Annotated in this window: 55 protein-coding genes (1 of these 55 only partly in view); 31 read left to right on the top strand and 24 right to left on the bottom strand. The window is 72.1% G+C overall.

Annotated features, from left to right (window positions below):
* Positions 1-547, top strand: the 3' portion of a protein-coding gene (locus ACIRPT_RS09840; protein WP_403510127.1) for a Bax inhibitor-1/YccA family protein. It extends 287 nt beyond the left edge of the window; 547 of the gene's 834 nt are visible here — the last part of the coding sequence; its start codon lies beyond the left edge, outside the window; its stop codon occupies positions 545-547.
* A 148-nt stretch (positions 548-695) separates the two neighbouring features.
* On the opposite strand, the gene ACIRPT_RS09835 is transcribed toward ACIRPT_RS09840, so the two are convergent.
* Entirely contained in the window at positions 696-923 is a 228-nt protein-coding gene (locus ACIRPT_RS09835) for a DUF4287 domain-containing protein (RefSeq protein WP_362709866.1), read from the bottom strand.
* Between the two features lie 98 nt (positions 924-1,021).
* Here ACIRPT_RS09835 and ACIRPT_RS09830 point away from each other — a divergent pair, with 98 nt between their 5' ends.
* On the top strand, positions 1,022-1,366 hold the full coding sequence (locus ACIRPT_RS09830) for a hypothetical protein (protein ID WP_403824788.1): 345 nt from the start codon (positions 1,022-1,024) through the stop codon (positions 1,364-1,366).
* A gap of 25 nt (positions 1,367-1,391) precedes the next feature.
* Here ACIRPT_RS09830 and ACIRPT_RS09825 read toward each other — a convergent pair whose 3' ends face one another.
* The 3 genes from ACIRPT_RS09825 to ACIRPT_RS09815 all read right to left on the bottom strand — a co-directional run bounded on the left by ACIRPT_RS09825 (position 1,392) and on the right by ACIRPT_RS09815 (position 5,458).
* Positions 1,392-2,330 carry a hypothetical protein gene (locus ACIRPT_RS09825; protein ID WP_403824785.1) on the bottom strand — a complete coding sequence of 313 codons (939 nt, stop codon included), beginning with the start codon at positions 2,328-2,330 and terminating at the stop codon, positions 1,392-1,394.
* Positions 2,331-2,974: 644 nt separating this feature from the next.
* Complete coding sequence (locus tag ACIRPT_RS09820) at positions 2,975-4,195, bottom strand: acetyl-CoA C-acetyltransferase (protein ID WP_403824783.1); 1,221 nt, start codon at positions 4,193-4,195, stop codon at positions 2,975-2,977.
* Between the two features lie 246 nt (positions 4,196-4,441).
* The gene (locus ACIRPT_RS09815; protein WP_403510116.1) at positions 4,442-5,458 is read right to left on the bottom strand and encodes an SGNH/GDSL hydrolase family protein; all 1,017 of its coding nucleotides are present in this window, start codon (positions 5,456-5,458) and stop codon (positions 4,442-4,444) included.
* Positions 5,459-5,697: 239 nt separating this feature from the next.
* Between ACIRPT_RS09815 and ACIRPT_RS09810 the strand changes: the two genes are divergently transcribed.
* Complete coding sequence (locus tag ACIRPT_RS09810) at positions 5,698-7,086, top strand: cystathionine beta-synthase (protein ID WP_403510113.1); 1,389 nt, start codon at positions 5,698-5,700, stop codon at positions 7,084-7,086.
* Positions 7,087-7,439: 353 nt separating this feature from the next.
* Here ACIRPT_RS09810 and ACIRPT_RS09805 read toward each other — a convergent pair whose 3' ends face one another.
* From ACIRPT_RS09805 to ACIRPT_RS09790, 4 genes are all read right to left on the bottom strand, one after another.
* Complete coding sequence (locus ACIRPT_RS09805) at positions 7,440-7,838, bottom strand: hypothetical protein (protein WP_403824780.1); 399 nt, start codon at positions 7,836-7,838, stop codon at positions 7,440-7,442.
* Positions 7,839-7,879: 41 nt separating this feature from the next.
* Complete coding sequence (locus ACIRPT_RS09800; protein WP_403824777.1) at positions 7,880-9,292, bottom strand: purine-cytosine permease family protein; 1,413 nt, start codon at positions 9,290-9,292, stop codon at positions 7,880-7,882.
* 117 nt (positions 9,293-9,409) lie between these two features.
* On the bottom strand, positions 9,410-10,018 hold the full coding sequence (locus tag ACIRPT_RS09795; protein WP_403824774.1) for a cysteine dioxygenase: 609 nt from the start codon (positions 10,016-10,018) through the stop codon (positions 9,410-9,412).
* A complete protein-coding gene (locus tag ACIRPT_RS09790; protein ID WP_403824772.1) occupies positions 10,015-10,932 on the bottom strand; it encodes an amidohydrolase in 918 nt (305 codons plus the stop codon). Before ACIRPT_RS09790 ends, ACIRPT_RS09795 begins: the two co-directional genes overlap by 4 nt.
* 165 nt (positions 10,933-11,097) lie before the next feature.
* Between ACIRPT_RS09790 and ACIRPT_RS09785 the strand changes: the two genes are divergently transcribed.
* From ACIRPT_RS09785 to ACIRPT_RS09775, 3 genes are all read left to right on the top strand, one after another.
* The gene (locus ACIRPT_RS09785) at positions 11,098-12,147 is read left to right on the top strand and encodes a LacI family DNA-binding transcriptional regulator (RefSeq protein WP_403824769.1); all 1,050 of its coding nucleotides are present in this window, start codon (positions 11,098-11,100) and stop codon (positions 12,145-12,147) included.
* Positions 12,148-12,336: 189 nt separating this feature from the next.
* Entirely contained in the window at positions 12,337-13,398 is a 1,062-nt protein-coding gene (locus ACIRPT_RS09780; protein ID WP_403824766.1) for a sigma-70 family RNA polymerase sigma factor, read from the top strand.
* A 292-nt stretch (positions 13,399-13,690) separates the two neighbouring features.
* Positions 13,691-15,079, top strand: a complete 1,389-nt coding sequence (locus ACIRPT_RS09775; protein ID WP_403824763.1) for a (2,3-dihydroxybenzoyl)adenylate synthase — start codon at positions 13,691-13,693, stop codon at positions 15,077-15,079.
* A 204-nt stretch (positions 15,080-15,283) separates the two neighbouring features.
* Here ACIRPT_RS09775 and ACIRPT_RS09770 read toward each other — a convergent pair whose 3' ends face one another.
* The gene (locus ACIRPT_RS09770) at positions 15,284-15,478 is read right to left on the bottom strand and encodes a hypothetical protein (RefSeq protein WP_403824761.1); all 195 of its coding nucleotides are present in this window, start codon (positions 15,476-15,478) and stop codon (positions 15,284-15,286) included.
* Positions 15,479-15,695: 217 nt separating this feature from the next.
* Here ACIRPT_RS09770 and ACIRPT_RS09765 point away from each other — a divergent pair, with 217 nt between their 5' ends.
* The gene (locus ACIRPT_RS09765) at positions 15,696-16,238 is read left to right on the top strand and encodes a dihydrofolate reductase family protein (RefSeq protein ID WP_403824757.1); all 543 of its coding nucleotides are present in this window, start codon (positions 15,696-15,698) and stop codon (positions 16,236-16,238) included.
* A gap of 66 nt (positions 16,239-16,304) precedes the next feature.
* Here the strand turns inward: ACIRPT_RS09765 and ACIRPT_RS09760 are convergent, their stop codons facing one another.
* The 4 genes from ACIRPT_RS09760 to ACIRPT_RS09745 are packed head-to-tail and all read right to left on the bottom strand — an operon-like array spanning position 16,305 to position 19,827.
* Positions 16,305-17,234: an ABC transporter substrate-binding protein gene (locus tag ACIRPT_RS09760; RefSeq protein ID WP_403824754.1), complete on the bottom strand. Its 930-nt coding sequence runs from the start codon at positions 17,232-17,234 to the stop codon at positions 16,305-16,307.
* Between the two features lie 52 nt (positions 17,235-17,286).
* Positions 17,287-17,958, bottom strand: a complete 672-nt coding sequence (locus ACIRPT_RS09755; RefSeq protein WP_403824751.1) for an ABC transporter permease — start codon at positions 17,956-17,958, stop codon at positions 17,287-17,289.
* A gap of 7 nt (positions 17,959-17,965) precedes the next feature.
* Positions 17,966-18,658, bottom strand: a complete 693-nt coding sequence (locus ACIRPT_RS09750) for an ABC transporter permease (RefSeq protein WP_403824748.1) — start codon at positions 18,656-18,658, stop codon at positions 17,966-17,968.
* Positions 18,655-19,827 (bottom strand): ABC transporter ATP-binding protein, encoded by a 1,173-nt coding sequence (locus ACIRPT_RS09745; protein WP_403824744.1) that lies wholly within the window; start codon positions 19,825-19,827, stop codon positions 18,655-18,657. Before ACIRPT_RS09745 ends, ACIRPT_RS09750 begins: the two co-directional genes overlap by 4 nt.
* A 223-nt stretch (positions 19,828-20,050) precedes the next feature.
* Between ACIRPT_RS09745 and ACIRPT_RS09740 the strand changes: the two genes are divergently transcribed.
* The 4 genes from ACIRPT_RS09740 to ACIRPT_RS09725 all read left to right on the top strand — a co-directional run bounded on the left by ACIRPT_RS09740 (position 20,051) and on the right by ACIRPT_RS09725 (position 23,687).
* On the top strand, positions 20,051-21,532 hold the full coding sequence (locus tag ACIRPT_RS09740) for an aromatic amino acid ammonia-lyase (protein WP_403824741.1): 1,482 nt from the start codon (positions 20,051-20,053) through the stop codon (positions 21,530-21,532).
* Positions 21,533-21,698: 166 nt separating this feature from the next.
* On the top strand, positions 21,699-22,595 hold the full coding sequence (locus tag ACIRPT_RS09735) for a MurR/RpiR family transcriptional regulator (RefSeq protein WP_403824738.1): 897 nt from the start codon (positions 21,699-21,701) through the stop codon (positions 22,593-22,595).
* 247 nt (positions 22,596-22,842) lie between these two features.
* Positions 22,843-22,977, top strand: a complete 135-nt coding sequence (locus ACIRPT_RS09730; protein WP_403824735.1) for a hypothetical protein — start codon at positions 22,843-22,845, stop codon at positions 22,975-22,977.
* A gap of 89 nt (positions 22,978-23,066) precedes the next feature.
* Positions 23,067-23,687, top strand: a complete 621-nt coding sequence (locus tag ACIRPT_RS09725; RefSeq protein ID WP_403824733.1) for a hypothetical protein — start codon at positions 23,067-23,069, stop codon at positions 23,685-23,687.
* 24 nt (positions 23,688-23,711) lie between these two features.
* Here ACIRPT_RS09725 and ACIRPT_RS09720 read toward each other — a convergent pair whose 3' ends face one another.
* The 5 genes from ACIRPT_RS09720 to ACIRPT_RS09700 all read right to left on the bottom strand — a co-directional run bounded on the left by ACIRPT_RS09720 (position 23,712) and on the right by ACIRPT_RS09700 (position 28,066).
* Positions 23,712-25,271, bottom strand: coding sequence for a diaminopimelate decarboxylase (locus ACIRPT_RS09720; RefSeq protein WP_403824731.1), 1,560 nt, complete (start codon positions 25,269-25,271; stop codon positions 23,712-23,714).
* A gap of 128 nt (positions 25,272-25,399) precedes the next feature.
* Positions 25,400-26,269: an ABC transporter permease gene (locus ACIRPT_RS09715; RefSeq protein WP_403824728.1), complete on the bottom strand. Its 870-nt coding sequence runs from the start codon at positions 26,267-26,269 to the stop codon at positions 25,400-25,402.
* Positions 26,266-27,126 carry an ABC transporter ATP-binding protein gene (locus ACIRPT_RS09710; protein WP_403825842.1) on the bottom strand — a complete coding sequence of 287 codons (861 nt, stop codon included), beginning with the start codon at positions 27,124-27,126 and terminating at the stop codon, positions 26,266-26,268. Before ACIRPT_RS09710 ends, ACIRPT_RS09715 begins: the two co-directional genes overlap by 4 nt.
* A gap of 107 nt (positions 27,127-27,233) precedes the next feature.
* Entirely contained in the window at positions 27,234-27,581 is a 348-nt protein-coding gene (locus tag ACIRPT_RS09705; RefSeq protein WP_403510058.1) for a transcriptional regulator, read from the bottom strand.
* Positions 27,578-28,066, bottom strand: a complete 489-nt coding sequence (locus ACIRPT_RS09700; RefSeq protein WP_403824724.1) for a hypothetical protein — start codon at positions 28,064-28,066, stop codon at positions 27,578-27,580. Before ACIRPT_RS09700 ends, ACIRPT_RS09705 begins: the two co-directional genes overlap by 4 nt.
* A gap of 321 nt (positions 28,067-28,387) precedes the next feature.
* Between ACIRPT_RS09700 and hutU the strand changes: the two genes are divergently transcribed.
* The 5 genes from hutU to ACIRPT_RS09675 all read left to right on the top strand — a co-directional run bounded on the left by hutU (position 28,388) and on the right by ACIRPT_RS09675 (position 35,264).
* Complete coding sequence (hutU, locus tag ACIRPT_RS09695; protein WP_403824721.1) at positions 28,388-30,058, top strand: urocanate hydratase; 1,671 nt, start codon at positions 28,388-28,390, stop codon at positions 30,056-30,058.
* A complete protein-coding gene (locus tag ACIRPT_RS09690) occupies positions 30,055-31,293 on the top strand; it encodes an allantoate amidohydrolase (protein WP_403824718.1) in 1,239 nt (412 codons plus the stop codon). The genes hutU and ACIRPT_RS09690 overlap by 4 nt, the downstream gene beginning before the upstream one ends.
* Positions 31,284-32,642: a formimidoylglutamate deiminase gene (locus ACIRPT_RS09685; RefSeq protein ID WP_403824715.1), complete on the top strand. Its 1,359-nt coding sequence runs from the start codon at positions 31,284-31,286 to the stop codon at positions 32,640-32,642. The genes ACIRPT_RS09690 and ACIRPT_RS09685 overlap by 10 nt, the downstream gene beginning before the upstream one ends.
* 59 nt (positions 32,643-32,701) lie before the next feature.
* A complete protein-coding gene (gene hutI, locus ACIRPT_RS09680) occupies positions 32,702-33,892 on the top strand; it encodes an imidazolonepropionase (RefSeq protein WP_403824712.1) in 1,191 nt (396 codons plus the stop codon).
* 61 nt (positions 33,893-33,953) lie between these two features.
* On the top strand, positions 33,954-35,264 hold the full coding sequence (locus tag ACIRPT_RS09675; RefSeq protein ID WP_403824710.1) for an SUKH-4 family immunity protein: 1,311 nt from the start codon (positions 33,954-33,956) through the stop codon (positions 35,262-35,264).
* Between the two features lie 116 nt (positions 35,265-35,380).
* Here the strand turns inward: ACIRPT_RS09675 and ACIRPT_RS09670 are convergent, their stop codons facing one another.
* Complete coding sequence (locus ACIRPT_RS09670; protein WP_403510036.1) at positions 35,381-36,334, bottom strand: RNA polymerase sigma factor SigF; 954 nt, start codon at positions 36,332-36,334, stop codon at positions 35,381-35,383.
* Between the two features lie 260 nt (positions 36,335-36,594).
* Here ACIRPT_RS09670 and ACIRPT_RS09665 point away from each other — a divergent pair, with 260 nt between their 5' ends.
* From ACIRPT_RS09665 to ACIRPT_RS09635, 7 genes are all read left to right on the top strand, one after another.
* A complete protein-coding gene (locus ACIRPT_RS09665; RefSeq protein WP_403510033.1) occupies positions 36,595-36,963 on the top strand; it encodes an STAS domain-containing protein in 369 nt (122 codons plus the stop codon).
* Between the two features lie 170 nt (positions 36,964-37,133).
* Positions 37,134-37,643 (top strand): ATP-binding protein, encoded by a 510-nt coding sequence (locus tag ACIRPT_RS09660; RefSeq protein ID WP_403824706.1) that lies wholly within the window; start codon positions 37,134-37,136, stop codon positions 37,641-37,643.
* Positions 37,644-37,850: 207 nt separating this feature from the next.
* Positions 37,851-38,564, top strand: a complete 714-nt coding sequence (locus tag ACIRPT_RS09655) for an LPXTG cell wall anchor domain-containing protein (protein ID WP_403510433.1) — start codon at positions 37,851-37,853, stop codon at positions 38,562-38,564.
* A gap of 81 nt (positions 38,565-38,645) precedes the next feature.
* On the top strand, positions 38,646-39,656 hold the full coding sequence (locus ACIRPT_RS09650; protein ID WP_403824703.1) for a hypothetical protein: 1,011 nt from the start codon (positions 38,646-38,648) through the stop codon (positions 39,654-39,656).
* Between the two features lie 101 nt (positions 39,657-39,757).
* On the top strand, positions 39,758-40,777 hold the full coding sequence (locus ACIRPT_RS09645; RefSeq protein WP_403825839.1) for a hypothetical protein: 1,020 nt from the start codon (positions 39,758-39,760) through the stop codon (positions 40,775-40,777).
* Between the two features lie 26 nt (positions 40,778-40,803).
* Positions 40,804-42,231 (top strand): hypothetical protein, encoded by a 1,428-nt coding sequence (locus ACIRPT_RS09640; RefSeq protein WP_403825836.1) that lies wholly within the window; start codon positions 40,804-40,806, stop codon positions 42,229-42,231.
* A gap of 173 nt (positions 42,232-42,404) precedes the next feature.
* Positions 42,405-42,527 carry a hypothetical protein gene (locus ACIRPT_RS09635; protein WP_403824700.1) on the top strand — a complete coding sequence of 41 codons (123 nt, stop codon included), beginning with the start codon at positions 42,405-42,407 and terminating at the stop codon, positions 42,525-42,527.
* 89 nt (positions 42,528-42,616) lie between these two features.
* Here ACIRPT_RS09635 and ACIRPT_RS09630 read toward each other — a convergent pair whose 3' ends face one another.
* Entirely contained in the window at positions 42,617-44,146 is a 1,530-nt protein-coding gene (locus ACIRPT_RS09630; RefSeq protein ID WP_403824698.1) for a peptide MFS transporter, read from the bottom strand.
* A gap of 486 nt (positions 44,147-44,632) precedes the next feature.
* Between ACIRPT_RS09630 and ACIRPT_RS09625 the strand changes: the two genes are divergently transcribed.
* Together ACIRPT_RS09625 and ACIRPT_RS09620 are read left to right on the top strand one after the other, a co-directional pair.
* A complete protein-coding gene (locus ACIRPT_RS09625) occupies positions 44,633-45,313 on the top strand; it encodes a response regulator transcription factor (RefSeq protein ID WP_046927718.1) in 681 nt (226 codons plus the stop codon).
* 16 nt (positions 45,314-45,329) lie between these two features.
* Positions 45,330-46,580: an ATP-binding protein gene (locus ACIRPT_RS09620; protein WP_403510015.1), complete on the top strand. Its 1,251-nt coding sequence runs from the start codon at positions 45,330-45,332 to the stop codon at positions 46,578-46,580.
* Between the two features lie 43 nt (positions 46,581-46,623).
* Here ACIRPT_RS09620 and ACIRPT_RS09615 read toward each other — a convergent pair whose 3' ends face one another.
* Both ACIRPT_RS09615 and ACIRPT_RS09610 read right to left on the bottom strand, forming a co-directional pair.
* Positions 46,624-47,163 carry a GtrA family protein gene (locus ACIRPT_RS09615; RefSeq protein ID WP_403824694.1) on the bottom strand — a complete coding sequence of 180 codons (540 nt, stop codon included), beginning with the start codon at positions 47,161-47,163 and terminating at the stop codon, positions 46,624-46,626.
* A 138-nt stretch (positions 47,164-47,301) separates the two neighbouring features.
* Positions 47,302-47,742, bottom strand: coding sequence for a protease inhibitor I42 family protein (locus ACIRPT_RS09610; protein WP_403824691.1), 441 nt, complete (start codon positions 47,740-47,742; stop codon positions 47,302-47,304).
* Positions 47,743-47,946: 204 nt separating this feature from the next.
* Here ACIRPT_RS09610 and ACIRPT_RS09605 point away from each other — a divergent pair, with 204 nt between their 5' ends.
* The 4 genes from ACIRPT_RS09605 (at position 47,947) to ACIRPT_RS09590 (ending at position 52,299) form a co-directional block, all read left to right on the top strand.
* On the top strand, positions 47,947-49,098 hold the full coding sequence (locus ACIRPT_RS09605) for a 5-(carboxyamino)imidazole ribonucleotide synthase (RefSeq protein WP_403510006.1): 1,152 nt from the start codon (positions 47,947-47,949) through the stop codon (positions 49,096-49,098).
* Positions 49,095-49,640 (top strand): 5-(carboxyamino)imidazole ribonucleotide mutase, encoded by a 546-nt coding sequence (gene purE / locus ACIRPT_RS09600; protein ID WP_403824688.1) that lies wholly within the window; start codon positions 49,095-49,097, stop codon positions 49,638-49,640. The genes ACIRPT_RS09605 and purE overlap by 4 nt, the downstream gene beginning before the upstream one ends.
* Positions 49,637-50,821: a dipeptidase gene (locus tag ACIRPT_RS09595; RefSeq protein WP_403824685.1), complete on the top strand. Its 1,185-nt coding sequence runs from the start codon at positions 49,637-49,639 to the stop codon at positions 50,819-50,821. The genes purE and ACIRPT_RS09595 overlap by 4 nt, the downstream gene beginning before the upstream one ends.
* A gap of 230 nt (positions 50,822-51,051) precedes the next feature.
* Complete coding sequence (locus tag ACIRPT_RS09590; protein WP_403824683.1) at positions 51,052-52,299, top strand: dipeptidase; 1,248 nt, start codon at positions 51,052-51,054, stop codon at positions 52,297-52,299.
* 22 nt (positions 52,300-52,321) lie between these two features.
* Here ACIRPT_RS09590 and ACIRPT_RS09585 read toward each other — a convergent pair whose 3' ends face one another.
* Positions 52,322-52,699 (bottom strand): VOC family protein, encoded by a 378-nt coding sequence (locus ACIRPT_RS09585; RefSeq protein WP_403824680.1) that lies wholly within the window; start codon positions 52,697-52,699, stop codon positions 52,322-52,324.
* Between the two features lie 74 nt (positions 52,700-52,773).
* Between ACIRPT_RS09585 and ACIRPT_RS09580 the strand changes: the two genes are divergently transcribed.
* Positions 52,774-53,367, top strand: a complete 594-nt coding sequence (locus ACIRPT_RS09580) for a CGNR zinc finger domain-containing protein (RefSeq protein WP_403824677.1) — start codon at positions 52,774-52,776, stop codon at positions 53,365-53,367.
* 7 nt (positions 53,368-53,374) lie between these two features.
* Here the strand turns inward: ACIRPT_RS09580 and ACIRPT_RS09575 are convergent, their stop codons facing one another.
* Positions 53,375-54,715, bottom strand: coding sequence for a UDP-glucose dehydrogenase family protein (locus ACIRPT_RS09575; RefSeq protein ID WP_403824674.1), 1,341 nt, complete (start codon positions 54,713-54,715; stop codon positions 53,375-53,377).
* Between the two features lie 202 nt (positions 54,716-54,917).
* Between ACIRPT_RS09575 and ACIRPT_RS09570 the strand changes: the two genes are divergently transcribed.
* The coding region (locus ACIRPT_RS09570) for an acyl-CoA dehydrogenase family protein (protein WP_403510423.1) at positions 54,918-55,041 on the top strand (124 nt) is incomplete at its 3' end.

Raw genomic sequence — 55,041 nt, 5'->3', positions numbered from 1 at the left:
CGCCGGCCTGGTCGCGATGGTGCTGGGCTTCGCCCAGTCGTTCATGCGCAAGCCGGTACCCGCGCTGATCCTGGCGTACGCCGCCCTCGAGGGCGTCTTCCTCGGCGCGCTCAGCGGCTTCATCAACGACCTGCCGAAGATGAACGGCGCCCCCATGCAGGCGGTGCTGGGCACGATGGCGGTGTTCGTCGCCATGCTGGTCGCCTACAAGACGCGGATCGTGCGGGTCACCGCCCGCTTCACCCGCTTCGTGATCATCGCGGCCCTCGGCTTCGTCCTGCTGTCGCTGGTCAACACCCTGTTCATGGTGTTCGGCGGGGGTGACGGCCTCGGCTTCCGCACCGGCGGCCTGGGCATCCTCTTCGGCGTCGTGGGTGTCGTCCTCGGCGCGCTGTTCCTCGCCCTGGACTTCAAGCAGGTGGAGGACGGCATCCAGTACGGCGCGCCGCGCGAGGAGTCCTGGCTGGCCGCGTTCGGCCTGACCCTGACGCTGGTGTGGATCTACATGGAGATGCTGCGGCTGATCTCGATCCTCCGGGGCGACTGACGCCGCACGGCGCGGGTATCAGCGCCGAGCCGTACGAAGGGCCCGCAGGCAGTCGCCTGCGGGCCCTTCGTCTCGCCGGTCGGCCTCCTGCGGAGGCCGTACGGGGGTCATACGGGTGCTGCCGTAAGCCCGTCATGGCGGGCCGGCTTCACAGTTTCCGCGCGGCGCGCCTGAGGTCGTGTTCGTGGACGATCGCTTTGGCGTGCCCGTAGGCGAGGTTGTGCTCGCCGCGAAGCCAGCTGACTTTTTCGTCGAAGCGGAAGAGGGACGGGCCTTCGTCAACGGTGCGGAGCCAGTCGGAGATTTCCCGGCCGGTGCAGTGCGGGATACGGGAGAGCAGATTCCGGTGGGTCTCTTCGGAGAAGAGCTGAGACATCGGCGCCTCCGGACGCGGTCGATGCTGGTTCTTCAGCACACCGTGCCTGAGCGTTCGGGCGTTGGCAACCACCCGGGAGTGGCGCATAGGCTCACTGCGTGCTTGACGTGACGCCTTTGCAGACTGCCGTGGACGCCCTCGCCGACCGCCTCAGGTCGCTGTCCCAGAGCACCCTGGGCCGCGGTGCCGCGGCCGAAGGGCTCGCGCTGGCCCGGGAGTTGGCGCTGCGTGCGCAGCGGATCGAGGACACCGGGCGGGTGCCGGACGCGATGCCGGACGCCGGGATGTTCGCGGCCGGCGACCAGCTGGCGGTGGCCGGCCACGATCTTGTCGAAGCGCTGCGGGGCGCCGCCGCGGACCCCGCTCCCGACGCGAAGAGGGCCCCCGCCGAAGAGCTGGCGGAGGCCGTGCGGCTGGTCGAGGAGGCGGCGGGGCGCTGTTAGCGCGCCCCGGCGGTGCGGCTCCGGGTCAGAGGGAGGCGATGACCCGGTCGGCCAGGATGTAGACGCTCTCCTGGTGGCTCTCGCCCCAGGAGAAGGTCAGGGCGTACGCGCCGGAGATACCGGAGCCGCCCAGCAGTACCGGGGTGTGGCCCGCGCCCAGCGCGCCCGCGATGCGGTCGGCGGTGGCCCGGTCCCCGGGGGTCAGGCAGAGCGTGGTGCCGTCGGCGAAGACGTAGACGTCCAGGGTGCCCAGCGGGCCGGGGCGTACGTCCGCGAGCGGGACGGACTGCTGCGCCAGCTCCTCCAGGCGCGCGACCGTGCGCTCGTGATCGCTGATCACCGGGGAGGGCGAGAAGTCCGGGTGCGAGGGGTGCCGTCGGCGGGCGGCGGCCAGCTCGGCCGACTCGGTCTCCTCGACATGCTCCAACTCGGGTGCGTCCAGCGCCTCCACGGACTCCAGCGCGTCGAACGGCTCCAGGGCGTCCGGGCCGAGCAGCGGCTCCAGCCCGGCCAGATCCGCCTGGCGCGGCAGGAAGGGCTGCACGTCGAGCCGCTCCACCTCGAGCCGCTCGGCCGGCTCGCGCTGCTCGGCGCGGGCATCGGCCGGGCCCTCCTCGCCGAGGCCGGTCAGCCCGCCCAGCAGCGACGGGGCGTCGGCGGCGTCCCGGGCCTCCTGGGCCGCCCAGAAGGCGCGGGCCTCGGCCAGCTCCCGCTCCCGCTCCTCGGCCAGCGCGTCCGCGACCGCGGCGCGTATGTCCGCGAGCGGCGTCTCGGTGGCCGAGGAGGTGCGGGCGGCCGGGATGCCCGCGCGGCCCGCCGCGGCGGCGTCCGTACGGGCGGCCGCGAGCTCGGTGTGCAGCGCGGCGACCTGGCGGCGCAGGCCCCGGGTGGTGTGCAGGGCCGCGGCCCCCAGCGCCACGGCCGCGGCCGCGGCCGGCAGCAGGATGAGGGTGATGACGCTCATGCCGAATCCTCGCTTCGTTCGGTCCCGCCTTCGCGAGGCGAGCACCTCTCGATGATTCGCTCGCTCATGCGTACTCCCGATAGCAGAATGTCCCCCGACTTCCTACATCAGGGTGCCGGGGGACGGCGACCGTTCCCAGTGCACTATGTCCCGAAATGCAGGGGACTTTGGGCTTCATGTACGCGGGTGCACCCGGGTTGACCTGCAAGAACTCCATGGCGAGGGGGCGTTGGTCACAATCCTGGCGGCTATTGGGTCGCGATCTTGTTAACGGGTGACGCAGGCCACGCGCCCTCGCCGTAGGTGCCCGTGCGACAGCGAAGGGTGCGTGGGAAGAGGGAGTTGATCCCTGTTCCGCGCGCACCTTTGGCGAGGCGCCGCCCCGACGGGCCTTTCGGGCCCGCGGGGGCGACGCGGTACAGCTACCGGCTGCGGCTCAGCTCAGCCGCTCCTGCTCATGGTCGCGCTGAGCTTCGCCTCCGCTGCGGGCAGGTGCCGGGCACTCGTTCCTCGCGCCCGGCCCCTACCCTCCGCTGCGGCTCAGCTCAGCCGCTCGTGCTCATGGTCGCGCTGAGCTTCGCCTCCGCTGCGGGCAGGTGCCGGGCACTCGTTCCTCGCGCCCGGCCCCTACCCTCCGCTGCGGCTCAGCTCAGCCGCTCGATGACCATCGCCATGCCCTGGCCGCCGCCCACGCACATCGTCTCCAGGCCGAACTGCTTGTCGTGGAACTGGAGGCTGTTGATCAGCGTGCCGGTGATCCGGGCGCCGGTCATGCCGAAGGGGTGGCCGACGGCGATGGCGCCACCGTTCACGTTCAGCTTGTCCTCGTCGATGCCGAGGTCGCGGGCCGACGGGATGACCTGCGCGGCGAACGCCTCGTTGATCTCGAACAGGTCGATGTCGCCGACGCCGAGGCCCGCGCGCTTGAGGGCCTGCTTGCTCGCCTCCACCGGGCCGAGGCCCATGATCTCGGGGGACAGGCCGGAGACGCCGGTCGAGACGACGCGGGCGAGCGGGGTCAGGCCGAGCTCCCGGGCCTTCGTGTCGGACATGATCACGAGGGCGGCGGCGCCGTCGTTCAGCGGGCAGCAGTTGGCGGCCGTGACCAGGCCGTCGGGGCGGAAGACGGGCTTGAGGCCCGAGACGCCCTCCAGGGTGACGCCGGCGCGCGGGCCGTCGTCCTGGCTCACGACCGTGCCGTCGGGGGTCGTCACCGGGGTGATCTCGCGCGCCCAGAAGCCGTTCTTGATGGCTTCCTCGGCGCGGTTCTGCGAGCGCACGCCGAAGGCGTCCATGTCCTCGCGGGTGATGCCCTTCAGGCGGGCCAGGTTCTCGGCGGTCTGACCCATCGCGATGTACGCGTCCGGGACCAGGCCGTCCTCGCGCGGGTCGTGCCACGTGGTGTTCTCCTGCGTGGCGACCTCGGCGGTGCGGGCCTCGGCCTCGGCGAAGAACGGGTTGTGCGTGTCGGGCAGCGAGTCCGAGTTGCCCTTGGCGAAGCGGGAGACCATCTCGACGCCGGCCGAGATGAAGACGTCGCCCTCGCCCGCCTTGATGGCGTGGAGGGCCATCCGCGTCGTCTGCAGCGAGCTGGAGCAGTAACGGGTGATGGTGCAGCCGGGCAGGTGGTCCATGCCCATCTCCACGGCCACGATGCGGCCGAGGTTGTTGCCCTGCTCGCCGCCGGGCAGGCCGCAGCCGAGCATCAGGTCGTCGATGTCGCGCGGGTCCAGCTCGGGGACCTTGGCGAGCGCGGCCTCGATGATCCTCGCGGTCAGGTCGTCCGGGCGCAGGTCCTTGAGCGAGCCCTTGAAGGCGCGGCCGATCGGGGAGCGGGCGGCTGAGACGATCACGGCTTCGGGCATCACACGGCTCCTGAGGGTAAAGGGGCGGACTGTGTGGGAAGTTACCTGCACGTAGTGCCGAGGTCACGGGGTGCGTGCTGTGATGCGGGCCTCTTTTCTAAGCGGCCGCTTATGGCGGGTGTCCGGGGAACGGCGACGGACCACCGGGTATTCCCGCCCGACGGCCGCCGGGCAGTCCCGTACGGACGCCCGGTTTTCCGCGCGACCGCCGGGATTCCCGTACGGCCCCTTCGGCCGCCCCGGCCGTCACCACCCGATGCCCGGTACCTCCGACGACTCCGGGGTCGGCAGCTGCCGCCGCCTGCGGTGCTTGAGCAGGGCCCAGGGCGCGCGCCGGCCGCTGACCTCCGTACCGCCCTCGGCCGCCGCCTCGGCCGCAGCCTGGGCGACCGGCAGAATGCCCTCGCCGCGGCCCGGCTCCGGCCGCTCCTCCTCCGGCCACAGCCCCAGCGAGGCGCACAGCGTCGGCAGGACGGCCATCGCGGCCGTGGCGTAGCCCTCCGCCGACGGGTGGTAGTTGTCCGGCCCGAACAGCTCCCGCGGATGCGCCTCGAACTCCGGGCCCAGGAGGTCGCCGAGCGAGACCGTACGGCCGCCGTTCTCGACCACGCCGATGGTCTGGGCCGCGGCGAGCTGCCGGGAGAGCCGCCGGGCCACCCAGCGCAGCGGCTGGTAGACCGGCTCGATGGTGCCCAGATCAGGGCACGTGCCGACGACCACCTCGCAGCCCGCGGCGCGCAGCCGGCGCACCGCCTCCGACAGATGCCGTACGGATTCGGCCAGCCGCATCCGGTGGGTGACATCGTTGGCGCCGATCATGATGACGCAGACGTCCGGGGGCTCGGCGCCGTCCGCCAGCAACAGCTCCACCTGGCGCTCCAGGTCGTCGGACTGGGCGCCGGGCAGTGCCACATTGCGGAAGTCGACGGGCAGTTCGGAGAGCGCGGCGAGACCCGAGGCGAGCAGCGCGCCCGGGGTCTGGCGGGCGCGATGCACGCCCTGCCCGGCGGCCGTGGAGTCGCCGAGGAAGCCGAGCCGCAGCGGCGGCCGGCCCTCGTCGCTGTGCCGGAACGGGGCGCCGTAGCGGCCGTCCGCGCATGGCGGGGTGTCGCTGGAGCCGCCGACCGTACGGCGGGCCAGTCGGACCTCGGTCAGCAGCACCCCGACGGTGGCGACGCCGAGCAGGCCGATCCCGCCGCCGCCGACCGCCGCGGCGGTCGCGATCCGGCGCGCCACGCGGGCCCTGGACATCGTCATCGGCATAGGCCGGGCACCTCCCCGTGCAAGTGCGTGCGCGCCGCGGCCCCGGGGGCCGGACGCGCTTCCTGGGCGAGACTTCCGTAGCAGTAACAAACTCGTACACCAGGTTGTTGCCCGTTCCCGCGCGGAACGCAACGCACCTGTCCTCTAACGGAACGCAATGGGCCGGGCCCCGGCGGGCCACGGCTAATAGGCTGACCGTACGGGCGCAGGAGAGCGTGCCCCCGACCGCGGAGACCACCGTGCAGTTTTACGATTCGATGATTGAGCTCGTCGGCAACACCCCGCTTGTACGGCTCAACAGCGTGACCAAGGGAATCCAGGCCACCGTCCTGGCGAAGGTCGAGTACTTCAACCCCGGCGGCTCGGTCAAGGACCGGATCGCGGTGCGGATGATCGAGGCCGCGGAGGAGTCCGGCGCCTTGCAGCCGGGCGGCACGATCGTGGAGCCGACCTCCGGGAACACCGGCGTCGGCCTGGCGATCGTGGCCCAGCAAAAGGGCTACAAGTGCATCTTCGTCTGCCCGGACAAGGTGTCGACGGACAAGATCAATGTGCTGCGGGCGTACGGCGCGGAGGTGGTCGTCTGCCCGACCGCGGTCGATCCCGAGCACCCGGACTCGTACTACAACGTCTCCGACCGGCTGGTGCGCGAGACGCCCGGTGCCTGGAAGCCGGACCAGTACAGCAACCCCAACAATCCGCGGTCGCACTACGAGAGCACCGGCCCGGAGCTGTGGGCGCAGACCGACGGGCGGATCACCCACTTCGTGGCGGGGGTCGGCACCGGCGGCACGATCAGCGGCACCGGCCGCTATCTGAAGGACGCCAGCGAGGGCCGGGTCGAGGTCATCGGCGCGGACCCGGAGGGCTCCGTCTACAGCGGCGGTTCGGGGCGGCCGTATCTGATCGAGGGCGTCGGTGAGGACTTCTGGCCGACCGCCTACGACCGCACCGTCGCGGACGAGATCGTCGCGGTCTCGGACAAGGACGCCTTCCAGATGACCCGCCGGCTCGCCAAGGAGGAGGGCCTGCTGGTCGGCGGCTCCTGCGGGATGGCCGTGGTGGCCGCGCTGGAGGTCGCCTCGCGGCTCGGCCCGGACGATGTCGTCGTCGTTCTCCTCCCGGACAGCGGCCGCGGCTATCTCTCCAAGATCTTCAACGACGAGTGGATGGCCGACTACGGATTCCTGGAGGAGAGCGGCGCCGCGGCGCGGGTCGGCGAGGTCCTCGAGCACAAGGAGGGCGCGCTGCCCTCGCTCGTCCACATGCACCCCGAGGAGACCGTCGGCGAGGCGATCGACGTGCTGCGCGAGTACGGCGTCTCGCAGATGCCGATCGTCAAGCCGGGTGCCGGGCACCCGGATGTGATGGCGGCGGAGGTCATCGGCTCGGTCGTGGAGCGGGAGCTGCTGGACGCACTGTTCAGCCAGCGGGCATCGCTCTCCGACCCCCTGGAGAAGCACATGTGCCCGCCGCTGCCGCAGGTCGGCTCCGGTGAGGCCGTCGGCGATCTGATGGCGGTCCTGGAGAACGCGGACGCGGCGATCGTCCTCGTCGAGGGCAAGCCGAAGGGCGTGGTGAGCCGGCAGGACCTGCTCGCCTATCTGGCACGCGGGGTCGCCAAGTAGGCATCGCGGGATGCCGATGTCCTACGGGTGTTAAGTGGCCGTCAGGAAACGGGCCGGCACCGCAAGGTGTGCGTATGCGTCACGTGTTCGCAGCACGGACTTAACACTCGTCAGGCACATTGGTGACTACGGCGATACGGACCTCCGGAGCGGCTCCCGGACCTCCATGATCGCCAGGACGCGAAGCCCGGCCCTGACCCGGTCCGCGTCCCTTGCGGGGACCGCCGTCGTCCCGCCCCCGGCTCTGCCGGGGTGCGGCGGTCCCCGCAATAGCCTTTTGTACGGGCCTTTTGCGCGGCGATCGTGGGCGAGGGCGGGGTGCGCGGCCTCGGCACGGGCCTCGGCGCGGGCGCTCACTCCGGGCGCCGCAGCCGCCCCATCACGCCCGCGCTGTGTACGGCGTTGACGCCCACTATCCCGGCCCAGGACACCAGCAGCCCCGGCATCCCGACGGTGCCCGCGGCGATCGCGGACAGCGGCACGGCCAGCACCAGCGAGACGATGGCGAGCCCGAACCGCGCGGCGAAGCCGTCCGGCCCGCCCCAGCCCCCGCCGCGGCGGGCCGGCCGGGTCCCGCGCGCCACCTGCATTCGCTGCTCGGCCAACTGGCGCCGCACCCGCTGGTCGACGCTGCTCTCGAGCTTCTCCAGGAGGGACTCCATCAGCTCCGGTTCGTACTCCGGACCCAGCTCTGTGCGCGTCTGGAGGATCGCGTCGAGTTCTTTGCGCAGTTCGGGGTCGTGTGTCGCCATACCGGTGAGATTACGGACGCCGGGCCGGCGGCGCGGTAGGGCTATCCCCCCGATCCGGCCGGCGTCCGCTCCTCGGGGAGCGTGTGCGCGTCGGGGATGCGGGCGGTGTCGCGGCGGGCGACGGCCCCGTAGAGGGCGGCGGGGACGACGAGCCCGACCAGCCAGGAGATGTCGGCGCCGCCGAGGGGGGCCACCAGCGGGCCGGTGTAGAAGTGCGTCGCGAGGAAGGGGAGTTGGGCGAGCACGCCGAGGCCGTAGACGGTCAGCGCCCGCGCGTTCCAGGCGCCGTAGCGGCCGGCGGGGTCGCTGAGCGCCGGAATGTCGTAGCGCTCCTTGGAGATCAGGTAGTAGTCGACCAGGTTGATCGCCGACCAGGGCGTGAAGAAGGTCAGCAGGAAGAGCAGGAAGTCCTTGAAGGAGGTGAGGAAGGAGTCCTTGCCCAGGAGGGCGACGGCCGTGCCGGCGACCATGATCCCGGCGATATAGGCGGCGCGGCCGCGCGGGGAGAGCGTCCGCTGTCCCCGGAATCCGCTGACGCTCGTCACCAGCGACATGAAGCCGCCATAGGTGTTGAGGATGTTGATGGTGAGCTTGCCGAGGGCGATGACGAAGTAGAGGACCGAGGCGATCAGGCCCGCGCCGCCCAGGCCCACGATGTAGGTGACCTCGTGCCCCACGAACGCGGCCGGCGCCGCGGCCGCGGCCAGCGCGCCGAAGGTCATCGACCACTGCGACCCGAGGACCGAGCCCGACAGCGTCCACCAGAACGTGGCGCGCGCCGAGGTGTGCCGCGGCAGATAGCGCGAGTAGTCGGCGACGTACGGGCCGAACGCCAGCTGCCAGGAGGCCGAGAGGGACACGGCGAGCAGGAAGACCGGCAGCGAGAAGCGGTGGTCGTGCAGCAGCGTGCCGAGGTCGGCGCGCTGGAGGAGGCGGATGCCGAGGTAGGCGAAGGCCAGCGCGCAGACCAGGCCGGCGATCCTGCCGAGGGTGTGGATGAGGCGGTAGCCGACGGTCGCGGCGACGGCGGTGACCGCGGCGAAGATCACGATCCCGGGCGTGCTGCCCAGATGCGTCAGCTCGCCCACCGCCTGCCCCGCCAGCACGCTCCCGCTTGCGAAGAACCCGATGTACATCACGATGACCAGGGCCAGCGGTACCACCGCGCCCCGCACCCCGAACTGCGCCCGCGACGTGATCATCTGCGGCAGTCCGAGCCGCGGCCCCTGCGCGGAGTGCAGCGCCATCACCGCCCCGCCCAGCAGGTTGCCGAGCAGCAGCCCGATCAGCGACCAGAAGGCGTTGGCCCCGAAGACGACGGCCAGCGCACCGGTGATGACGGCGGTGATCTGAAGGTTGGCGCCCAGCCAGAGGGTGAACTGGCTGACCGCGCTGCCGTGCCGTTCGTCGTCGGGGACGACGTCGATGGAGCGCTGTTCCACCATGCCTGCCATGAATACCCGCCTCGCGTCGCTCCCGGTCCTGTATGGATTCATGCAGGATCGACGTCGATGAATGGAAGGTCAATAGGCAGGTCAAAAGCCGTGATGAATGCGCGGCTATGGCCGGGTTCAGGCCGCGGGTGCGTCCCGGGACGGCAGGGCGGGCGGCTCTCCCGCCGGGTCCGCCGCGTCCGCCGTGTCCATGGGTCGCAGCTCATCCGCGTACGACACCGAGACCCGCCGCATCAGCCCGTCCCCGGTGATGTCGTACTGGCCCAGGCGCCACAGCGGCGGCGAGTAGGCGTGCACCGAGACCGCGTCGTCGGTGGCGCCGGTGAGCCGGTGGATGTGCTCCGGCCCGAAGCAGAAGGACTCCCCGGCGCCGACGGCGGTGGCCAGGTGCTCCCCGCCGATCCGGGGGTTGGACTCGGTCAGTACGCCCTGGATGACGCGGACCGCGCCCGAGGAGATGTCGTGGTCGTGCCAGCCGGTGTCGTTCTGCCGGGTCCAGCACAGCAGCCAGACATCGACGAACTCGTCGCGGTGCAGGGACGCGTAGTGGCGCTCGGTGTCGGAGAACGCGACCTGCTCGCGCCACAGGTCGGGGCGGGCCGAGAGCTCGTCGACCAGGGCCTGCAGCTCGCGCTTGTCGAGGTTGCGCTCGGGCAGTGTGGCGAACGGCTGCTCGCCGTCGGGGACCTCGCGGGCGGCGTCGGCCTGGGAGGCGGTGGGCGTCATGGGCGGGCTCCTCTCGTCGGGCCCAGGAGGCGGGCCGGGTTGGTGGTGCGCAGGGCGTGTACGGCCGCCTCCGCGCCGAGGTCGGGGATCACGGGATCGGCATAGGGGCGGTCGCTGCCGCTGACGATCACGTCGATGCCGACGGCCCGTACGAGCGCGTCCACGGCGCGGGTCCCGTACGAGGACGTCTCGTAGAAGGCGTCGCGGTCCACCCGGCCGCGGTCCCGGCCGCCGCCGCGGGCGACCAGCCGCTCGCCGTGCAGCGGCGCGAGGCCGGCGAGCGCGGCGAAGCAGACCCGCAGGCGGGGGTGGCGGTCCCGGCCGAAGGCGCGGAAGGCGAACCAGGAGGCGTGCATCTGCTGGAGGTAGGGGACCATCGCCGGCCACCAGGCGGGCGCGCCCTCGGGGGCGGCGGGTGCGGCACCGGGGTGGACGAGCAGCGGCTTGTCGCTCGCCGCGGCGGCGTCCAGCAAGGGTGCGCACCGGGCCCATCCGGCCGCGTCCAGCAGCGCGGTGGCCGGAAGCTGTAGTCCCGCACAGCCGCGCGCCAGCTCCCGCCGCAGCGCCTCGGGGTCCGGCTCCGGCGCGGACAGGCACGCGGAGGCCCAGACGCCGAAGGGGGTGGGCAGCTCCAGCGCGCCGTCATGGAAGGCGGCGAGCAGCGGTGCGGCCTCCTCGGGCGGCAGATATTCGATGCCGAGCGGGCTGGAGAGGGAGACCAGTGCCAGACCGAGGCCGTCGGCGCGGGCGAGCTCGGCGCGGGCCGCGACGTCGTGGTCGGTGGGGTCGACCGCGTACGGCGGCTCGCCGGGCAGGTGGAGCGTCCAGCCGTCGAGCCGCGGCGGCGCCGTACGGGCCCGCAGCAGCGCGATGAACTCCCGCGGCCAGATGTGCTGGTGCACGTCGGTGGGCACGGCGCCCCTCCCGTCTTCCGTCCTCCGCGACCGGTCCGCTCTCGTCAACCGGTTCACTTAACCGCTTAACTGATGCGCTTAAGTGAACCGCTTAACATGAGCGCCTGTCAAGGGCGGACCGGATTTCCGAAGGTCGTGGGCGCTTCCTTGGGTAGGCTTCCGGACATGGCCAGGCTCAATAAGCGCACCACCCTCCGCGAGGTGGCCGAGGCCACCGGACTCTCCACCGCAGCCGTCTCCTACGCGCTGCGCGGCAAGCACGTCTCCAAGGAGACCGAGGAGCGGGTGCGCAAGGCGGCCGCCGAGCTCGGCTACGAAGCCGACCCCATCGCCCGCGCCCTCGCCAGCGGCCGCACGAGCATGATCGGCGTACTGGCCGGCGACCTCCAGGACCTGTGGCAGCAGCAGCTGATGGCGGCGATAGGGCGCGAGCTCCTGGCCGGCGACCGCTACGCCCTCATCCTCGACGCCGGCGGCGACCCGGCCCGCGAGCTGGCCCTCGCCAAACAACTCCGCGACCAGCGCGTCGACGGCCTCCTCGTCTCGCCCGTCGACCCTTCGGCCGAGGGCTGGGAGAAGATCGCCGACGCGGTCCCCGTCGTCTCCATCGGCGACGCCCTCAGCCGCGCCCGTACGGTCGGCGAGGTCCTCTTCGACAACCGCGCCGGGATCGATGCCGTCCTCGACTACCTCCGCGGCCTGGGCCACCGCCACATCACGGTCCTCACCCCCACCGGCCCCTCCACCCCCGACCGCCCCGCCGACGTCTACGTCCGCGAGGCCGCCGACCGCCTCGGCATCGAGGTGGAAGTCCTGCCCTGCGCCCAGGAGCTGAGCGAGGCCACGGCCGTCGCCCGCCGCGTCCTGACCAACACCCCCGACGGCCGCCCCCGCACCAACCCCGGCGCCGGCCTCGCCCCGCCCACCGCCGTCTTCTGCTTCTCCGACTCCATCGCCTACGGCGTCTACGCGGCCGCCGCCGAGGCCTCCCTCACCGTAGGCCGCGACCTCTCCGTGGTCGGCTTCGACGACCACCCCGTCTCCCGCGTCCTCACCCCGCCCCTGACCACCGTCGACTGGGGCCTCGGCGACATCGCCAAGGAAGCCGCCCGCCTCGCGGTCGCCGCCATCGAGGGCCGCCGGGTCCGCCGCAAACGCATCCTGTGCGCGCCCCGGCTGTCGGAGCGCGGCTCGGCCGTGGCGGTGCGCGCATGACGGTGGCCCGCGCCGTCACCGGGCGCACGGCGCGCCCCTGAGGCCGCCCCGACCGCGTCGCCGACCGCGGACTCCCCGGCCGCCTCGCACTGCTCCCCCGCCGCCGGGGGAGCAGACTGGTGCACGGTGCTCCGGTACCGTCGTCGCACGCGTGCCGGTGGTCGGCCGACGGGTGAATGGCGGTCCTCGATGGAACCCTCGATCAAGACCTCGATCAGCTCCTCGGCGAGCGTCGCCACGGCCGACGGCGAGGACCGACAGGTCGGCGCATCAGGCGAGTTGGCGGACCGCCTGGAGGCGCACCGCACCGAGCTGACCGGCTACTGCTACCGCATGCTGGGGTCCGCGTTCGAGGCCGAGGACGCCGTACAGGAGACCATGGTGCGGGCCTGGCGGAGCTATGACCGGTTCGAGGGGCGGGCCACGCTGCGGTCCTGGCTGTACCGGATCGCGACGAATGTGTGCCTCGACCTGCTCAAGGGGAGCCAGCGGCGGGCGCGGCCGATGGATCTTGCGTCACCGTCGAGTGTGGACACCCCGGTGGGGAACGGGCTGCCCGAGGCCACCTGGATCGGGCCGGTGCCGGACGGGCGGGTGCTGGCGCAGGTCGCGGATCCCGCGGAGACGGCGGTCGCCCGGGAGTCGATCCGGCTCGCGTTCATCTCCGCACTGCAGCGGCTGGCGCCCCGGCAGCGGGCGGTGCTCATTCTGCGCGAGGTGCTGAGCTGGTCGGCGAGCGAGGTCGCGGAGCTGCTGGGAAGCTCCGTGGCCGCGGTCAACAGCGCGTTGCAGCGGGCGCGGGCGACGCTCGCCGCGGACCAGGAAACGGGCCGGGACGCGGGCCGGGCCCCGGCCGCCGAGCCGCTGGACGACGAGCAGCAGGCGCTGCTGAAGCGGTACGTCGACGCCTTTGAACGCTTCGACATGGATGCGCTGACGGCCGTGCTGCACGAGGACTCGACGCTGTCGATGCCGCCGTACGAGCTGTGGCTGCGCGGCCGCGCCGACATCATCCGGTGGATGCTCGGGCCGGGCTGCGGCTGCGAGGGCTCGCATCTGGTGCCGCTGACGGCCAATGGACGAACGGCGTTCGGGCAGTACCGGGCGGACGGCCGGCCGTGGGCGATCCAGGTGATCGAAACGGCCGGCGGACGGATCACCGGGCTCAACTCCTTCCTGGACACGGAGCGGCTGTTTCCGCTGTTCGGCCTGCCGATGCGATACGCGGAACTGCCGGGGCGGCACGCCTAGGCGTCTCCGCGAAATCGTGGGCTCCTCGGCCCGTTCGTGGTGCGTCGCCATGAGCTGACCGATGAGCCGGCCCCCGGGCGGTGAGGCCCCGGCCGTTCCTCCTGGTCAGCGGCGCTCATTGGACTTTCTGCTGAGTCAATCCAGCGTCCATGGTGGGGAAAGCGCATTGCGCGGAGGGGTGTTGGCGGATGGGATTGCCAAGATCAAGACGGCGGGGCTGCCCCCGGCGTTGAGAAGGGGGCGAGATGGACCGGCCGGTCCCCGCCCGCCGTCCCGCTCACCGAGGAAGCGCATGACCTCCATGCTCGCCGGCTGCACGCCCTGGCCCGAGGAGTTCGTCGACCGCTACTGGGCGGCCGGGCTCTGGCACGGCAACACGCTGGACAACCTGCTGCGCGGCTGGGCCCTGCAGTACGGACCGCGGACCGCGCTCGTCCACGGCGGCACCCGCCTCACGTACGCGCACCTGAACCGGCGCGTGGACCGTATGGCCGCCGGATTCCGGCTGCGCGGCCTCCGGCCCGGGCAACGCGTCGTCGTCCAGCTGCCGAACGTTCCCGAGTTCGTCATCACCGTGTTCGCGCTGATGCGCCTCGGCGCCGTCCCCGTGTTCTGCCCGGTCTCGCGCCGCGCGGCCGAGGTGTCCCACCTCGTCCGGGTCACCGAGGCCGGCGGCTACGTAGGCCCCTCGACGTACCAGGGCTTCGACCACACCGCGATGGCCGCGGACATCGCGGCCCAAGGGCCCTTCCTGCGGCGGGTGTTCACCTTTGAGGCGCCGGGCACCGCGTCCCCGTACGGCGGCCTCGCGACCGACACATCGGGCTGCCACTACTTCCCGCTGGGCTCCATCGACGCCCCGCCCGAGCGGACGCCCGCACGGAGCGCCGACCAGGTGGCGTTCCTCCTGCTCTCCGGCGCCACCACCGCGGTGCCCCGGCTCATTCCGCGCACCCACAACGACTACGCCTACCAGGTGCGGGCCGCCGCCGAGCTGGTGTCGCTCACCGAGGACGACGTGTATCTCGCGGCGTTGCCCGCCGAGTCCCTCTTCGCCTTCGGCTGCCCCGGCATCGTCGGCACCCTCTCCGTCGGCGGCACCGTCGTCCTGGCCGAGAACCCGGGACCCGCCGAATGCCTTCCGGTCATCGAACGGGAGCGGGTCACCCTCACATCGGTGGGGCCCGCCGACGCCCAGCGCTGGCTCGACGCACTTCCCACCGCCCAGGCCGACTCGAGCAGTCTGCGTCTCGTGCAGATCGGCGGCGCGCCCCTGCACCGGGCGGCCGCCGAACGGATCGGCCCCGCACTGGGCTGTCGCCTGCAGCAGGTCTTCGGGATGCCCGAGGGGCCGGTCACCCTCACCCGGCCCGCCGATCCGGACGAGACCGTGCTCACCACGCACGGCCGCCCGCTCTCGCCCGACGACGAGATCCGCATCGTCGACGCCGACGGCAAGGACCTGCCCGACGGGGAGCCCGGCGAACTCCTCGCCCGCGGCCCGTACACCCTGCGCGGCTACTACCGCGCGCCCGACCACAACGCCCGTGCCTTCACCACCGATGGTTACTTCCGCAGCGGCGTCCTCGCGCGGCGCACCCCGGACGGCAGCCTGGTGGTGACCGGCCGCCTCGAAGACGTCCCGCGGCGGGCCGACCACGAAGGTCCATCCGGCCTCTGACGGCCCGGGCGGCCCAGGCGCCTGCCGGGCCCGGGCGTTGCCGAGAAGGGACCCCAGGGCATCACCGGTGGCCGGCACCCGGGCGAGGACGGCCCGGAGGGCTTGACCTGGGGCTCGGGTGCCGGCCGACGGGAGAGGAGCGGGGGCAGGAGGTCGGCGAGTCGGCCGGACCTGCCGTAGGGAGTGTCCGGTGTGTCCGACGGGTTAGAGCGGGACCCCGAAGAGGCGCCAGTCGACCGGCATGGCGCCGCGGTCCGCGAGGAGGCCGCTGAGGGGCATCCTGATGTGGGGCTGGATCGGGGTGTCGTCCTTGGGATCGGCCACCGCCTGGGCCGTCAGAGGGCCGAGAAACACAGTCGCCAGCGCGAGACAGGCGAGCGTACGACGCGTATTTGTCATGTCGTGCCAACGAGCGGACGGCAGCGGCGTCACCGTACGGCGGGCGGCCTTGGCCCGGTTGGACTACGAGCTCGGCCGGGTGCGTTCCCTCCCTCACCGCGGGAGGGAATTCCGGAGAATTTCGGCGGGGGCCGATGAGTTCCGACCGGGCGGCCGGTCTGATCCCGTGCAGGGCAGTCGCAGCGGCGGCCGCCACGGATACCGGAGGACCGGAGTCATGAGGAAGATCACCGCGGGCATTTTTCTGTCGCTGGACGGCGTCGCCGAGGCGCCCGACACCTGGCACTTTCCCTATTTCAACGACGAAATGGGGGCCGTGGTGCAACAGCAGATGGACGCCGCCGACACCATGCTGCTGGGACGGCACACCTACGAGCTGTTCGCCGCGTACTGGCCCGGCAGCGACGAGGAGATCGCGGGCCATATGAACGGCACGCCCAAGCTCGTGGTCTCGCGGACGCTGGAGCGGGCGGAGTGGGAGAACTCCACGGTGGTGGGCGGGCCGGACCCGCTCGCCGAGCTGGCCCGGATCAAGGAGGGGCCGGGGAAGAACCTCGGGGTGGTCGGGAGCATCGAGCTGGTGCGGTCGCTGCTGCGGGCGGGGCTCCTGGACGAGCTCCATCTGCTGGTGCATCCGATCGTGGTCGGCAAGGGCAAGCGGCTGTTCCCGGAGGGCGACAGCATCCCGCTCCGGCTGGCCGAATCGACGACCTTGAGCACGGGGGTGCTGTCGCTGGTCTACACGCCGGAGGCGAAGTAGCCGTCCGCACGGTGGCCGGACGAGGGGTGGCCGGACGCGAACGCCGACGGCCCCCGCCCCGCCGCCTCAGCCGCCGAGCTTGTGCTTGGCCAGCCAGGCGGCGGCCACCCGGTCCGGGTCCCGCTTCTCCTTGTCGACGAGGCGGTTGAGCTCGGTGAGCCGGTCGGTGGTGAGGGTGTTGCCGAGGCGGGCGAGGGCCTTGCGGACCTTGGAGTCGGCCTTGCGGGAGGCGATCAGCGGGACGATGTGCTGGGCGGGGATGAGGTGCTTGGGGTCGGCGAGGAGGACCCAGCCGTTCGCGGCGGTGTCGACGTCGGTGGTGAAGACGTTGGCGATGTCGATGTCGCCCTTCTTGAGGGCGCCCTTGACGAGCGGACCGGAGGAGTCGAGGGCCTTGAACTCCTTGAACTCGACGCCGTACTGGTCCTTGAGGCCGACGACCCCGACCACCCGCTTCTTCATTTCCGCGGCCGCGCCGAACACCAGCTTGCCGTTCACCTTGCGCAGGTCGGCGAGGGACCTCAGGCCGTAGCGGTCGGCGGTCTCACGGGTGACGGCGAAGGTGTCGCGGTCCTCGGCGGCGGCGTACGGGAGGACTTCGAGGCCGTCGGGCAGGACCGTGGCCAGGGCGTTCTGCATGGCGCCCGCCTCGGTCTCGGTGGCCTTCTTGTCGAGGTAGAGGAGGAGGCTGCCCTGGTATTCGGGGAGCAGGTCGATATCGCCGGAGCGCAGCGCGGGGACGACGATCTCGCGGGAGCCGAGGTTGGGCTTGACGGTGGTCTTGACGCCGGCGGCGTTCAGGACGCCCGCGTAGAGGTAGCCGAGGATCTGGTTCTCGGTGAAGTTGGCGGTGCCGATGACGAGGCCGCCGCTGCTGCTGCCGCTGTCGCCGCCGGCGCCGTCGCCCTTGAGCGAGGTGATACCGGAGGAACAGGCGGCCAGCAGTGGGGCCGAGGCGCCGGCGAGCAGGGCGGTCAGTGCGGTCCGACGGTTCATGGGCGGGGCTCCTCGGGACGTGCGTACGGAGGCGGGCGGGGCGGCGGGACGCTCAGCGGGCGGTGGCCGGGCGGCCGCGGAACAGCAGCCGCTGCACTCCGCCCAGGGCCAGGTCGGCGACGACGGCGAGGACGGCGACCAGGGCCGCGCCGCCCAGCACCTGCACCAGATCGCGCTGCGCCAGCCCGTCGAAGACATAGCGGCCCAGCCCGCCGAAGCTGACGTAGGCGGCGATGGTGGCGGTGGCGACGACCTGCACGGTCGCGAGCCGTACGCCGGTCATGATCAGGGGCAGCGCGAGGGGGAGTTCGACCTGCCAGAGGATCTGGTGACCGCGCAGCCCCACGCCCTTGGCGGCGTCCTTGACCTCGGGGTCGACCGCGGCCATCCCCGCGTAGGTGTTGGTGATGATGACGGGCACGGCGAGGGCGACCAGCGACACATACACCGGCCAGACGCTGAGTCCGCCGGCGAGGAAGACGAGGGTGACGAGCCCGACGGTGGGCAGCGCCCGGCCGAACGAGGAGAGGTTGACGGCGAGGAAGGCGCCGCGGCCGGTGTGCCCGATGAGCAGGCCGATCGGCAGCGCGATGACGGCCGCGGCGAGGGTGGCGAGCACCGAGTATTCGAGGTGCTCCAGGATGCGGGTGGCGATGCCCTCGGGGCCGGACCACTGGGCCGGACTGGTCAGCCACGAGGCGAGGTTCTTCAGGAGTTCGAGCATCGGCGCGTCACGCTCGCTTCCACGGCTTGAGGGCGGACGGCGTCTTCGCGGTGCGCGCCCGGGAGGTGCCGCGCCGCCAGGGGGTGCACAGCCACTGGACGGTCACCAGCAGCGCGTCGGCCACCAGGGCGAGCAGCAGGGTCAGGGCGACCCCGGCGATGACCGGGGTGGGGTAGTTGCGCTGGAAGCCGTCGGTGAAGAGCTGGCCGAGGCCGCCGTAGCCGATGTAACTCGCCACGCTGACGAGGGAGATGGACATGACGGTGGCGACCCGTACGCCCGCCATGATCACGGGGAGGGCGAGCGGCAGCTCGACGGTGAGCAGGGTGCGCAGGGGCTTGGTCCCCATCGCCTTCGATGCCTCGCGGGCCTTGGCGGGGACGGCGTCCAGGCCCTCGACCGTATTCCGTACGAGCACCACCAGGGTGTACGCGGTGAGGCCGACGATGGCGGTGGTGCGGGTGAGGCCGGTGACCGGCAGGAGGAGGACGAAGAAGGCGAGGGAGGGGATGGTGTAGAGGATGTTGGAGGCGCCGAGGACGAAGCCGCGCAGCGGGCGCACGCGGTGCGCGAGGACCGCCAGCGGCAGCGCGATCAGCAGGCCGAGGAGGACGGCGGGGACGGCGGTGGCGAGGTGGTCCGCGGTCAGGCGGGTCATCTCGTCGGCGTGGTCGGGGAACCAGCCCCATTCGATGGTCATGCGGGGCGCTCCGCGGTGGCGGCGGGCTCGGTGCCCTTGCCCGCGGCGGCCCGCTGCGGGGCCGCGGGCGGCCGCCCCGCCTCCGCGTGGCTGCGGCCCGCCCGCTCGTGGATCGCCTCGCGGGAGGTGAGCCCCACCAGCACGCCCTCGGTGTCGACCCGGGCGACCGCGCCGGCCGGCGCGGACACCGCCTCGTTGAGCGCCGAGAGCAGCGAATCCTCGTCGCGCAGCGGCCGTACGGCCTCCAGCGCGGCCTCGCCCGCCGTGCCGCCGGCCGGCAGCGCTTCGGTGTCCAGCCAGCCCAGCGGTGCGCCGCCCGGCGAGGTCACCAGCCGCCAGCGGCCCCCGTCGCGGGCTATCTTGCCGACCGGCTCGTCCGCCCGTATCGCCCGGCCGGGCGCGTGGGGAACGTCCGCGAGCGTGGTGAGCGAGAGCAGCTTCAGCCCGCGCTCGGCGCCCAGGAAGTCGGCGACGAAGTCGTCGGCGGGGCGGGCGAGCAGTTCGGCGGGCGGGGCGCACTGGACGAGCCGGCCGCCGGTGCGGAAGACCGCGATCCGGTCGCCCAGGCGGACCGCCTCGTCGATGTCGTGGGTGACGAAGACGACGGTCTTGCGCAGCTCGTCCTGGAGGCGCAGCAGCTCGTTCTGGAGCTGGGTGCGCACGACCGGGTCGACCGCGCCGAACGGCTCGTCCATCAGCAGGACGGGCGGATCGGCGGCGAGCGCGCGGGCGACCCCGACGCGCTGCTGCTGGCCGCCGGAGAGCTGGTGCGGATAGCGCTTGCCGGCGTCGGCGGGCAGGCCCACCAGCTCCAGCAGCTCGGCGGCGCGGGCGCGGGCCTTGCGCCTGCCCCAGCCGAGCAGCAGCGGCACGGTCGCGATGTTGTCGAGGATCGTACGGTGGGGGAAGAGGCCGGACTGCTGGATGACGTATCCGATGCCGCGGCGCAGCTCGGCGGCGTCGGCCTCGAGGATGTCGCGGCCGCCGACGCTGATGGTGCCGGAGGTCGGTTCGACCATCCGGTTGATCATTCGCAGGGTGGTGGTCTTGCCGCATCCGGAGGATCCGACGAGGACGGTGACGCCGCCTTCGGGGAATTCCAGCGACAGATCGTCCACCGCCGTTGTGCCGTTCGGGTATCGCTTGCTGACTGCGTCGAACTTGATCATCCGCTGCCCCTTGCCCGGCCTGCATAGTGTCATGCAGAGTCTTAGGCACGTGAATAGAAGTCAATAGGCGGGCGTCAATCACGTGTGGCCTCGCGGGCCGGGGTGTCCGGGCCGCACCGCCGTTATGTCGCCTGTTTGCTTCGGCTCACCGTACGGAACGAGGTGTCGGACTTCCGTCCATAAAAAGCCTTATAAGAGGGAGTTGAGCCCCTTGGTTTCCCACATGCTGGACAAAGGCCGACGGGCCGGCCGGAGCATCACACTCGACGGCACCGGTCTGGGCGCCGCCGATATCGCCGCCCTCGCCGAGCGCACCGCGCATGCCACTGCCCCCGATCCCAAGGCCCTCGCGCTCGCCGAGGAATCCTGGGACACCGCCCGCCGCCTCGCCGCCACCGGCCGCGTCTACGGGCGCAGCACCGGCGTCGGCGCCAACCGTACGGAGGAGGTCGGGGCCGACGCCGAACACGGGCTGCGCCTGCTGCGCAGCCACGCCGGCGCGATCGGCGACCCGCTGCCGGCCCGCGAGGTGCGCGCCATGCTCGTCGTACGGGCCAACCAACTGCTGGCGGGCGGCGCCGGACTGAACCCCGCCGTGATCACCTCCCTGCTCGCCGCCCTGGAGTCCGGTGCGCACCCCGTCATCAACGAACACGGCGCCGTGGGCACCGGCGACCTCGCCGCCCTCGCCCAGACCGGCCTCGCGCTGGCCGGCGAACACCCCTGGCACCGCACGCCGGGAGCCCAGGCCCCGGCCCCCATCCCCCTCGACAACAACGACGCCCTCGCCCTGATCAGCAGCAACGCCCTCACCCTGGGCCAGTCCGCGCTCGCCCTCGACGAACTGCGCCGCCTGCTGGCCGCCGCCCTGCCCATCGCCGGGCTCTCCCTCCTCGCGGTCGGCGGCTCCTACGAACCCTTCGCCGAACCCGTGATGCGCGCCCGCCCGCACCCCGGCTCCGCCGCCGCCGCGGCCCGGCTGCGCGGCCTCTCCGGCGTCCCGGACCGCCCCGCTCCGCCCCTGGGCCGCATCCAGGACCCGTACGGCTTCCGCTGCCTCCCCCAGATCCACGGCCCGGCACAGGACGCCGCCGACGCGCTGGACGCGGTCCTGGCCATCGAGGTGAACGCCGCCTCCGAGAACCCCCTCATCAGCATCGAGGACCAGGCCGCCTACCACCACGGCAACTTCTACGCCGCGCACGCCGCCCTCGCCCTCGACTCCTTCCGCCTCGCCGTCCTCCAGACCGCCCGGCTCTCCACCGCCCGCCTCGCCGCCCTCTCCGAGCCGGACTTCACCCGACTGCGGCCGTTCCTGGGCGACGCGGCCCCCGCCAGCTCCGGCGTCATGATCCTCGAGTACGCGGCCGGCGCGGCCCTCGGCGAAATGCGTGCCGTCTCCTATCCGGCCTCCCTGGGACACGCCGTCCTCTCCCGCGGCGTGGAGGAACAGGCCAGCTTCGCCTCCCTCGGTGCCCGTCAGACCCTGCGCGCGGCCACGTACTACCGTCAGGTCCTGGCCTGCGAACTGGTCGCCGCCGTACGGGCATTGCGGATGCGCTCGCTGGAACCGGAGCCGGGTCTGCCGCTCGCCACCGCCTATGCGTTCGCCGCCGAGGCGCTGGACCCGCGCATGGAGGACCGCCCGCTGACCGATGATGTGGCGGTGGCGGCGGGGCTGCTGGACGGGCTGGCGGAGGCGTGAGGCATAGCGGCGGCCGGGGCGGGCCAGGGATTACCTACCGTCCGCCGGTCCGTACGGCCGGCCGGTTCCGTACAGTCGGTCCGCCTGTACGCGGGCCGGCAACGGTTCACACGACACGCGGCACGGCACGAGTCACAAGGCCCTCCCGGGCCGGGAAGAAGAGGCGATGAGCGGGGACGGGGACAACGGCGGCGCGGCCGAGGGCACGCGCACGGGCACGGGCGCGGCCGACGCGGGCACCGCCGCCCGCCTGCAGAAGCTCTTCGAGGGGCACCGGCTGACGCCCACCCAGCGGCGGATCGCGCACTGCATGGTGCGGCAGGCCGCCGACGCGCCCTTCCTCTCCAGCGTCGAACTGGCCGAACTGGCCGGCGTCAGCCAGCCCTCCGTCACCCGCTTCGCCGTCGCGCTCGGCTTCGACGGCTACCCGGCGCTCCGCCGCCACCTCCGCGAGGTCGCGCCCGCCGAAAGGCCCGACGACACCGGCTCGTACAACGAGTACCAGCAGGCCGTCCAGGCGGAGATCGACAACCTCCGCCACCTGGCCGCCGCCCTCGCCGACCCGTCCCCGGTGATCGAGGCCGGCCGCCTCCTCGCCGCCTCCCGCCCGCTGCCCGTCCTCGGCGTGCGCGCCGCCGGCGCCCAGGCCGCCGGCTTCACCTACTTCGCCCGCAAGGTCCACCCCGACGTCCGCCTCCTGGACGAGGGCGGCACCATGCTCACCGACCGCATCGACGCCGCCGTCCGCGCCGGCGCCGGCGCCCTCCTCTGCTTCGCGCTGCCCCGGCACCCCCGCGAGGCCGTCGACGCCCTCGAATACGCCCGCGAGGCCGGCCTGACCACCGTCACCGTCGCCGACAGCGCCTTCGCCCCCGTCGCCCACCACACCGACCTCCTCCTCCCCGCCGCTGTCGGCACCGGCCTCGCCTTCGACACGGCCTGCGCCCCCATGCTGCTGGGCCGCGTCCTTCTGGAGGCGATGTGCGACGCCCTCCCGGACGCGCAGGCGCGGCTGGAGGAGTTCGATGCGAGGGCGGTGGCCAGGGGGTTGTTCGTGGAGTGAAGGGCGGGGTGAGGGCCGGGCGAGGGGGTGGTCGTCCGTTCGGGGGACCGGCCGATGACGAGCCGGAGGTCGCGCCCTTCGCCGCGGACGACGAACTTCCGCCCGCGGTCGAACGGCCGGGATGTGCGGCGTTCGCAGGGATGAGCCGGTCGGGCCGCACCGATACCGCGGCGCGCCATCGCAAGATCTTCCAAGCGGCGGTCGACGAGAAGCGGTCGACGAGGGGCGGTCGACGAGAGCGTCTGCGGTGCGGTCGTTGATCCCCGACGCGGGTGCGCTCTACGCCCTCGCCGGTGACGGGCACTTCCCGGCCCCGCGCCCCGAGCAGGTCACCTCCTCCGCCTCCTCCGCCTCCTCCGCCTCCTTCGCCCTGTTCCCCTGACGGCCCCCCGTCCGTGGCCTCCCCGGGCGGTCTCAGGGAATCCTCATCCGCGCTGGCTACGATCCGCCGCCGGGACACAGGTGACGGGCATGAGGAGGTCTGCCGTGGGGCGCGGGGCGTATGCGCTGGCGCGGGTGGCGGTGATCGTGCGGGCACCGGCCGGATGGCTGTGGTGGTCCGGGCTGCTGGCCGCGGGGATCGGTGTGCTGGTGCCGGGGCTGACCGGGCGGGGCATCGGCGTGCCGGCGGGGGTGGCGCTGGGCATTGTCGCGGCGTTCGTGGTGTTCGCGGTGCGGCGCCGACGGTATGCGGCCCTGGCCGATGAGGCCTCCCGTGCCGGGAAGGCCGTCATCCTCCAGGACCGGGCGGTCACCCTCCGCCTCTGGCGCCGGGCGCACCGCTGGTGGCTGCTGCTCGCTTTTCCGGCGGCGGTCGGATCGTCGTTCGCGCTGCCCGCCGCCGGCGGGCTGCTGATGGCCGGGGCCGCGCTGGGGCTGTGGGGCAAGGCGCTGTGGCTGGGCCGTTGGGAGCGGGAGCGGGACGCGTTGCTGTGGGTGCGTACGGAGGCGGCCGGGCGCGGCGGGGCCGCGGGCAAGGCCGTGCGGGGGTATGTGACGACGGGTACGGCGGCGGGGGACGCGGCGCCGGGTGGGGCGCGGGGCCGGCGTGGTGCCGCCCGGCCGGCGGGGACCGGTGCCGGGCGGCGATAGGCGCGGGCGGGCGCGGACTGCCCGCTAGCCGAGGGCGCGGAGCGCGTCGGTGTGGGCGCCGCCGCTCTCCTCGGTGAGCTCGGCCAGGGTCTGCGGGGGGCGTACGGTCGCGAACCGGACGGTGCCGTCGGGGGCGGCCGCGTAGCCGTAAATGCCGGGGCGGGGCAGGGAGTTGTAGGCGAAGTGGGTCGAGAAGTAGTAGGCGCCGGTGTCCAGGAGGGCGGCGTGGTCGCCGGACTGCAGGAGGGGCAGCGGGCGGTTCTCTGCGACCAGGTCTCCGGCGAAGCAGCAGGGGCCCGCGATGTCCTGGGCGACCTGCGGGCCGGTCTTGGGCAGGCCCTGCGCGTCATAGGCGGCGACCCGGATCGGCCAGGCCTCGGGCACGAAGACCGTACGGGTGGCGACCTGGGCGCCGGCATGGGTGACCGCGATGGGACGGCCGCCCGCCGACTTCGCGTATTCGACGCGGGCGACGACCGTGCCGTGCTTGGCCAGCAGCGAGCGGCCGAACTCGGTGACGAGCCCATAGCGTCCGGACAGCAGGCCCGGGACGGTCGAGCGGAGCAGCGCGGCGTACTCGCGGAAGGTGGGGGTGGTCGCGTCCGAGGCGAAGTTGACCGGCAGGCCGCCGCCGATGTCGAGGGTGTCGATCTGCCGCCGGCCGGCCCGTTCGTTGATCTCCTCGGCCAGGTGGAACAGCGCCGCCACCCCCGAGGCCATCAGCTCCAGCGGCATGCCCTGGGAGCCGACATGGGCGTGCAGCCGGGTCAGCCACGGGCGCTCGAGGCAGGCCCGTACGACCCAGTCGCGGGCGCCCTCGTCGCGTAGCCCCACGCCGAATTTGGAGGTGTCGGTGGCGGTGCTCATCGCGCCGATGCTGCCGCCGCCGATCTGCGGATTGACGCGGAGGCCGATCGGCGCGGAGGACGGCGCGGAGGCCATCAGGGCGTCGATACGGGACAGCTCTTCGGGGTTGTCGGCGTTGACCGCGATGCCGAGCGCCAGCGCCTCGCGCAGCTCGGCGCGGGTCTTGGCGGGGGAGTCGAGCACCGTGTGCGCGGCCGGCACCCGTGCGGCGCGGGCCAGCGCCAGCTCCCCGGGGCTGGCCACCTCGCAGCCGAGCCCTTCCTCGGCGAGCAGCCGCAGTACGGGTACGAGCGAGGCGGCCTTCACCGCGAAGGCGTGCAGCACCGGCGTGCCGGGTGCGGTGAACTCCGCGAAGGCGGCACGGAGTTCGGCCACCGAACGGCGGATCCCGGCGATGTCGAGCAGCCCTGCGATGGGCTCGGCGGGCCCGACCAGCCCCTGGGCGACGGCCGCCTGTACGGCACGGTCCCGGCCGGTGGGGTACGCGCCACCGGTGAAGCCGGTGCCTTCCGCCGGCCCCGTGCGGTCCCTGAAGCCGCTGCCGCCGGGCGAACCCGCGCGGGCCCTGAGTGCGGAGACGTCCGTGCCGCCGGCCGTGGAGCCGTGTGCCGGACCGGGAACGGGCCCGGTCACGGGGCTGGTCGCGAAGCCGGGCAGGCGTCCTGGCACGGGGCCGTGGAGGGGGCCTGTCGCGGGCTCGTCCTTGGGGCCAATCATGAGGCAACTTCACCATTGGGCGGTGCGTCGCGCCATCGGATACGGCCCGACGCCCCGGACCTTTACACCCCTCGTACCGTCACACCTCCGGACCGTCACACCCTCGTGCCATTACCCCGTCCGTGCCGTTACGCCGCCGCCCCGCTCAGCCCCGCCTTGCGGTGGCGCTCGGTCATCCGGGAACCGGACTCGCGGCGGGCGGCGCGGCGCAGCAGGGGTATGGCGAGAAGGAACCCGAGGACGGCCCATGCGGTCAGGACCAGGGCGACCGTCGGCAGCTCCCAGGAGCCGGCCGGTTCCGCGACGCGGGCGGCGTCCGGCAGCAGCGCCGAGCGCATACCCTGCGCCATCCACTTGAGGGGGAAGACGGCCGCTATCTTCTGGACCACCACCGGCAGTGAGCCGAAGGGGAACATCGCTCCCGAGGTGAACAGCAGCCCCATCGCAGGCAGCATGATCAACGCCAGCGCCTCGCGCGGATTGGGCAGTACGGCCCCGATGGCCGCACCCAGCGGCACCACGGCGAGCAGCCCGAGCCCGGCCACCCACAGCAGCGTCAGCCAGCCGCCGGCATCGCGCGGAAGCGGTCCGTCCACCAGCAGCGCACCGGCCCCGAGCAGGACGACGAGGGTGCCGAGCGCCATGGCGACCACCAGCAGCGACTTGGCGACGAGATAGGCCGGTATGCCGCCGGGCGTGGCGCGCAGGCGCAGCAGGGCGCCCTCTTCCCGTTCGGTCACCAGGATCTGCGGGAGATTGACCAGCCCGATCTGGAACAGCAGATAGGCGGAGAATCCCGCCAGGATCAGATGGGCCATCGGGAGGTGGGTGCCGGGCACGTTCTTGCTGAGGGTGCCCGCCAGCACCAGCGCGACGACCACGTTCGCCAGCTGGCCGGTCATCTCCTTGCGGTTGCGGACGAAGTGGCGCAGTTCGATGCCGCCGCGAAGGAATCCGGCGCGCCAGTAGCGGCGGCGGAGGTGGTGGTTCTCGGTCATGCTGCGTGCTTCTCCCCGTTGTCGTTCCGCTCCTCGGACCTCTCGCCCTCGGCGTGGACCATGTGCAGATACGTGTCCTCCAGCGTCGGGCGGCGGACCTCCAGTCCGGCGATCGGCCCGTCGGCGTCCCGGTGGAGGTCCCAGACCAGCTGGGAGGGGTCTTCGGTGCGCTCGTGGCGGGCCGTGCCGTCGGCGGCCGTCCAGCGCACCTCGGCCTGTGCGGCGGCCTGTCGGGCCAGCTCCGCCGGCGTGCCGTACGCCCGGATCCGGCCGCCGACCAGCACGGCTATCCGGTCGGCCAGCCGCTCGGCCTCCACCAGGTCGTGGGTGGTGAGCAGGACCGTGACGCCCTCCTCGCGGGCCAGCCGCTCGACCAGTACGTGGAAGTCGTGCCGCGCCTCGGGGTCGAAGCCGGTGGTCGGTTCGTCAAGGAAGAGGAGCTCGGGGCGGCCGATGATGGCGAGCGCGACGTCCAGGCGGCGGCGCTGGCCGCCGGACAGCCGGTCCACCTGCCGGCCGGCCTGGTCGGTGAGGCCGACCAGCGCCAGGGCTTCGGCGGGGTCGCGCGGGTCGGGGTAGTACGTGGCGAAGTGGGCCAGGAGCTCTCCGACCCGCCAGCGGCGGTGGTCGCGCCAGGACTGCAGGACCAGCCCGATCCGGCCGCGCCAGGCGTCGCCGCCGCGCGCCGGGTCCGTACCCAGGACCCGGACCTCGCCGGCGGAGCGCTGCCGGAAGCCCTCCAGGATTTCGACGGTGGTCGTCTTCCCGGCGCCGTTGGGCCCGAGCAGGGCGAAGATCTCGCCGCGGCCGATGTCCAGGTCGATGCCGTGCAGGACGTCGATGCTGCCGTACGCCATGCGCAGGTCGCGCACCTGGATGACGGGTTGGGCGCTGACGGCGGGGCCGGCCGGCCGGGTGGATGCGTCCGCGCCCGTGGGGCGTACGGTCGTGCGCTCGGTCGTCGTCATCGTCCCGCCTCCGCGTGGTGCTGCTGCCGCTCCCGCGCCACCGTGGCGGGTCCCGCGCCCTCGACGATCGCCTGGAGCGCCGCCACATGTCCCTCGAAGGCGGTCCGCCCGCGCTCCGTCAGCCGTACCTTCGTGCGGCGCTTCCGGCCGCCGCCCTCCTTGTGGATCTCCAGATACCCGGCCTCTTCCAGGGTGTGCAGCTGCTTGGAGAGCGCGGAGTCGCTGAGCGAGAGGCTTTCGCGGATGAACGCGAAGTCTGCCCATTCCGTGGCGGCGAGCAGCGCGACCACCGACAGCCGGGTGGACGGATGGATCAGCTCGTCGAAGCCGGAGGGGGTGCTCATCGTTGCGCCCCCAGCCGACCGCGGACCGACCCGGCCGCCCAGCGGTTGGCCGGGCGCATGACCAGGACGAAGGCACCCGCCGAGACCGTGGCCTGGATGACGCTGCCGAGCGGCAGGTGAAGCCACTCGACGAGCCGGCCGGAGGACAGGATCGCCCCGCCGGTCACCAGTGCGCCCGCGAAGAACGGGATGCAGGACCGCCAGTTGTAGACGGAGCGGTGCGCCCGCAGCCGGGTCTTGCGGCTGGAGACGACGGCCAGCGTCAGCAGCACGCCCACGTACGCGACGAGTATCAGATAGAAGGCCCACTCGGGTGGCTTCAGCCCGAGGCTGGCGAGGAAGACCCACATGATCGCCGCCGTCGTGTACGCCGCACCGTCCCCGCCGAACGCGTGCCGCTCCATCTCGTCGTACACCCGCTCCTGCGGTACTCGGATGCGCTGCAGATCCGCCCAGGCCCTCTCGGCATCCACCGGTGTGCTCATGGCCATCGCCTCCCCGTGATGGTTCCGTGCGCACGCGGTCGGCTCGGCCGCGCACCCACTTTTACTTGCCTACTGGGAAAGTTAGCGCTGGCTTTCCCTGTAGGCAAGTCGAGTCCCGCGCCTGTGGATAACTCTGCGTGAGTGTGGATGTGGATGGGGGGAGGTGAATGGGGGCGGATGGGGGTGTGGGCGCGGCCGTGGCCGCGACGGCCGGTTGATGCGGTTCGCGGCCGCGGGCTGCCGCGCCCTGTTGACTGACACTATTCAGCGAGGTCAATATGTGAATAGCTCGATCCATTAGACGTCAGGGAGGCACGGCCCATGTCGGGACCGCGACCCGTGCGGGCACCGCGCGGTACGGAGCTCAGCGCTCGGGGATGGCAGCAGGAAGCCGCGCTGCGCATGCTGCAGAACAACCTCGATCCGGAGGTGGCCGAGCATCCGGACAAGCTCGTCGTCTACGGCGGTACGGGCAAGGCCGCCCGCGACTGGCGCTCCTTCGACGCGATGGTGCGCACGCTCACCACGCTCAAGCAGGACGAGACGATGCTCGTCCAGTCCGGCAGGCCGGTCGGCGTGATGCAGACGCACGAATGGGCGCCGCGGGTGCTCATCGCCAACTCCAACCTCGTCGGCGACTGGGCCAACTGGGAGGAGTTCCGCCGCCTGGAGGCCCTCGGGCTGACCATGTACGGGCAGATGACGGCCGGTTCATGGATCTACATCGGGACGCAGGGAATCCTGCAGGGTACGTACGAGACCTTCGCGGCCGTCGCGGCGAAGAAGTTCAACGGCACCCTGGCCGGGACGATCACGCTCACTGCCGGTCTCGGCGGCATGGGCGGCGCCCAGCCGCTCGCCGTCACCATGAACGACGGCGTCGCCATCTGCATCGACTGCGACCCCCGGGCCATCGAGCGGCGCATCGAGCACCGCTACCTGGACGTGAAGGCGGACAGCCTCAAGCACGCCCTCGAACTCGCCGTCGAGGCCCGTGACCAGCGCAAGCCGCTGTCCATCGGGCTCCTCGGCAACGCCGCGGAACTGCTGCCGCAGATGCTCGCCGAGGGCGCACCGATCGACATCGTCACCGACCAGACGAGCGCCCACGACCCCCTGGCCTACCTTCCCGTCGGTATCGACTTCGCCGATATGGCCGCCTACGCGGCGGAGAAGCCCGCCGACTTCACCCAGCGGGCGCGCGAGTCGATGGCCCGGCACGTCGAGGCCATGGTCGGCTTCATGGACGCCGGCGCCGAGGTCTTCGACTACGGCAACTCCATCCGCGGCGAGGCCCAGCTCGCCGGATACGAGCGGTCGTTCGCCTTCCCCGGCTTTGTTCCGGCCTACATCCGGCCGCTGTTCGCCGAGGGCAAGGGGCCGTTCCGCTGGGCCGCGCTCTCCGGTGACGCCCGCGACATCGCCGCCACCGACAAGGCGATCCTGGACCTCTTCCCGGAGAACGAGTCGCTGGCCCGCTGGATCAAGATGGCGGGGGAGCGGGTCCACTTCCAGGGCCTGCCCGCCCGCATCTGCTGGCTCGGCTACGGCGAGCGCGACAAGGCCGGCGAGCGCTTCAACGAGATGGTCGCCGACGGCACCCTGCGCGCGCCGCTGGCCATCGGCCGCGACCACCTCGACTGCGGCTCCGTCGCCTCGCCGTACCGCGAGACCGAGGCCATGAAGGACGGTTCGGACGCCATCGCCGACTGGCCGCTGCTCAACGCCATGGTCAATGTCGCCTCCGGCGCCTCCTGGGTCTCGCTGCACCACGGCGGCGGCGTCGGCATGGGCCGCTCGATCCACGCGGGCCAGGTCACGGTCGCCGACGGCACCCCCCTGGCGGGCGAGAAGATCCGCCGGGTGCTCAAGAACGACCCGGGCATGGGCGTCATCCGCCACGTCGACGCGGGCTATGAGCGCGCCGAGGAAGTGGCCGCCGAGCGGGGCGTCCGTATCCCGATGCGCGAGGGCGAAGGCGAGGGCGCGTGACCGCCTCGTTCCACGAGATGTGGGAGGAGCTGCGGCCGATCGGGCGCAACTCCTCCTCCGGGGGCTACCGCCGCTACGCCTGGACCGCCGCCGACACCGACTGCCGCGCGTGGTTCAAGGCGCAGGCCGAGGCCCGCGGGCTCGCCTACGAGCTGGACCGCAACGGCAATCAGTGGGCGTGGCTCGGGGCGGCGACCTATGAGGACGTGGCCCCCGGCGACGCCGTCGTCACCGGCTCGCACCTGGACTCCGTACCGGATGGCGGCGCCTTCGACGGGCCGCTGGGCGTCGTCTCCTCCTTCGCCGCGCTGGACGAACTCCGGCGGCGGGGAGCGCAGCTCGACAAGCCGCTGGCCATCGTCAACTTCGGCGATGAGGAAGGCGCCCGCTTCGGCCTGGCCTGCGTCGGCTCCCGGCTCGCCGCAGGGGCACTGGGCATCGAGGCCGCGCACCGGCTGTGCGACGGCGACGGCATCACCCTGCCGCAGGCCATGGAACGCGCCGGATACGACCCGGAGGCCATCGGCCCGGACCCCGAACGGCTCGCCAGGATCGGCGCATTCGTCGAGCTCCATGTCGAGCAGGGCCGCGCCCTCGACCTCACCGGCGACCCGGTCGGCATCGCCTCCGCCATCTGGCCGCACGGCCGCTGGCGGTTCGACTTCCACGGCGAGGCCAACCACGCCGGTACGACCCGCCTCGAGGACCGCCGCGACCCGATGCTCACCTACGCGGCGACCGTGCTCGCAGCCCGCGAGCAGGCAAGACTTGCCGGCGCCCTGGCCACCTTCGGGAAGATCAGCGTGGAGCCGAACGGCGTCAATGCCATTCCCTCGCTGGTCAGAGGCTGGCTGGACTCCCGGGCCGCCGACCAGGACACCCTGGACACCGTGATCGACGGGATCGAGCGGGCGGCCGCCGAACGCGCCCAGCGCGATGGAGTGGACCTGACCGTCGTCCGTGAATCCTTCACCCCCGTAGTGGAGTTCCAGCACGCCCTGCGCGACGAGCTGGGCGCGATCCTCGCCAAGGCGGGGGAGCGGACCGTGCCCGTCCTGGGCACCGGCGCGGGACACGACGCCGGTATTTTGTCCGGAACCATCCCCACGGCCATGCTGTTCGTACGCAACCCCACCGGCGTCTCGCACTCGCCCGCCGAAACGGCGGCCGAGGACGACTGCGTCGCCGGGGTCACCGCACTCGCCGACGTACTGGAGGGGCTGGCGTGCCGCTGACACCGCAGGCTGCACCGATCACGTACTGGCTCGAACACGCCTGGCTGGGCACGCATGTCGAGCCCGGCGTCGTCGTGGACGTGGCGGACGGGCGGATCGCGGCCGTACGGACCGAGATCGCGAGCCCGCCGCCCGGCGCCGTCGCGCTGCGCGGCCTGACCCTCCCCGGCCTCGCCAACGCCCACTCGCACGCCTTCCACCGCGCCCTGCGCGGCACCGTCCAGGTGGGCAGCGGTACCTTCTGGACCTGGCGCGAGACCATGTACAGCGTCGCCGACCGGCTCACCCCCGATACCTATTACGCCCTCGCCCGCGCCGTCTACGCCGAGATGGCGCTGGCCGGCATCGCCTGCGTCGGCGAGTTCCACTACCTGCACCACGCGCCCGGCGGCGTCCGCTACAACGACCCCAACGTCATGGGTGAGGCGCTGATCGCGGCCGCTGCCGATGCCGGCATCCGGATCACCCTGCTCGACACCGCCTATCTCTCGGCGGGCTTCGGCGCCCTGCCCGACCGGCACCAACTGCGCTTCTCCGACGGCACGGCCGAGCACTGGGCACAGCGTGCCTCCGCGCTCAAGGACGGCGACGAGCACGCCCGGATCGGCGCCGCCATCCACTCCGTGCGCGCCGTGCCCGCCGGGCAGCTGGCCACCGTCGCCGACTGGGCCCGCGAGCGGCAGGCCCCGCTGCACCTCCACCTCTCCGAGCAGACCGCCGAGAACGACGCCTGCCGCGACGCACACGGCCGCACCCCCACCCAGCTGCTGTCCGACCACGGCGTACTGGGCCCCCGGACCACCGCAGTGCACGCCACCCACCTCACCCCCGAGGACATCGGCCTGCTCGGCGGCACCCGCACCGGCGTCTGCATGTGCCCGACCACCGAACGCGACCTCGCCGACGGCATCGGCCCGGCCGCCCAACTCCAGTCCCACGGCAGCCCGCTGTCCCTCGGCAGCGACAGTCACGCCGTCATCGACCTGCTCGAAGAGGCCCGAGCCATGGAACTCAACGAGCGGCTGCGCACCCGCACCCGCGGGCATTGGACGGCCGCCGCACTGCTGCGCGCCGCGACCGCCGACGGTCACGCCGCCCTGGGCTGGGACGACGCCGGCACCATCGAGACCGGCGCGCGCGCCGACCTCACCACGATCGCGCTGGATTCCGTACGCACCGCAGGGGGGCTGCCCCGGCTGGGCGCCGAGACCGCTGTATTCGCCGCCTCCGCGGCGGATGTGCGGCACACGGTCGTGGACGGCCGCCAGATCGTCCGGGACGGTGCCCACACGCTGGTGCCCGACGTGCCCGGCGCGCTTGCCGCATCCATCGCCGCCGTACGCGGCTGACCCCCGCCCGCCCGACGCTTGTCCCGCGCCGCCCGCGGCCGAAGGAGACCACCCCCGCGATGACGACCGACACCACGGCCTCCGCGCCCACCACCGCCATCACCCACATCGGCCAGCTCGTCACCAACGACCCCTCCCTCGGCGAAGGCCCCCTCGGTCTGATCCAGGACGCGGCGGTCGTCTTCGACGGCGACCGCATCGCCTGGGTCGGTGAATCAAGCAAAGCACCCGCCACTGACAACGCCGTCGACGCGGCCGGCCGCGCCGGTATCCCCGGCTTCGTCGACTCCCATTCCCACCTCGTCTTCGCCGGCGACCGCACCGCCGAGTTCAACGCCCGGATGTCCGGCCGCCCTTACTCCGCCGGCGGCATCCGCACCACCGTCGCCGCCACCCGCGCCGCGGCCGACGACGCGCTGCACGCCAACGTCGCCCGCTACCTCGCCGAGGGCCTCCGCCAGGGCACCACCACCCAGGAGACCAAGTCCGGCTACGGCCTCACCGTCGAGGACGAGGCCCGCGCGCTGCGCATCGCCGCCGCCCACACCGACGAGGTCACCTTCCTCGGCGCCCACATCGTCCCGCCCGACTACGCCGACGACCCGGCCGGCTATGTCGACCTCGTCACCGGCCCGATGCTGGACGCCTGCGCCCCGCACGCCCGCTGGGTCGACGTCTTCTGCGAGAAGGGCGCCTTCGACGGCGACCAGGCGCGCGCCATCCTCACCGCCGGCAAGGCCAAGGGCCTGATGCCGCGCGTGCACGCCAACCAGCTCGGCCACGGCCCCGGCGTCCAGCTCGCCGTCGAGCTCGGCGCCGCCTCCGCCGACCACTGCACCCACCTCAGCTACGCCGACATCGACGCCCTCGCCCAGTCCGACACCGTCGCCACCCTCCTGCCGGGCGCCGAGTTCTCCACCCGTGCCCAGTGGCCCGACGCCCGCCCCCTGCTCGACGCCGGCGCCACCGTCGCGCTGTCCACCGACTGCAACCCCGGCTCGTCCTTCACCAGCTCCATGCCGTTCTGCATCGCGCTGGCCGTCCGCGACATGGGCATGACGCCCGACGAGGCCGTCTGGTCCGCCACCGAGGGCGGCGCCCGCGCCCTGCGCCGCACCGACGTCGGCCGGATCACCCCCGGCGCCCGCGCCGACCTCGCCCTCCTCGACGCGCCCTCGCACGTCCACCTCGCCTACCGGCCGGGCGTACCGCTCGTATCGGCCGTGTGGCACAAGGGAGTTCTCGTCTGAGCCGACCCGGGAGCCGTGCGCCGGGACCGCGATTGTCAGACCCCCCTGTCACCATGCCTTCATGAGCACGGGGACCGATGAGCTGACGGACGATCTGCTGGACGACCCGGCGCGGCTGCCGGCCGCCGACCGGGCGGCGGTGCGGGCGCACATCGAGGGCATGAGGGCCGCGCCGCATATCGGCCGAGAGGTCTTCCAGCAGGCCGAGGCGATATTCGGCGGTGCGGAGGTGTCGCGCGCCGAGTTCGCGTCGTGGCTGCAGTTCGCGGCGAGGGTTCTCGGGCACGACGCGTACGCCGAGGGGCTCGCGGCCGCCGAGCCGGGGATGCCGTGGCGGACGGTGTGGGCATGGTGGCGGCCGGTGGGACGCTATCGCGCGCAACCGAACCGCCTGATGGACAGCGGGATGCGTCGCCGTGTGCACCAGGGGCGGGAGCTGATCGAGGTCAGCACGTACGGCGGAAGGGACGTCTGGCTCGACCTGGAGACGGGTGACCACGTTCCCGCTCCGGCCGACGGCACGACAGGGCCTGTGCCGCGCTCGGGCGATGCGGAGCGGGAATTCCTGAGCGCCCTGGCACTGTCCGCACCCGAGGAATGGGGGGAGAGCGATCCGGTCCCGGGTCCGGACGGCCGGATGCGCTATCTGGTGAACGATGCGCACGGCGTCGCGCTGCTCGACACCGACCCGGAGGTCTTCCGCAACTGGCCGCGCGGCGAGATGGACCACAGCCCGGCCGAGCGGGGCACGCCCGGTCGGATTCCGCGGTCGCCCGCGCCGACCGGGCCGCTCAGCGCCGCGCGCATCGACGAGGCGCTGGCGCCGTTCACGGTACGCCGGATACCCGAGGAGGAGCTGCCCGCCGGGCTCCAACACCTGGCAAGCCGGGCCCACTTGCGGGACATCGGTCTGCCGGAGAACTGGACGTGCGGATACGACGGCATCGACCCGCACCCCGCCGACGCGATGACGACGCCGGACACCGATGCGCTGCGCGGCACCCGGCTGCCGGAGCGGCTCAAAGCCGACGACCTGCTGGCCCTGGGCACATCCGACCACGGCAAGCTGTATCTGCACCGGCACGACGGCACGGTCCACATCGGCGCGGCGCTGCAGGGCCGGGAGGCGAAGGGGCGGGTGCTGATCGGGCTCGCACCGAGCCTTGACGTCTTCACCCGCTACCTGGAGGGCGTCCACCGATACGCCAACGCCTGCTGGTACCCGTACCCGGACGAGCAGGACATCGTCGAGGTGTTCATCGCGGAGATGGACGCGCTCGCGCCCGGTGTGTTCGACCCCGAGACCCCCAGCGGTGAGGTGTGGAGCTACTTCTACGCCGGCATCACGGAGCTGAGCGAGTGTGGTTACTAGCGCGCAACCGTCCCACCCCAGCAGAGGAGGGCCCGTCCCGAGAATCCCTCGGGGCAGGCCCTCCTCTGCGCGGGCGGCTGCCGGTCGTGGTGGACCGGCGGTGCGACCGCTGGCGGTCACTCCTCGACCATCAGCCCCTTGCGGAGCCGGCCGAGAGTGCGCGAGAGCAGCCGGGAGACGTGCATCTGAGAGATGTTCAGCTCCTCGCCGATCTCGGACTGCGTCATATTGGCCACGAAACGCAGCGAGAGGATCTGACGGTCGCGCGGCGGGAGTTCGGCGATCAGCGGCTTGAGCGATTCGACGTACTCAATGCCTTCGAGGCCGTTGTCCTCATAGCCGATGCGGTCCGCCAGCGCGCCTTCGCTGTCGTCCTCCTCGGGCTGGGCGTCCAGCGAGCTCGCGGTGTAGGCGTTGCTCGCGGCCATCCCTTCGACGACCTCGTCCTTGGTGATGTCGAGGCGTTCGGCGAGCTCGCTCACCGTGGGGGCGCGGTCCAGCTTCTGCGCCAGTTCGTCGCCCGCCTTGGCGAGGTCCAGGCGCAGTTCCTGCAGACGCCTCGGTACGCGCACCGACCAACTGGTATCGCGGAAGAAGCGCTTGATCTCGCCGACGATGGTCGGCATGGCGAACGTCGGGAACTCGACGCCGCGGCTCAGCTCGAAGCGGTCTATCGCCTTGATCAGGCCAATCGTGCCGACCTGGACGATGTCCTCCATGGGCTCGCTGCGGGAGCGGAACCGGGAGGCCGCGAACTTCACCAGGGCGAGGTTGAGCTCGACCAGGGTGTTACGGACGTACGCGAATTCGTGCGTGCCTTCCTCGAGCGTTTCCAGCCGTTCGAAGAGGGTCTTGGACAGCGCCCGCGCATCTACCGGGCCCACCTCGTCGAACGGCGGGATCTCCGGCAGTCCGTCGATCTCAGGAATTCCCGCGGACTCGGATTCGGCAGGGATCGACTGGGCAGGGGGCGTCTGGGAAGGGATGTGCCCCGTCGGTTCGGACAGGGGTGTCGACGAGGTGTGCTGCCGGGTGTCGTCGGTGCGCAGTTCGTCGAGCCGGGGTGACATGTGTCCTCCATCGTTCTCGGCATATGGCTGCCGAAGCCTCTACGTGAAGCTGCGGTGTGCGGCGCCTCCAAAGCCGGCCGTTTCGAATGTGTCTCCATCTACGCCTACCTGGCTTTGCATGAAGATGGCAAGTGCGTGTTGTCCATATCTCGGGCTATATGGCGATTGTTCGGCTACCCCTGAGGTGAGGGAAGGCGTAGTGTTCGACAAGCGCAGTCATAAGCAATGAGACGCCGAGACAGCAAGAGGGGTGCGCGCGCATGGACCGCGGGACGGTCGGCAGTGCAAGCCGGGGCCGGTTGCATATCGCGATCCGGCATCACGGCGCCAGCGCGGTCGTGACCGCCGCCGGTGAGCTCGATCACCACACCGCTGATCTGTTGCGTGAGTCACTGGAGGGGTGCGTGGACGATGGATATGCACGCCTGGTGGTGGACTGCTCACCCCTTGAATTCATGGACTCCACCGGACTCAATGTCCTGCTCGGCGCCCGCCTGAAGGCGGAGGCCGCCGGGGGCGGGGTCCATCTGGCCGGGATGCAGCCGGTCGTTGCCCGGGTCTTCGAGATCACTGGCGCGGAAGCGGTCTTCACCGTGCATGACTCGCTCGACGCGGCACTGGCCGACTGACGTGACGATGGTGCCCGGATGGTTGCAATCCCGGCACGTAGTACGAGTCACAACTTCCGTACCCAAGAAGTGGGTGTTCTCGCGGCCCGGTCGGGCAGGAGACATCTGAATCCGTAATCAGTCAGTTATCTGTTGTCCGCAAGAAGGCGAATCGGTGAGGTGAAGCGCTGATGAGCACCACCCGGCCGTACCCACCGGGCGATCTTGGCCCGGAGCCGGGTGGCGCCGGTGCTTCCGCCGCTCAGACCGCCGCGCAGCCCGCCGTCCCGGTGGGTCAGGTGCGCCGGCTGCGCCTGGCGGGCACCCGAGGCGCCGTGGCGCGCGGCCGTGACTTCGCCCGGCAGGCCCTGCACGACTGGGGCTGGCTGCCGGCCGCGAACGCCGACCAGCGGGCCGCGGCCGAGGACGTGCTGCTCGTGGTCTCCGAGCTGGTCACCAACGCCTGTCTGCACGCCGAGGGGCCGGAGGAGCTGCGGCTGCGGTGCGCCGGCAAGGTGCTGCGCCTGGAGGTCAGCGACCTCGGTGCCGGTTCGCCCACGCCGCGCAGCCCGCACCGTCCGGGCCGCCCCGGCGGCCACGGCATGTTCATCGTGCAGCGCCTGTGCCTGGACTGGGGCGTCGTGCGCAACGCCGACGGCGCGGGCAAGACCGTCTGGGCGGAGCTCGCCGCGCCGTCCTGAAGGGCGGCCGTGACGGCAAGAACCGGGACGGAAAGAGTTGAGTGCGGGCCCACGGGTCCGCGCTTTGTCGTATACCCCACCCCCCGCTCCGATCGGGGCTGCGTTGTGCCTTCCCTCGGCAGGGCCCCGGGCGTACCTTGAGCGCCCAATCTGATGTGCCGTCAGTAACATCCGGCGGTGCGCTACCCGGGAGAAGGGGAGATCGAGGTGGCCCGCTTCTGTGAACCACACGGCAGGCGCCCGCGCCGTACGGCCGCTCTTGGTGCGGCCGTGGCGATGACGGCGGGATCCGCGGTGCTGCTCGCCGCGCCGGCCGCACATGCCGAGGTCGTCGACGTCAACTACCAGTGCAAGACACCGATCGGCAACAAGGGCGCGGTATCGCCCATCGACATCAAGTCCACGCCCAGCGGCGGCGCGTACAAGCTCGTCATGTCCTTCCAGAAGGGCGTCTCGTCCAGCCCCGTCGAGCTGGGCAAGGGCGCGATGAAGCCGAGCGCGCTGATCAAGCTGGGCGGCGCGGAGAGCGGTACGGTGCCGGTCGCCGGGCCGCCCAACGACCAGGCGATACCGGCCAACACCCCCATCAAGATCAGCGACCTCAGCGGTACGTACACCCCCAAGGCCAGCGGCAAGGTCACCTTCACGGCCTCCACCCTGACCATCAAGGCCCTGGGCACCACGACCACCTGCACCCCCAGCAACAACCCCAAGCCCTCGCTCTCCCTGGACGTCAAGGGCTCCGGCGGTTCGGGCGGCACCGGCGGTTCGGGTGGTTCTTCGGGCGGCTCCTCGGGCGGGCAGCTGCCGCAGACCGGGCCCGCCGACTCCGCGATCGCGCTGGGCACCCTCGGCGGCACGGTCCTGCTGGCCGGGGCGGCCGGTGCGCTCTGGCTGACCCGGCGCAACCAGCGGGCGTGACGCGGGGCGCGCACCCGCCTTCTGCACGAGCACGAGCACGAGCTCACGTACGAGCCTGAGCACGAGCACCAGGAGCCGCCGATGCCGTTCCGTCCTCGCGCAGCGGTCAGCGGGGTGGTCCTTGCGACCTCCGCCGTACTGCTGTGTTCCGCCGCGGCCGTGGCCCGGCCCGCCGCACCGGGGTGGTCCGCCGCGCCCGCCCCGGGCGGCGGCGCCCGGCCGAGCGCGCAGGACCGCCCGTACTTCTATCTGGAGGGCGCCCCCGGGACCGTCATGACGGACCGGCTGTCCCTCAGCAACCCTTCCGGCCGGGCCGTCACCGTACGGCTGCGCGGCTCCGGCATCGGCTCCGGCGCCGGGTCCTGGCTCGCGCTCGCGGCGAAGGAGGTGACGATCCCGCCCCGTACGCGCGCCGGCGTGCCGTTCGCGGTGACCGTGCCGCGCGGCACGGCACCCGGCAGCCACTCCGGCGCGATCGTCGCCACCGCCGGCGGCAAGGCGGGCAGGCAGGCCACGGTGCCCGTGCACCTCCGGGTGACGGGGCCCGCGCTGTCCGCACTGACCGTCGAGAACGTGTCCGTGCGCGGGGGAGGCGACGGGGACGCTCCGGCGGTCATTCGGTATGCGCTGGTCAACAGGGGAAACACCGCGCTCCGCCCGCGGGTTGCGGTGCGCGCCGAGGGCGTCTTCGGCGAGGCGCTGCGCCGTACGGCCCGCTCCCTGCCGCACGAACTGCTGCCCGGCCGGCGCATCGACCGCACCGAAAAGTGGCCGGATCCGCCCGTGCTGGATTCGGTGGACGTACGGGTGACGGCCACGGCGGAGGGTGGGGCGCGGGCGTCCGCGACGGCGACGTACACGGCGGTTCCCTGGGGCGGGGTGGCGGGGGCGGCCCTCGTCCTGGTGGCGGGGACGGGCGGCCGGGTGCTCGTACGCAGGCGGCGTGCGGGACGGTCGGACGGCGCGGAAGCGGGTGCCGAAGGCGGCGGCGAGGCCCGCCAAATGGCCTGCCGCGAAAGGGAATTGGCGAGTACGGGATCGGCAACAGGCACGGGATCGGGATCGGTACCGGGATCAGGAGCGAGATCGTGAACGGCGAGACGGATACGGCCACGGCCCCCACCGCTACGGCTGCCACCACGGCCCGCACCACCACGCCACCGACAACCACCACCCCCGGCGCCGCCACCCCCCTGCGGCGGGCCGCGGCCGCGCTCGCCCTCGGTGCCGCCCTCGTACCGGCCCTGCTCCCCGCCACCTCCGCGAGCGCCGTCACCACCGCCGTGGCCGACGCCCGGCCCTCCGTACACGTCTCCAAGAAGGAGGCGGGCAAGGGCGGCACCCTCACCGTGACCGGCCGCGGCTGGCGGGCCAAGACGCTGCTCACGCTGCTGATCTGCGGGCAGAACATGATCGGCGGCACCAACGCCTGCGCCAACGGCGACGGGCGGGCCGTCACCACCGACGCGCACGGCGCCTTCCGCAGGACCCTCCCGGTCGCCGAACCGCCCAAGCCGTGCCCCTGTGTGGTGCATGTGGCGACGGTGACCGGTGCGGCGGCCGCCGCCGATGCGCCGTTCAAGGTGGCGGGCCACCCCGTGGCGCCGCTGCCCAAGGAGAACACCGGCGGACGGCTGACCGTCCTGGCCGCCCCGCGGCTGTCGGGCAGCAGCGGACTGCTGACCTGGTTCGGCGCCCCGCCGCAGCGCGACCTGGTGCTCACCGTCGGCAACGTGGGCTCGACGCCGGCCAGGAATCCCGTCTTCCGGATCGGCACCTCGCACGGCGTCTTCGCCCCCAAATGGGAGGACCAGCAGTGGCAGGGGACCGTGCCCGCCGGGGAGAAGGCCGAGGTCAGGCTGCCGGTGGAGCTGGCCGCCGGGGCGCACGGGGACTATCTGGTCTCGCTGAAGTACGGCGGCAAGGTTCTCGTGGAGCAGCCGTGGGGGGTGGGCCGGCCGTGGGGCGTGACGCTGTTCTGGGTGCTGCTGTGCCTGGTGATCCCGACCGCGGTGTTCCGTATCGGGATGGCGGTCGTGGACCGGATACGCCCCCGCCGCCCGGCCGCCGCCCGTCGCCACCGGCGCAGGACCGCACAACGAAACGTGACCAAGGGCGACGGCGGGAGCGCCGCGCTGCCGTGGTTCACCTCGGACGCCGCACCGTCCACCACCACATCAACCGAACGACCTAAGTCGAAAGGTTCCGCGTGATGACGCTGATGAGGCCCATGGCGCTGATGAGGCAACGGAGGAGAGCGGGCGTGGCCTCGGCGGCCGCTCTGGTGCTCGCCGGTGCGGGTGTCCTGGCCGTGGCCGGCCCCGCCCAGGCGGCGGAGGTGGCGTACAAGACGGAGTGTCTGCCGCCGCCGATATCCGGGCTGCCGCCGATCGAGGGCACCACGAAGGTAGAGGTCAGCGCGCCCGCCACCGCGAAGGTGGGCGAGGAGATCGAGGTGGTCTGGAAGACGGTCGAGGCCGCGTCCAAGAACCCCGACATCCTCGACCTGGGGGAGAACACCGTCCAGCCGACCGGCACGATCAAGGTGGCGGGGGCGCAGACCGGCGATCTGCCGATGGAGGGGCCGCGGCAGAACCCGCCGATCCCCAAGGGCGGCGCGATGAAGCTGTCGGACATGAAGGGCAAGCTGAAGCTGGAGAAACCGGGTGAGGTGACGTTGTCGCCCGGCTTCTACAACATCAACGTCAACAAGCCGATCTCCACCGACACCAAGTGCTCGGCCAAGGAAACGGTCCCGCCCGCGGTCACCATCAAGGTGACGGACGGCGGTGGCGGCTCCGGCGGGACGACGAGCGGCGGCACGACCGGCGGTGGCACGGCGAACGGCGGCACCGACAGCGGTGGCACCTCCGCCGGTACGGGCTCCGGCGGCAGCACCGGCGGCGGCACGAGCGCCGGTTCCTCCGGTACGACCTCCGGGTCGTCCGGCACGACGTCCGGCTCCTCCGGCTCCACCGGCGGTTCCGGCGGGGACCCCGACGGCACCGCGTACAAGGGCAAGGAGCTGCAGGTCTCCTACGCCTGCAAGACGCCCATCGGGGACAAGAAGGCGGTCTCGCCGGTGCAGATCAACGCCGTGAAGAAAGGCGGCAGTTACGACCTGACGGTGCAGTTCAAGAAGTCCGTCATGAACAGCCCGGCGGACATCCCCAAGGACTCGGTCAAGCCGTCGATGGACGTGAAGGTGGGCGGCGCGGACAAGGGGTCGGTCAAGGTGGAGGGCCCGACCAACGCCCAGCCCATCAAGTCGGGTGACCCCATCGAGATCCCCGATCTGAAGGGCACGTACAAGCCGGGCGCCACCGGCAAGGCGACGCTGACGCCGGGCGTGCTCACCGTCAATGCCCTGGGGACGACCACGACCTGCACCCCGGAGAAGGACCCGGGCGCCTCGCTCACGCTGGACACCTCGGCACAGCAGGGCGGTACGTCCGGCGGTACCTCCGGCGGCGCGACGGGCGGTTCGTCGGGCGGTGCGGACGGATCCGCCACCGCCTCCGGCGGCAGCGGCAGCGCCGGCGGCCTCGCCGAGACCGGTGCCGCCGACCACGGCGGTCTGACCGCCCTCGGGCTGGTCGCCGGCACCGTCATCCTGCTCGGCGCCGCGGTCTTCACCTTCACCCCCTGGCGGCGGCTGCGCCGCTAGGCCGGGCACGGGCCGGGGGCCGGCACACGGAGGTTCCAAGCCGTGTGCCGGCCCCCGGGCATGTCCGGGCGGCGCGCCTACGGCCCGCCCGGACCCGCGTTCCGGCGCGGTCGCCTCACGGTCCGTCAGCACTTCACGGAGGTACGGAGGCTGGGCGCGTACACCACAACGGCGTGCGCCCCCACGATCGGGAGCCGATGTTCGAGATGCCGATGCTGGAGCTGGTGACCGGCATGGAGCCGGTGACCGGCATGGGGCTGGGAGCGGAGTACCGGCCCCCGGAGCCGGGCTCCTGACGGACCGGACAGTCCGGGACAGCACCCCCACGACGCGGAAAGGCCCGGTACGCGATGGCGTACCGGGCCTTTCCGTAACGGCGACCGCGTCAGTGGACATCGCCCATGAGCGCGGCGATCTTCTTGCGGTTCAGCCCCACCGCGATGCCCGCGAGGACGGCCAGCGCGGCCTCGCCCGCGAGGACGCCGATTCCGCTGAGGTCCACGCCCGCGCTGGAGAGCAGGCTGACCGCGCAGTCACCGGCGGTGACGGCGAGGAACCAGACGCCCAGCATCTGGCTGGCGTACTTCTGGGGGGCCAGCTTGGTGGTGACCGAGAGGCCGACGGGGGAGAGGCACAGCTCGCCCATGGTCTGGATCATGTAGACGCCGACCAGCCACATCGGGCTGACCTTGGCGCCGTCCGCCGACATCTGCATCGGGAGCATGAAGACCACGTACGAGGCGCCGATCAGCACCATCGCCATCGCGAACTTCACCGGGGTGCCGGGCTCCTTGGCGCGCTTGGCCAGGGCCAGCCACGCCCACGCGAAGACCGGAGCCAGCGCCATGACCCACAGCGGGTTGACGGACTGGAACCACGTCGAGGGGAAGCCGATGCCGCCGATGTGGTCCGCGGTGTTCTTCTCGGCGAAGCCGCTGAGCGTCGAACCGGCCTGGTCGAAGATCATCCAGAACACGGCGGCGGCCACGAAGAACCAGACATAGCCGCTGACCTTGATCTGCTCGGTCTCCGTCAGCTCCTTGTCGCGCTTGATGCGCACCAGCACGGAGATCGGGATGACCAGGCCGAGCAGGGCGATCGGGACGAGCGCCCAGTTCAGGGTGAAGGTGCCGGTGGCGACGACGACCGCGTAGAAGGCCGCGGCGACGGCCAGCCAGATCAGGCCCTTGCGCAGCCAGGCGGTGCGCTCCTCGGCGGCCAGCGGGGTGGGCACCATGCTGCTGCGCGGGTTGAGGTGGCGGGTGCCGATGAGGAACTGCACCAGGCCCAGGCCCATGCCGAGCGCGGCGGCGGCGAAGCCGAGGTGCCAGTTGACGCTCTGGCCGATGGTGCCGATGACCAGCGGGGCGGCGAAGGCACCGAGGTTGATGCCGATGTAGAAGATCGTGAAGCCGCCGTCACGCCGCGGGTCCTGCGGCCCGTCATAAAGGTGACCGACCATCGTGGAGATGTTGGCCTTCAGCAGACCCGAGCCGATCGCGACCAGCCCCAGGCCGACGAAGAACATCCCCTGGCCGGGGATGGCCAGCGCCAGGTGGCCGGCCATGACGGTGAAGCCACCGACGGCGACGGTCTTGCGCGGGCCCCAGACCCGGTCGCCGAACCAGCCGCCGGGCATGGCGAGCAGATAGACCATCGCCACATAAACGGCGTAGATGGCCGAGGCGGTGACCATGGTCATGGCCAGCCCGCCCCCCTGGGCCCCGGGCTTGGCATCGGGGCCACCGGAGATCAGGTAGAGAACGAGCAGCGCACGCATGCCGTAATAGCTGAAGCGCTCCCACATCTCGGTCATGAAGAGAGTGGCCAGCCCGCGCGGGTGGCCGAAGAAGGTTTTGCCGCCGTCTGCAGGGTTTGCCTGCCGGGCAGCGTCCTTCGTCTGGCTGGACGCCATGGTGAGTCCTTGGTCTGCTCGGGACGCGCTCGAAGATTCGTTGCGCGCCCGGGTGGGGGGTGACCGGCACCGGCGCAGACATGCCCGCCCCCACGTCCGGGGGTTCGACGTCACCAAGGCGGCGCCGGCAGGACGGTCTTGCACCGGGATCCACGCCCCCCGTGCTGCTGCGCGGTGGACCCGGTCGAGAGGTCAGTCACTGTGTACCGGGACTGGTGGTTCCAGCCCCGCACACAACAGGGACCGATGACACCAGTTGAGCGTCAGCGGCCCGGAGGTTGTGCGATGGACGTCCCGACACCATACGTCTCGTTCCGCCCCCATTGGGAGTCGTGAGACAACGCTCACACTGCCCCCGGGAACCGCTCGGAGCCGCCTCACCGAGGGTCCCCAGCTCACGGCCCCGGCCCGGCCGGGAACGGCCGCTCGTCGCCCGCCGGCGCTCGTCCGCCCCTAGGCCCCCGCACCTCGGACTACCATCGGCCCATGACCCGTGTACTGCTCGCCGAGGATGACGCGTCCATCTCGGAGCCGCTCGCCCGCGCACTGCGCCGCGAGGGTTACGAAGTCGAGGTGCGCGAGGACGGCCCCACGGCGCTCGACGCCGGTCTCCAGGGCAATATCGACCTGCTCGTGCTCGACCTGGGACTGCCCGGCATGGACGGCCTCGAGGTCGCCCGCCGGCTGCGCAACGAAGGCCACTCCTTCCCGATCCTGGTGCTGACCGCCCGCGCCGACGAGGTGGACACCGTCGTCGGCCTGGACGCCGGCGCCGACGACTACGTCACCAAGCCGTTCCGGCTCGCCGAACTCCTGGCCCGGGTACGGGCCCTGCTGCGCCGCGGCTCCACCGCCGAGCCCCAGCAGCCGCCCGCCACCCACGGCGTACGGATCGATGTGGAATCGCACCGCGCATGGATGGGCGACGACGAACTCCAGCTGACGGCGAAGGAGTTCGACCTGCTGCGGGTCCTGGTGCGGGACGCCGGCCGGGTCGTCACCCGCGACCAGCTGATGCGCGAGGTCTGGGACACCACCTGGTGGTCGTCCACCAAGACGCTGGACATGCACATCTCCTGGCTCCGCAAGAAGCTCGGCGACGACGCCGCCAACCCCCGCTACATCGCCACCGTCCGCGGTGTCGGCTTCCGGTTCGAGAAAAGCTGAAAAGGGCCAGGAGCCTGTGCGCCGCCGCCTGATCAACTCCACGCTCGCCGTGGTGCTCGTCGTCATCGCCGTCTTCGGCGTCTCGCTGGTCATCGTCGAGACCCGCACGATCCAGTCGGGCGCACAGGAGAGCGTGGCGTCCGAGGCGGTCCGGCTGGTGGGGATAGTGGAGAGCCGGCTGGGCAGCGGCGAGAAGATCACCCCGGAGGTCCTCTCCGAACAGATCACGGCCAAGCGGTACGCGGAGATCCGGGTGCCGGGCAAGGCCGAACCGATCCACATCGGGCGCCGCCCCTCCGGCGATGTGATCGAGTCGGAGGTCAAGGGCGACCGCGGCGAATCCGTCATGGTCCAGGAGTCCCGCTCGACGGTCAGCGCGGAGATCGGCCGGACGCTGCTGGTCATCCTGGCCGTCGCGCTGCTGGCGATCATCGCCGCCGTCATCCTGGCCGTACGCCAGGCCCGCCGGCTGACCGCGCCGCTCACCGACCTCGCCGAGACCGCCGAGCGCCTGGGCTCCGGCGACCCGCGCCCCCGCCACCGCCGCTACGGCGTCCAGGAGCTCGACCGGGTCGCCGATGTACTGGACGCCAGCGCCGAGCGCATCGCCCGGATGCTGACCGCCGAACGCCGGCTCGCCGCCGACGCCTCCCACCAGCTGCGCACCCCGCTGACCGCACTGTCCATGCGGCTGGAGGAGATCACGGTCACCGACGACCCGGACACCGTGAAGGAAGAGGCCACCATCGCGCTGGCCCAGGTGGAGCGGCTGACGGATGTCGTCCAGCGGCTGCTGACCAATTCCCGCGATCCGCGCTCCGGCTCGGCGGTGGCCTTCGATCTGGACGAGGTCGTCAAGCAGCAGGTCGAGGAGTGGCGCCCGGCCTACCGCAGCGCCGGGCGGGCCATCGTCCGCTCCGGCAAGAAGGGGCTACGGGCCGTGGGCACCCCGGGCGCGGTCGCCCAGGTGCTGGCCACGCTGATCGAGAACTCCCTGATGCACGGTGCCGGAACGGTCGCGCTGCGTACCCGCGTCACCGGCAACCAGGCCGTCGTCGAGGTCACCGATGCCGGTCCCGGAGTCCCGCCCGACCTCGGCTCGCGGGTCTTCGAGCGGACCGTCTCCGGCCGTAACTCCACCGGACTGGGGCTGGCCGTCGCCCGCGATCTGGCGGAGGCGGACGGCGGGCGGCTGGAGCTGCTCCAGCAGCATCCGCCGGTGTTCGCGCTGTTCCTGGCGCGGGAGGCGGAGCCCACCGAGGAGTGAGGGGCGGCTGCCCCGCTCCTGCGGACACGCCCTGGGGGAGCCGCTAGTCGCGGGAGCCGCTGCGGGCGGCGCCCGTCGGACTGCCGACGCTCTGCGGGCTGCCGGCGCCGTCGGTGAGGAAGGACTCGGCGGTCTCCACGGCCTCCCTGGCGGGCAGCGCCTGGAACACCCAGGTGCGGTACGACCAGAAGCGGAAGAGCGTCGCGACGCCGATGCCGAGGAACTTGAAGATGTTGCTCTGCAGCGGGGAGTCCCAGCCGAAGCCGTATGTCGCGGCGTAGAGCAGGCCGTTCTCGATGACCAGACCGACCACGCTGAACAGCAGGAAGAGCGTGAGCTCCTTGGTGCGGCCCTGCTTGTCCCGGTCGCGGTAGGTGAAGTAGCGGTAACCGAGGTAGTTGGTGCCGGTGGCCACGACCGTGGCCACGATGCTGGCCCGCACGACGGGGATCTCGGTCAGATGCCGTACGAGGTTGAACACCACGAAGTTCACGACGACACCCGCGCCGCCGACCGCCCCGAACTTCACCACTTCCCGGGTGAGCGCCTGAAGCCTCGACCGCAGCGCGCTCCGTTCACTCATGGTGATCGTTCAGCTCCCGTCGTGGGCGGATGTCAGCGGCCGTCAACCCTGGTCCGCTCCCTCATGCTAACCACGGGTACCAAGCGATGCCCGCCGCCTGTCGACTCCGGCTCCCAACCCCCGCGGGCCCGGTCCACTTCAGCCGACCGTGATACGGAAATTGATGCTCCGGCCGCCGTCCGCGCCGCCCGCGTCGGCGTCCCCGGTGCTGCACCGCCGGCAGTGCAGCAACCGCAGATCGGTGCGGCCCTCACCGACCGCCTCGAAGTCGAAGTAGCGGGTGCCGCCCTTGCCGGAGGGCGCCGGCTCGTCCGGTTCGAGGTGATTTCCGGCGGGCTTGAGAACGGCCGGATCCGGATGGGGGGCGGCGATGATCCAGCGGAAGCCGTCGGCGGCGCCGTCCGCGACGCGAATCTCGAAGCGTTCGCCGGCCTCGACGGAAATCTCGGTGCTGCCGAAGTCGTAGACCTTCGGTCCGGACAGCTGGCTGACGACGGAGTGGACCGCTATCAGCAGTGTGGCGATCGCGACGGCGATCACCAGCAGCCGGGAGTTCCTCGCTATGCCACCGGTCCCCATCCGGTCTCTCCTTCGCCTCGCCGGTCGCGGCCCCGGCCGGTCACCGGGCCCGCGGCCACAGCCTCGCCGATCCCGGTACCGCCGTCCCGCGGCCTGGCCGATCTTCGTCGGCCGGTCCTCACGGGTGATTCTCGAACGCCTGCATTCGGAGGATCATCCAAGGAGGGGTCGGGGCAGCGCTGATGTACGGATACCCTGGGGAGCGTGACGTTCCCGGTAGTCGGCATGGTCGGCGGCGGTCAGCTCGCCCGTATGACCCACGAGGCGGGTATCCCCCTCGGCATCAAATTCAAGCTCCTCAGTGACACTCCGCAGGACTCGGCGGCCCAGGTGGTGAGCGAGGTCGTCATCGGCGACTACCGCGACCTGGAGACGCTGCGCGCGTTCGCCCGCGGCTGCGATGTGATCACTTTCGATCATGAGCACGTGCCCACGGAGCACTTGCGGGCACTGGAGGCCGACGGCATTCCCGTACGGCCCGGCCCCGAGGCGCTGGTGCACGCCCAGGACAAGGGGGTGATGCGCGCGAAGCTGGACGCGATCGGCGCCCCCTGCCCGCGCCATCGCATCGTCTCCGGTCCGGAGGACGTGGCGCGGTTCGCCGAGGAGGGCGACGGCTTCCCGGTGATCCTCAAGACCGTCCGAGGGGGGTATGACGGCAAGGGGGTCTGGCTCGTGCGATCCTCCAAGGAGGCGGCCGAGCCGTTCCGCGCGGGAGTGCCCGTTCTGGCCGAGGAGAAGGTCAACTTCGTCCGGGAACTGGCCGCCAATGTCGTCCGCTCGCCGCACGGCCAGGCCGTCGCCTACCCGGTCGTGGAGTCGATCCAGGTCGACGGCGTCTGCGACACCGTGATCGCCCCGGCGCCCGGCCTGTCCGCATCTCTCGCGGCGCGGGCCCAGCAGCTCGCCCTGCGCATCGCCGACGAGCTCGATGTCATCGGCCATCTCGCGGTCGAGCTGTTCGAGGTCAGGGACGCCGACGGCGAGCCCGCGATCCTCGTCAACGAACTCGCGATGCGCCCGCACAACTCCGGCCACTGGACCCAGGACGGCGCGATCACCTCGCAGTTCGCCAACCACGTCCGTGCCGTACTCGACCTCCCGCTGGGTGATCCGCGCCCGCGCGCCACCTGGACGGTGATGGCCAATGTCCTCGGCGGCGACTATCCCGACATGTATGCGGCGTATCTGCATTGCATGGCGCGCGATCCCCAGCTGAAGATCCATATGTACGGGAAGGACGTGAAGCCCGGCCGCAAGGTCGGTCACGTCAACACCTACGGCGACGACCTGGCCGACGTGCGCGAGCGCGCCGCGCACGCCGCCGGCTATCTGCGAGGAACGATCACCGAATGACCAGCAGCTCCCCCACAGCCCCCGTCGTCGGCGTCGTCATGGGCTCCGACTCCGACTGGCCCGTCATGGAGGCCGCCGCCCAGGCCCTCGCCGAGTTCGAGATCCCCTACGAGGTCGATGTCGTCTCGGCGCACCGGATGCCGCGCGAGATGATCGCGTACGGCGAGGAGGCCGCCGAGCGCGGTCTGAAGGCGATCATCGCGGGCGCCGGGGGAGCCGCCCACCTTCCGGGGATGCTCGCCTCGGTCACCCCGCTGCCGGTCATCGGCGTCCCCGTCCCGCTGAAGTACCTGGACGGCATGGACTCCCTCCTGTCCATCGTCCAGATGCCCGCCGGGGTGCCGGTCGCCACCGTCTCGGTCGGCGGCGCCCGTAACGCCGGACTCCTCGCCGCCCGGATCCTCGCCGCCCATGACCCCGAACTCCTGGGCCGCATGCGGGAGTTCCAGCAGGAGCTGAACGACCAGGCCACCGAGAAGGGCAAGCGGCTGCGCAACAAGGTCGCCACCCCGAACGGCTTCGGCTTCGGCGGCGGCAAGTGAGTTCCCGGGAGGCGGCCGCGGAACTGCTCGCCCGCTGGCCCGTCGTCGACGGTCACAACGACCTGCCCTGGGCGCTGCGCGAACAGGTCCGCTACGACCTCGACCGTCGCGATATCGCCGGTGACCAGTCCGCCCATCTGCACACCGACATCCCGCGGCTGCGGGCCGGCGGCGTCGGCGCGCAGTTCTGGTCGGTCTATGTACGGGCCGATTACGCGGGCGACCACGCGGTCAGCGCCACCCTCGAACAGATCGACGTCGTACGGCAGTTGATCGCCCGCTACCCCGACGACCTGCGGGCGGCGCACACCTCCGGCGATATGGAGGCGGCCCGTGCACAGGGCCGGATCGCGTCCCTGATGGGTGCCGAGGGCGGCCACTCCATCAACAACTCCCTCGCCACGCTGCGCGCGCTGTACGAGCTGGGCGTGCGCTATATGACGCTCACCCACAACGACTCGCTCGCGTGGGCCGACTCGGCGACCGACGAGCCGCGGGCCGACGGCCTCAGCGCCTTCGGCGAGGAGGTGGTGCGCGAGATGAACCGCCTCGGCATGCTCGTCGACCTCTCCCACGTCGCCGCCACGACCATGCGCGACGCGCTCCGGGTCAGCCAGGCGCCGGTGATCTTCTCGCACTCCTCCGCGCGCGCCGTCTGCGACCACCCGCGCAACATCCCGGACGACGTTCTGGCTCAGCTGCCCGCCAACGGCGGCGTCGCGATGGCCACCTTCGTGCCGAAGTTCGTGCTGCCGGCCGCGGTGGAATGGACGCTGCGCGCCGACGAGAACATGCGCGCGCACGGTCTGCACCACCTCGACACCACCGAGGCGGGCATGACGGTCCAGCGGGCCTTCGAGGCCGCCCACCCGCGGCCGATGGCCACCGCCGCCACCATCGCCGACCACCTCGACCACATGCGTGAGGTCGCGGGCGTCGACCACATCGGCATCGGCGGCGACTACGACGGCACCGCCTTCACCCCCGCCGACCTGGCCGATGTCGCGGGCTACCCGAACCTCGTCGCCGAGCTGCTGGACCGCAAGTGGTCCGAGGGCGACCTCGCCAAGCTCACCTGGCAGAACGCGGTCCGGGTGCTGCGCGCCGCCGAGGACGTGGCGCGCGAGGAACAGGACCGCCGGGGCCCGTCGCTCGCCACCATCGAGCAGCTGGACGGCTAGGGCCAGGGCGGGTTCCTGCCGGGCTACCAAGCTCCCCGGCCCACCGCCCACCGCAACCCACAACGGCTCCTGCCCCGGTCCCTCACGACGTACGGCGCTAACCCGTACGGATCGCTCACCGCGAACCGTACGGGTCCGCGTGCGACGGTGGCGTCACCACCGCCCGCCGGTCGCCCGCCCGCCGCCCCTCAACGAGCGCCGGCGCGCGGCCCTCGTCCAGGAAGAACGCCATGGCCGATCTCGCCCCTGCCGAGCTGACCGACCCCACCGGCGTCCCCGAGATATCCGACGTCCTGGATCCCGATGCCGTCCCCGATGCCGTCCCCGAGACCGACCCCGACTCCGACGCCGCGGCCGAGCCCGACGGCCCGCTGCCGCTCAATCTGCGCGGCCCGCTCGCCCGCGCCCGCGCCCTGCTCGCCACGCACCCCGTCGTCGACGGCTGCAACGGCCTGCCCTGGGAACTGCGCCAGCGCACCGGTCACGACCTGACCCCTGGCCACCGCTTCGACCTCGACTACGGCGAGACCGGCGTACGCACCGACATCCCGCGGCTGCGGGCCGGCGGTGTCGGCGGCCAGTTCTGGTCCCTCCAGGTGCCGACCGAGCTGACCGGCGACGCGGCCGTCGGCGCGACGCTCGAGCAGATCGACTTCGTCCACGCGCTGGTCCGCACCTACCCCGAGGCGCTGCACCTCGCGCTGACCGCGGACGATATGACCGAGGCCCGCAACCACGGCCGGATAGCCTCGCTGCTCGGCTCCGCCGGTGGCCACGCCATCGACAGCTCGCTGGGCATCCTGCGGTCCTTCTACCGGCTCGGCGTACGCTCCCTGGCGCTCACCGCCGACCGCAACACCCCCTGGGCGGACTCCGCCACCGACGCGCCGCAGGCCCGCGGGCTGACGCTGTTCGGCGAGGAGGTGGTGCGCGAGATGAACCGCCTCGGCATGCTCATCGACCTCTCCTGGTGCTCCGCCGACACCATGCGGCACACCCTCGCGATCACCAAGTCCCCGGTGCTGCTGTGCCATACGGCGGCCCGCGCGGTCACCGGCCACGCCCGCAACGTCCCCGACGAGGTGCTCACGCTGCTGCCCCACAACGGCGGGGTCTGCATGGTCACCTTCACCCCGGAACACCTCACGCAGGGCAGCGTCCCCGCGTCCGTCCAGGACGTCGCCGATCACCTCGACCACATACGGACGGTGGCCGGACCCGACCACGTCGGCCTCGGCGCCGGCTTCGACACCGATCCGGCCAGTACGCACCGCAGCCCGGTCCCGGACGTCGCGGGCTATCCGCTGGTGATCGCCGAACTCATCGACCGGGGCTGGTCGTTCCACGATCTGGCCGCCCTGACCTGGGGAAATGCCCTACGGGCGGTGCGCGGCGCGGAGCTCGTCGCGCGCGCGGTACGGGGCCGCCGGGTGCCGTCCACCGCCACCATCGAGCGGCTGGACGGGCCACGGAGCTGACCGCGCCGGGCGGCCGTGCCGCTCACTTCATGCAGAGGCAGAAGGGGTGCCCCGCCGGATCCAGATAGACCCGGAAGTCCCGCTTGCCGTCATCGGGCTGGACCAGCTTCGCGCCCAGCCTGATGACCTTGGCCTCGGCCTCGTCGATATCGGCGAGGCGGACATCGAAGTCGAGATGGAGCTGCTGCGGCTGGTCCTGTCCGGGCCAGCGCGGCGCCCGGTAGTCACCCTCCACCTGCTGGAAGGCGAGCGTCCGGCCGCCGGGGCCCGCGACCTCGACCCAGTCCGATTCGTCCCCGTCCTCGGCCACCCGCCAGCCGAGCATCTCGGCGTAGAAGTCCGCGAGCGCCCGTGGGTCGGGACAGTCCAGCACCGTGACACCGAGTTCGATCAGAGCCATGGCGTTACCTCCTTGTCGCGTCAACCGGTAACTTCGTTACTGCATCATGGCGGTTCGCCGGTAACGTGGCAAGGGTGACCGACCGAACGGCTCCGGACGCCCTGCTCCTCGTGCAGGCCCTGGTGAACACCCTCGACGTCGAGACGGGCGAGGACGAGCTGGCGGCGGAAGGCGGGACGGCGGCCTTCCTCCGCGCCCACGGCGTGCCGGAAAGCGCCCTGGGGCAGGGGGAGCCGCCCGCCGCGCCGGACGGGCCGCGAGAGCTACGAGGACTTCGAGATCTGCAGGAGCTGCGGGAGGCGCTGCGCGCGGTCTGCACGGCCCATACGGCCCGCAGCGAGGTGGCCGCCGACACGTCCAGGACGCTGGACCGGCTGCTGGCCGGCGCGCCCCTGGTCCTGGCCGTCGGCGCCGACGGCGGCGCTGCGCTGCGTCCGGCCGCCGCGCTCGGTGCCGTCGCCCATCTGACCGCCCGGATAGCCGCCGGCATCGCCACCGCGGCCGCCGACGGCACCTGGGCCCGGCTCAAGGCCTGTGAGGCCCATGACTGCCGCTGGGTCTTCTACGACAAGAGCCCGGCCGGCCGCAGCCGCTGGTGCTCCATGGCGGTCTGCGGCAGCCGGGCGAAGATGCGGACCTACCGCGCCCGACGCGCGGAGGCCCCGTAACGCTCCGCTACGCGCGGGGGCGGCCCAGCGCCCGGTAGGTCCATCCGGCCTTCCGCCAGAGCTCCGGGTCGAGGGCGTTGCGCCCGTCCAGGATGCGGCGGTCGGACACCACATCCCCCAGCGCCGCCGGGTCCAGCTCGCGGAACTCGCTCCACTCCGTCAGATGCAGCACCACATCGGCGCCCCGCACCGCCTCCAGCGCGCTGTCCGCATACGCCAGGGTCGGGAACAGCCGCCGCGCGTTCTCCATCCCCTTCGGGTCGTACACCGTCACCTGGCCGCCCTGGAGATGGATCTGCCCCGCGACGTTCAGCGCCGGCGAATCCCGTACGTCATCCGAGTCCGGCTTGAAGGTGGCTCCCAGTACGGCGACCCGCTTGCCCAGGAAACCGCCGCCCACCGCATTGCGGGCCAGCTCGACCATATGGCCGCGGCGCCGCATGTTGATGGAGTCGATCTCGCGCAGGAACGTCAGCGCCTGGTCGGCGCCCAGCTCACCGGCGCGTGCCATGAAGGCCCGCAGGTCCTTGGGCAGACAGCCGCCGCCGAAGCCGATGCCGGCCCGCAGGAACTTCTTCCCGATCCGGTCGTCGTGCCCGATGGCCTCGGCCAGCTTGACCACATCGCCGTCGGCCGCCTCGCACACCTCGGCCATGGCATTGATGAACGAGATCTTCGTCGCCAGGAAGGAGTTCGCGGAGGTTTTCACCAGCTCGGCGGTCGGGTAGTCCATCACGATGAACGGCGACCCCTCCCCGATGGGTGTGGCGTACACCTCCCGCAGCAGCTCCTCGGCCCGCTCGCTCGCCACGCCCGCCACGATCCGGTCGGGGTGCAGGGTGTCCTGGACGGCGAAGCCCTCGCGCAGGAACTCCGGGTTCCAGGCCAGCTCGGCGGCCTCACCCGCCGGGGCCCGCTCCGCCAGCCGCGCGGCGAGCCGGGCCGCGCTGCCCACCGGCACCGTCGACTTGCCGACGACCAGCGCGGGCCGGGTCAGATGCGGCGCCAGCGCGTCGAACGCGCTCTCCACATACGACATGTCGCAGGCGTACTCACCGTGCTTCTGCGGCGTGTTCACACACACGAAGTGCACATCGCCGAAGGCCGCGGCCTCCTCGTACGAGGTGGTGAAGCGCAGCCGCCCGCTGGCCCCCTCGATCCCGGCGACATGGCGGCGCAGCAGCTCCGCCAGCCCCGGCTCGTACATCGGGACCTCGCCGCGCTGCAGTATCGCGATCTTCTCGGGCACCACATCCAGGCCCAGCACCTCGAAACCCAGCTCGGCCATGGCGGCGGCGTGGGTGGCACCGAGGTAGCCGGTGCCGATCACGGTGATCTTGAGGGCCATGGATGCTGCTCCAGACGCTTCTGGGGGAAATCGTGCTGACCGAGCATAGTCGTGAGCCCTGCGCCGGGACCCGGTCGTGCGCCCTCACCAGGAAGCTGTCGGGAACCTCACGTATCCGCAGCCCTGACCGAGGCCTAGAATCCGGAGACGTAACGGGTTACTTAACGGTAGTTAGCATCAGCTCACAGGGGAGTGAGAAACCTTGGCGGGAACCGCTGATTTCGATCTGTACCGGCCTTCGGAGGAGCACGACATGCTCCGCGAGTCGGTGCGTGCGCTCGCCGAGGCGAAGATCGCGCCGTTCGCCGCCGCGGTGGACGAGGAGG

This window comes from Streptomyces sp. NPDC101227, from assembly GCF_044767545.1.
GTDB lineage: Bacteria > Actinomycetota > Actinomycetes > Streptomycetales > Streptomycetaceae > Streptomyces.
The sequence above is the reverse complement of the archived record's forward strand: the minus strand, read 5'-3'. Positions and strand labels throughout refer to the sequence as shown.

What these genes read in the sequence shown, in the direction of transcription:
- ACIRPT_RS09675 (WP_403824710.1), top strand. Translation starts at nt 33,954, where the DNA reads ATGAGCACGGGGACCGATGAGCTGACGGACGATCTGCTGGACGACCCG.
- ACIRPT_RS09800 (WP_403824777.1), bottom strand. Translation starts at nt 9,292, where the DNA reads ATGGCAGGCATGGTGGAACAGCGCTCCATCGACGTCGTCCCCGACGAC.
- ACIRPT_RS09795 (WP_403824774.1), bottom strand. Translation starts at nt 10,018, where the DNA reads ATGACGCCCACCGCCTCCCAGGCCGACGCCGCCCGCGAGGTCCCCGAC.
- ACIRPT_RS09825 (WP_403824785.1), bottom strand. Translation starts at nt 2,330, where the DNA reads ATGAGCGTCATCACCCTCATCCTGCTGCCGGCCGCGGCCGCGGCCGTG.
- hutI (WP_403824712.1), top strand. Translation starts at nt 32,702, where the DNA reads ATGACGACCGACACCACGGCCTCCGCGCCCACCACCGCCATCACCCAC.
- ACIRPT_RS09615 (WP_403824694.1), bottom strand. Translation starts at nt 47,163, where the DNA reads ATGAGTGAACGGAGCGCGCTGCGGTCGAGGCTTCAGGCGCTCACCCGG.
- ACIRPT_RS09590 (WP_403824683.1), top strand. Translation starts at nt 51,052, where the DNA reads ATGGCCGATCTCGCCCCTGCCGAGCTGACCGACCCCACCGGCGTCCCC.
- purE (WP_403824688.1), top strand. Translation starts at nt 49,095, where the DNA reads ATGACCAGCAGCTCCCCCACAGCCCCCGTCGTCGGCGTCGTCATGGGC.
- ACIRPT_RS09815 (WP_403510116.1), bottom strand. Translation starts at nt 5,458, where the DNA reads ATGCCGATGACGATGTCCAGGGCCCGCGTGGCGCGCCGGATCGCGACC.
- ACIRPT_RS09700 (WP_403824724.1), bottom strand. Translation starts at nt 28,066, where the DNA reads ATGAGCACACCGGTGGATGCCGAGAGGGCCTGGGCGGATCTGCAGCGC.
- ACIRPT_RS09775 (WP_403824763.1), top strand. Translation starts at nt 13,691, where the DNA reads ATGACCTCCATGCTCGCCGGCTGCACGCCCTGGCCCGAGGAGTTCGTC.
- ACIRPT_RS09780 (WP_403824766.1), top strand. Translation starts at nt 12,337, where the DNA reads ATGGAACCCTCGATCAAGACCTCGATCAGCTCCTCGGCGAGCGTCGCC.
- ACIRPT_RS09660 (WP_403824706.1), top strand. Translation starts at nt 37,134, where the DNA reads ATGAGCACCACCCGGCCGTACCCACCGGGCGATCTTGGCCCGGAGCCG.
- ACIRPT_RS09575 (WP_403824674.1), bottom strand. Translation starts at nt 54,715, where the DNA reads ATGGCCCTCAAGATCACCGTGATCGGCACCGGCTACCTCGGTGCCACC.
- ACIRPT_RS09710 (WP_403825842.1), bottom strand. Translation starts at nt 27,126, where the DNA reads ATGGCGTACGGCAGCATCGACGTCCTGCACGGCATCGACCTGGACATC.
- ACIRPT_RS09670 (WP_403510036.1), bottom strand. Translation starts at nt 36,334, where the DNA reads ATGTCACCCCGGCTCGACGAACTGCGCACCGACGACACCCGGCAGCAC.
- ACIRPT_RS09630 (WP_403824698.1), bottom strand. Translation starts at nt 44,146, where the DNA reads ATGGCGTCCAGCCAGACGAAGGACGCTGCCCGGCAGGCAAACCCTGCA.
- ACIRPT_RS09740 (WP_403824741.1), top strand. Translation starts at nt 20,051, where the DNA reads ATGCTGGACAAAGGCCGACGGGCCGGCCGGAGCATCACACTCGACGGC.
- ACIRPT_RS09750 (WP_403824748.1), bottom strand. Translation starts at nt 18,658, where the DNA reads ATGACCATCGAATGGGGCTGGTTCCCCGACCACGCCGACGAGATGACC.
- ACIRPT_RS09650 (WP_403824703.1), top strand. Translation starts at nt 38,646, where the DNA reads ATGCCGTTCCGTCCTCGCGCAGCGGTCAGCGGGGTGGTCCTTGCGACC.
- ACIRPT_RS09720 (WP_403824731.1), bottom strand. Translation starts at nt 25,271, where the DNA reads ATGATTGGCCCCAAGGACGAGCCCGCGACAGGCCCCCTCCACGGCCCC.
- ACIRPT_RS09770 (WP_403824761.1), bottom strand. Translation starts at nt 15,478, where the DNA reads ATGACAAATACGCGTCGTACGCTCGCCTGTCTCGCGCTGGCGACTGTG.
- ACIRPT_RS09625 (WP_046927718.1), top strand. Translation starts at nt 44,633, where the DNA reads ATGACCCGTGTACTGCTCGCCGAGGATGACGCGTCCATCTCGGAGCCG.
- ACIRPT_RS09785 (WP_403824769.1), top strand. Translation starts at nt 11,098, where the DNA reads ATGGCCAGGCTCAATAAGCGCACCACCCTCCGCGAGGTGGCCGAGGCC.
- ACIRPT_RS09760 (WP_403824754.1), bottom strand. Translation starts at nt 17,234, where the DNA reads ATGAACCGTCGGACCGCACTGACCGCCCTGCTCGCCGGCGCCTCGGCC.
- ACIRPT_RS09805 (WP_403824780.1), bottom strand. Translation starts at nt 7,838, where the DNA reads ATGGCGACACACGACCCCGAACTGCGCAAAGAACTCGACGCGATCCTC.
- ACIRPT_RS09585 (WP_403824680.1), bottom strand. Translation starts at nt 52,699, where the DNA reads ATGGCTCTGATCGAACTCGGTGTCACGGTGCTGGACTGTCCCGACCCA.
- ACIRPT_RS09765 (WP_403824757.1), top strand. Translation starts at nt 15,696, where the DNA reads ATGAGGAAGATCACCGCGGGCATTTTTCTGTCGCTGGACGGCGTCGCC.
- ACIRPT_RS09745 (WP_403824744.1), bottom strand. Translation starts at nt 19,827, where the DNA reads ATGATCAAGTTCGACGCAGTCAGCAAGCGATACCCGAACGGCACAACG.
- ACIRPT_RS09715 (WP_403824728.1), bottom strand. Translation starts at nt 26,269, where the DNA reads ATGACCGAGAACCACCACCTCCGCCGCCGCTACTGGCGCGCCGGATTC.
- ACIRPT_RS09735 (WP_403824738.1), top strand. Translation starts at nt 21,699, where the DNA reads ATGAGCGGGGACGGGGACAACGGCGGCGCGGCCGAGGGCACGCGCACG.
- ACIRPT_RS09640 (WP_403825836.1), top strand. Translation starts at nt 40,804, where the DNA reads ATGAGGCAACGGAGGAGAGCGGGCGTGGCCTCGGCGGCCGCTCTGGTG.
- ACIRPT_RS09705 (WP_403510058.1), bottom strand. Translation starts at nt 27,581, where the DNA reads ATGAGCACCCCCTCCGGCTTCGACGAGCTGATCCATCCGTCCACCCGG.
- ACIRPT_RS09725 (WP_403824733.1), top strand. Translation starts at nt 23,067, where the DNA reads ATGAGGAGGTCTGCCGTGGGGCGCGGGGCGTATGCGCTGGCGCGGGTG.
- hutU (WP_403824721.1), top strand. Translation starts at nt 28,388, where the DNA reads ATGTCGGGACCGCGACCCGTGCGGGCACCGCGCGGTACGGAGCTCAGC.
- ACIRPT_RS09755 (WP_403824751.1), bottom strand. Translation starts at nt 17,958, where the DNA reads ATGCTCGAACTCCTGAAGAACCTCGCCTCGTGGCTGACCAGTCCGGCC.
- ACIRPT_RS09610 (WP_403824691.1), bottom strand. Translation starts at nt 47,742, where the DNA reads ATGGGGACCGGTGGCATAGCGAGGAACTCCCGGCTGCTGGTGATCGCC.
- ACIRPT_RS09820 (WP_403824783.1), bottom strand. Translation starts at nt 4,195, where the DNA reads ATGCCCGAAGCCGTGATCGTCTCAGCCGCCCGCTCCCCGATCGGCCGC.
- ACIRPT_RS09665 (WP_403510033.1), top strand. Translation starts at nt 36,595, where the DNA reads ATGGACCGCGGGACGGTCGGCAGTGCAAGCCGGGGCCGGTTGCATATC.
- ACIRPT_RS09835 (WP_362709866.1), bottom strand. Translation starts at nt 923, where the DNA reads ATGTCTCAGCTCTTCTCCGAAGAGACCCACCGGAATCTGCTCTCCCGT.